This is a genomic window from Novosphingobium sp., from assembly GCF_020852455.1.
Taxonomy (GTDB): domain Bacteria; phylum Pseudomonadota; class Alphaproteobacteria; order Sphingomonadales; family Sphingomonadaceae; genus Novosphingobium.
This window is the reverse complement of sequence record NZ_JADZAT010000025.1, coordinates 1-50,318: the sequence shown is the minus strand read 5'-3', so window position 1 is coordinate 50,318 and position 50,318 is coordinate 1. Positions and strand designations below refer to the sequence as shown.

Genomic DNA, 50,318 nt, shown 5'->3' with positions numbered 1-50,318 from the left:
CTGATACTGAATAGTCCCGAGCAGGATTTTATCATGGGAGGGCGCGCTTATACGTCGTGCCGACGTGCGCTTGGTGGCGTAAATGGATTGCCGTCATGGCGATCTTCCACCTCTCCGTCAAAGTCATCAGCCGGTCGAGCGGGCGCAGCGCCGTGGCCGCCGCTGCTTATCGCGGAGCTGAGCGGCTGCACGACGAACGGCTCGACCGCGACCATGATTTCACCAACAAGGACGGGGTCGTCCATTCCGAGGTACTGCTGCCGGAAGGCGCGCCGGAGGAATTTGCCGACCGCGAAAAGCTCTGGAATGCGGTCGAGGCGGCCGAGAAGCGGAAGGACGCACAGCTTGCCCGCGAGGTCGAATTCGCCATTCCGCGCGAGCTGACCAAGGAACAGGGCATTGAGCTGGCCCGCGAGTTTGCCGAGGCCGAGTTCGTCGAAAAGGGCATGATCGCTGATCTCAATGTCCATTGGGATATTGGCGCGGACGGCCAGCCCAAGCCCCATGCCCATGTCATGCTCACCATGCGCGAAGTCGGCAAAGACGGGTTCGGCGCGAAGGTGCGCGAGTGGAACAAGGCCGAGCTGGTCGAGCAGTGGCGTGAGCGCTGGGCCGATCATGTCAACGAGCGGCTGGCCGAACTCGATATCGATGCGCGGATCGATCACCGCAGCCTGGAGGCGCAGGGCATTGCACTGGAGCCGCAGGACAAGATTGGTCCCGCCGCCTCGCGCATGGGGGTGCGCGGGTTGGAGGCCGAACGGATCGAGGAACACCGCGCTGTCGCTCAGCGCAATGGCGAGAGGATCATCGCCAATACCACTGTCGCACTCGACGCGATCACGCACAGCCAAGCCACGTTCACGGGCCGTGACCTGGCGATGTTCGTGCACCGGCACAGCGACGGGAAAGAGCAGTTCGATCTGGTGATGAGCGCGGTACGCGGCTCGCCTGATATGATTGCGCTGGGCAAGGACGGACGCGGCGAGGACCGGTTCACCTCGCGCGCCATGATCGAAACCGAACAGCGGCTGCAACGCGCATCGGAATTGCTGGCGGAGGGCGAGCGGAATGGCGTCGATCAGAAAGGCCGGGAAGGAGCGCTGGCGCGCGCCGAGACACGCGGCCTGATCCTCTCCGGCGAGCAGCGCGCAGCATTCGAGCATGTGACCGATGGGCGCTGCCTCAGCGTTGTCGTCGGCTATGCCGGGACCGGCAAAAGCGCGATGCTGGGCGTGGCACGCGAGGCTTGGGAAATCGCTGGCTATACCGTTCGCGGTGCCGCCCTGTCCGGCATTGCCGCCGAAGGTCTGGAGCATGGTTCGGGCATTACTTCGCGCACCATCGCCAGCCTTGAACATCAGTGGGGCCAGGGCCGCGAATTGCTCACGTCGCGCGACGTGCTGGTCATCGATGAAGCAGGCATGGTCGGCACGCGCCAGATGGAGCGCGTGCTGTCCCATGCCGCCGATGCGGGCGCGAAAGTTGTCCTGGTTGGCGACCCGCAGCAACTCCAGGCCATCGAAGCCGGAGCAGCCTTCCGTGCGATCCACGAACGGCACGGTGGCGTTGAAATCAGCGAGGTGCGCCGCCAGCATGACGGCTGGCAGCAGGACGCTACCCGGCACCTCGCAACGGGGCGCACTGGCCTTGCCATTAAGGCTTATGACGAACGGGGCATGGTGCACGCCGCCGAGACGCGGGAAGCAGCGCGCAGCGACCTGATCGAACGCTGGGACCGTGACCGGCAGGCCAGCCCAGGCGATACGCGGATCATCCTGACCCACACCAATGACGAGGTGCGCGAACTCAATGACGCGGCACGCAGAAAGCTGCGCGCAAGTTGTGAGTTGGGCATGGACGTGTCGATCAAAGCAGATCGCGGCGAGCGCCAGTTCGCCAGCGGCGACCGCATCATGTTCCTGCGCAATGAGCGTGGGCTGGGCGTCAAGAACGGCACCTTGGGCACGGTCGAGCGGATCAGCGCGCAAAGCATGGCCGTGCGCACCGACGATGGCCGTAGCGTCGCATTTGACACCAAAAACTATGCCCACATCGATCATGGCTATGCCGCAACGATCCACAAGGCGCAGGGCATGACGGTGGACCGCACACATGTGCTCGCCACGCCGGGGATGGACAGCCACGGGGCCTATGTCGGCCTGTCACGCCACCGCGACGGCGTGGCCCTACATTATGGGCGCGACGACTTCGCCGATCAGTCGAAACTGGTCCGCACGCTGAGCCGGGAGCGCGGCAAGGACATGGCCAGCGACTACAAGCCCGAACGCCATTTCGCTGAGCGGCGCGGGATCACGTTCCGCGAGCGGATCGTGGAGATCGCCCGGCAATTGCCGGAACGAGCGAAGTCGATCTTCGCGGGCTTCCGTCCGCAGGCCAACCGGCTCGAAGCCCTGCCGACGGATCAGGCTGGCCCGACCGATCAGCGCCGGGCGGTCGAGCGCTATGCGCGTGCCGCCGCCGACATCGGGCAGATGCGAGAACAGGGATTGCCGGTCCTGCCACACCAGCGCGACGCGCTGGAGAAGGCCGGAAAGGCGCTCGACGCGATCCGGCCCCATGGTGCAGCCGACCTCGCCAGCGCCTTGCAGCGCCAGCCCTCGCTGGCCCGAGAGGCCGCCTATGGTCGCAGCCAGGGCGCAATCCGCGCCATGCAGCTTGAAGCCGAGATCCGCGTCGATCCCGCGCAGCGCGCCGACCGCTTTGTCAGCGACTGGCAGCGGCTCGGGCAAGCGCGCCAGGCCATGCAGCGCGATGGCGATACCAAGGGCGCGCAGAGGCTCACCAACCGCATGACGGACATGGCGAAGGGGCTGGAGCGCGACGCGCAGGTTGAATCCCTGCTGCGCAGCCGCACCCGCGAGCTTGGCATCAAGACAGAACTCGGTCGCGATCTGGCCCGCGACCTTGCCGCCTCCATCTCGATGGAGCGGAGCCGGTCAATTGGCATGGGCCTGTAGGAGAAACGCGATGGATACCGATACTGATGACGTGGAACTGACCCTGGACCTTGAGCCTGAACCCGACCCTGATCCGCCCACCCCGGATACCGCAGCCGATCCCGCCGCCGAGGCGTTTGCCCGCCTTGAAGGCGAACTGGCCCTCTTGCGCCGGGCGGTTCAGCACCTTGCCGCCGAGCGTGCCGACATTGTTATTCCCGACTATGGAGCGACCCTGACTGACATGACCAAGCGGATGAGCACGATAAGCGAGAGCTTGAAGAGCATGGCTGGTCATCCGGCGATGCAGATGACCCCTGGCAGCATCGGCAATCGGATTGCAGCCGCAGCCGAGGCAGCGCGGCGCAGCGATCAGGACAGGATCAGTCAGGCCCGGAGCGACTTGAATCACGCCGCTCAGGAAATGCGTAGCGTCTCAGCCCATGCGCGCACCGCCGCCGAGCAGCGGCAGCAGCTCTACCAGGTTGCAGGCGGAGCTTTGCTGGCGGGTATCCTGCTATGGTCCTTCCTTCCCGGCACCATTGCTCGCGCGATGCCGGAAAGCTGGCACTGGCCCGAGCGTATGGCGGCGCGGATAGTGGGCGCCCCCTCACGCTGGGATGCAGGCGCGCAGTTGATGCAAAGCGACAGCCCTGAGGCATGGAATGCTCTGGTGCAGGCCGCTGACATCCAGCGCGACAACCGAGATACCATTGACGCTTGCCGGAAGACCGCTGCACCCTCGCAGCAGCCGGTGCGATGCACCGTCAAGATTCGTCCGGACAGCCCGGAGAGGAAGACAGCAACAACGCTAGAAGGTGCCGCGCAACGATCCCAGCGAGGGGCATAACAGCCCATCCCGACTCGCACAAAATGTGGGAACAAATGTGGTTTCGATTTTCCGGAAAAGTCATTTTATCCTTTGAAAATAAAGCGATAAATGACTTGAATGGTAGCGGAGGAGGGACTCGAACCCCCGACACGCGGATTATGATTCCGCTGCTCTAACCAGCTGAGCTACTCCGCCATACCATGGCAGCGCCAGGCATCGCCCGGGCAGGCGGCGCACATAGGGTGCGCATCCGGCTTGGTCAAGCGTGCTCTTTACCTCTGAACTTCCAGGTGCCCACCGCATCCCAATGGGGGTTGCGATAAAGGTGCAGGCCAAGCCCGGTGAAGGCAAATTCGCGCGGTTTCAGCCGCGGGGCCAGCTCGCCCTGCAGCGCCAGCGCCTGATCGCGGGCAACCTTGTTCTGGATCGTGATGTGCAGCTTCTTGCCGCCCTGGTCCTGCCTGGTCAGCATCTGCCAGAAATGATCGGCGATCACCTCACGGATCGCCAGCATGCCGGGCGATCGCACTTCCAGGGCAGTCCCCTGGCCCAGGTCCATCAACCCATCGATCCGTGCGGGCGGCGCTGCAAATTCAGCCGCGATGCGCGCAAGAAACCGCGGCAGTTCATCGCGCAGCGACGGCGCGAAACTGTGAAACAGTGTGACGTGCGCCTTCAGCCAATTGCGCTCTGGCGGGAAGTGCGTGCTGCGCAGACCGTTAGACCAGCTGAACACGTCCTCCGGCAGTTCAGCGGTGACGATGAATGGCGCCGACGGGGACGGTGCGGGCGGCGGCCCGGAGGGGGGATCAGCTGTGACCACCACCCGCACCTAACCGAATTAAGCAGCCGCTGCCACCGGCTCGTCGGTCAAGGCCGCCAGCAGCTTTTCGGGCGCGGTCTCGCCATAGGGATCGGCATCGCTGCCGGTGTCATTGATGCCCGGTTCCTCGAACCAGTGGGTGATCGTGTTGTCTTCGACGATCATCGCATAGCGCCAGCTGCGCATGCCGAATCCCAGGTGATCCTTGTCGATCAGCATGCCCATCCGGCGCGTGAAATGGCCCGAACCATCGGGCAGAAGCTTGATCTTCTCGAGGCCCAGGTGCTTGCCCCACTGGTACATTACAAAGGCATCGTTGACCGACAGGCAATAGACTTCATCCACCCCGGCAGCCTTGAACACGCCGTATAGCCGTTCGAAATTCGGGCACTGTTCGTTGCTGCAGGTCGGTGTGAAAGCGCCGGGTAGCGAGAACACGACAACCTTCTTGCCGGCAAACTCCTCACGCAGGTTCAGGTCTTGCCAGCGGAACGGATTGGGTCCGCCCAGGCTGTCATCGCGAACGCGGGTCTTCAGGGTAACGTCGGGAATGGAACGTCCAAGCATTGTGCATCTCCTTTGCTTGAGGTGGCAGATAGTGCGTGCGCTCTGATCGACAAAACCGGCAAATCTGGAAACTATGATCGAATTTTGAGATTAATCGTGCGCTTGAAATCCTTGGACAGGCAACGCAAGCTGCCTATGGAAGAGGAGACCACCCCAATGCCCCGTACCCACCTGCCGCTGGCCAGTTTCGCCCTGTTGCTCTGCTCGAGCGCGCTTTCGGCTGGAGCACCTGCGCCCGATCTGGCTTCAAAGCCCGCCAGCCCGGCCACTGCGGCTGCGCAAAAAGCGGCGGCAGCGGCCCTGCCTGCCGATGATGGGCGCGATGCCGATTTCAGCCAGCGCGGTTTCGTTGCCTCGCGAACCGATCCCATTATCCGCAATGCCCAGGGCAAGCCGGTCTGGAACCTGGCGGCGTACGATTTCGTCACCGGCCCGTCCCCGGCTTCGGTCAATCCGTCGCTCTGGCGTGAAATGACCCATTTGCGCCGCCACGGGCTGTTCAAGGTCAGCGACGGGATCTGGCAGGTTCGCGGGTTTGACATTTCGAACATGACGCTGATCAAGGGCGCGACCGGATGGATCGTGGTCGATCCCTTGACCGACCGCGAAACCGCTGCCGCAGCGCTTGAACTGGCCAACCAGCAACTTGGCGCGCGGCCGGTGGTGGCGGTGATCTACAGCCACAGCCACGGTGATCATTACGGCGGGGTGCGCGGCGTAGTCAGCGAGGCTGATGTGAAGTCGGGCAAGGTTGCGATCCTGGCGCCCGAGCATTTCATGGCCGAAACTGCATCGGAAAGCGTCATGGCCGGTGCGGCGATGGGACGGCGGGCGACCTACCAGTTTGGCACCACACTCACGCCTGGCCCACAGGGACAGATGGGATCGGGGATCGGGCCGGGCCTGGCAGGCGGCGAAGTGACCCTGATCGCACCGACCGACACGATCAGCAAGACCGGTGAAACCCGTACGATCGACGGCGTGGCGCTGGAATTTCAGATCGTTTCGGGCAGCGAGGCACCCAGCGAGCTCAACGTCTATATTGCCCCACAGAAGGCCTTCCTTTCGTCCGAAATGTCGACTTGTTCGCTGCACAACATCCTGACCCCGCGCGGCGCCAAGGTGCGCAATTCTCATGCCTGGGCCGGTTTTCTTGACGAAGCCCTGCGGCTTTATGGCAATCGCAGCGACGTGGTGCTGTCCAGCCACTGTTGGCCGCGCTTTGGCCAGAACGAGGTTACGGGCATGTTGGCCAGCCAGCGCGATAACTATCGCTACCTGCATGACCAGACGGTACGGCGGATGAACCAGGGCGAGACCCAGGCCGAGATCGCCGAGCAGGTGGTGCAGCCGCCCGAACTGGCCAAAGACTGGTTCAACCGCGGCTATTACGGCACCTATAGCCACAACTCGAAGGCGGTCTATCAGTGGTACCTGGGCTGGTACGATGGCAACCCGGCCAATCTTCACCCCTGGCCGCCGCAGGAACGCGCCAAGAAATACGTCGCGGCGATGGGCGGTGCCGGTAAGGTGCTGGCCCTGGCGCGCAAAGCCATGGCGGCGGGCGATTATCGCTGGTCGTCAGACCTGCTGAACCAGTTGATCTTTGCCGATCCCACCAACCAGCAGGCCCGCGCGCTCTTGGCCGACAGCTATGAACAGCAGGGCTATCAGGCTGAAAGCGGGATCTGGCGCAACCAGTTCCTCTCCGCTGCCAAGGACCTGCGCCAGGGTTACCAGGCCCAGCCGATCCAGGCGCAGGGTATGGACATGATCTCTGCCGTGCCGACGCAATTGCTGCTCGATACAATGGCGACCCGTTATGATCCGGCCAAGCTGGCTGGCAATCCGCTCGCGATCAACGTGGTGTTCACTGACAGCAAGGAGACTGCGGGAATCGACGCCGGCAAGTCCGTCCTGATCGCCCGGGTCGGCCAGCCTTCAGCCAACCCGCAAGCAACGATCACCGGCCCGCGCCAGCTGATCCTGGGCCTGCTTTTCGCAAAGATTCCGCTCGGCCGGCTGCAGATGGTCGGACTGAAGATCGATGGCGATGTCGCTGCGGTCCGGTCCCTTCAGGACGCACTCGACCCGATCCCGCCAGGGTTCAACATTGCCGAACCCTGAGGGCTAGAAGTCGCCGCGTTCCTTGCGGATCGTGAACCACTTTTCGACGTTGGCGTTGTGTTCGGCCAGCGTGTTTGCAAACGCGTGCCCGCCGGTCCCGTCCGCGACCATGTAGAGCGCCTGGGTTTCAGCCGGATGCAGCACCGCCTCTATCGCGGCGCGGCCCGGGTTGGTGATCGGCCCCTTGGGCAGCCCGGTCATCGAATAGGTGTTGTAGTCGTTGACCGCGTTGATCTCTGACTGCCGGATCCGCCGCCCCAGCGGCTTGCCCTTGGTGATCGGGTAAATGATCGTCGGATCGGCTTGCAGCAGCATGCCGGTGCGCACGCGGTTCGAATAGAGCCCGGCAACCATCGGCCGTTCGCTGGCCTTGCCGGTTTCCTTCTCGACGATCGAAGCCAGCACGATCGCCTCACCCGGTGTCTTGACCACGGTGTTGGCCCCACGCTTTTCCCACAGTTCGGCCAGGGTCCGCTGCATCGCAGCCTGCATTCGCAGCAGCACCGCCTGGCGGCTCTCGCCCTTCTCGATCTCATAGGTATCGGGCAGCAGCGATCCTTCGACGGGAACTTCGATTGAGCCGGTAAGATCGGGATTCGCCATCAGTTTTTCATAGACCATGATCGAAGGCATGCCTTCGGGCACGGTCACGAATCGGCGCAGGATCTGGTCGCTGGCGACGATCGACAGCACTTGCGACATGCTGGCATGGCCCGGCAGTTTGAACTCGCCCGCCTTGATCGTGCGGCCAACGCCAAAGATACGCGCCCGCAGCTTGAACGCCGTCGCCGAGGAGATCACCCCTTCCTTCTCAAGCTTGGCAGCCACCGCGCCCAGGCTGGCGCCATCGGGCACCACGAAGGCGCTTTCCTTGGCCAGCGGCCCGCTCCAGTACCAGCCGATTCCCAGCCAGCCCAGCGCACCCAGGAACAGGACCGCCGCCGCGATCAGCGGCATACAGCCCCGGCGTGAGCCCAACATCAGTCTTCGACCGCCTTGACCACCACGCTGGCGTTGGTGCCGCCAAAGCCGAAGCTGTTGTTGAGCGCGGCGCGAACCCGGCGCTTCTTGGCCACCTTGGGCACCAGATCGACGCCTTCGGTGCCTTCGTCCGGATTATCGAGGTTGAGCGTGGGCGGCACCACCTGGTCGCGGATCGCCAGGATGCAGAAGATTGTCTCAACCGCGCCGGCACCGCCCAGCAGGTGGCCGATCGCCGACTTGGTGCTGCTCATCGAAGCGCCGCCCAGGTCGTCACCCAGCACGCGCTTCACGGCTCCGAGTTCGATCGTATCAGCCATGGTCGAAGTGCCGTGCGCGTTGACATAGTCGATGTCGCCCGGGCCCATTCCGGCCTTCTTCAGCGCCATCCGCATCGACAATTCGGCACCCTTGCCTTCCGGGTGCGGGGCGGTGACGTGATAGGCATCGCCCGACAGGCCATAACCAACCACTTCGGCATAAATCTTGGCACCGCGGGCCTTGGCGTGCTCGTATTCCTCGAGCACCACCACCCCGGCGCCCTCACCCATCACGAAGCCATCGCGGTCCTTGTCATAGGGGCGGCTGGCCTGTTCGGGACGATCGTTGAAGCTGCAGTTGAGCGCACGGGCCTGGGCAAAACCGGCGACCCCCAGCGGATTGACGGTGCTTTCCGCCCCTCCCGCCAGCATCACATCGGCATCGCCATCACGGATCATCCGCGCGGCATCGCCAATCGAGTGTGCACCGGTCGAACAGGCGGTCACCACCGCATGATTCGGGCCCATCAGCCCGTACTTGATCGAAACCTGGCCCGAGATCAGGTTGATCAGCCGGCCGTGAACAAAGTGCGGCGAAACGCGGCTCGGGCCCTTTTCGTGCAGGACGATCGATTCGCTCTCGATCCCCGGCAAACCGCCGATTCCCGAACCGATCGAGCAGCCGGTACGCAGCTTGAGATCGTCGTCCATGTCGACCAGTCCGGCATCCTCGAGCGCCTGCCCGGCAGCATCGATGCCATAGACGATGAACGGATCGACCTGGCGCTGGACCTTGTGATCGACCCGCTTCATCGGATCAAATCCCCACGGGTGATCCGGTGCCTTGACCTCGCAAGCGATGGTGCATTTGTGCTCGGCGGTATCGAAGCGGGTGATCTGCCCCGCCCCGCTCTTGCCGGCGATCAGGTTTGCCCAGGTGGTCTCCACATCGGCCCCCAGCGGGGTGACAAGGCCAAGACCGGTAACGACGACGCGACGCATGCGATTCTCCGAAGTCAAAAAGGCAACAGGCCCAGCCCGTTAGGGGCTGAGCCTGTCAAAGACCATGAGCCCCGTCAAATCGCATCTTGCGACGCTGCGACGAGAATCATCGGTCTATCGGCCAAAGGCGATCAGCCCTTGTGGTCGTTGATATACTTGATGGCATCCGAAACGGTGCTGATCTTTTCGGCAGCATCGTCAGGGATTTCGACCCCGAATTCTTCTTCGAAAGCCATCACCAGCTCAACGATGTCGAGCGAGTCAGCGCCCAGATCGTCAATGAAGCTGGCATCTTCGGTAACCTTGTCAGCCTCGACGCCGAGGTGTTCGACGACGATCTTCTTAACGCGGTCGGCGGTGTCGCTCATGGATATGTCCCTTCGTGAACGGCGGATTAAAAGCTCGGCCCATGCCCCTAGAGAACGGCGCGGACGAAGGCAAGGGGGTGCACCAATTGCACACACCGGCAATTGCCCGTTAAGGTACACAGCACTAGCACACCGCTATCACTTCAAAGGGAAACCAACCCAATGCCCGCATACCCCAAGCTACTGGCCGCGCTGACCGTCGCCGGAATTGCCCTGATCCCCGTGTCCGCGACCGCCCAGCAGAGCAAGGAAGCCGCCAAGCGCGACGTCACTGCCTGGGGTCAGTCGATCTCGCAGGCGTTCGGGCCCGGTTACTGGGAAGGCGAAATGAAGGAATACGACGCCGCCGGGAATGTCGTGAAAACCGAAAACAATCCGGACTGCATCAAGGAAGGCGAAAGCAGTAAGCTGGGCACTTCGCTGGGCGAAATGTTCAACATGATCGTGGACATGGCAGACTGCACCACCACCTCGGGTGGCCCGGGCTCGCTCAATCTCAAGCTTGAATGCCTGGCACCCGGCAACAAGCGCATGACCTTCAATTCGTTCGGCACCTATGGCACCGATCAGGTGAACTGGGGCATCGATTTCAAGGCCGAAGGCGAAGGTGCCCCCGAATCGCGATCGATGAAGGTCGTCGCCCGCCGGGTGAAGAACACCTGCTAAGCTGCGGTGTGCGCCTGGATCTGGCGGCGGGCGCGTTCGCGCGCGGCGATCCGGTCCAGGCGCCCCAGCGCCTTGTCGTTGCGCGGATCGATTGCCAGCACCTGTCGATAGTGCCCCTGCGCGGCGGCATCATCTCCGGCCGATTCAGCACATAGCCCCAGGTTGAACAGACTGGGCAGATGCGCCGGGTTGGCCTGGGCCAGGCTGCCCCAATCCGCACAGGCGCCGGGAGCATCACGGTCCTTGACCTTGCGCACCGCCGCCTTGAAACGATCGCTGTCGGACTTGTTCAGCCCCTTGCGGCTTTCATCGACCCGCACATCGTCACGCAGCGCGCGCGGCACGAAATCGCCGACAATGCGGCGCGCGACCCGATCGGCCAGTTCGCGCACGATCGCGCCGCGCTGGCGCGGGGCAGTGGTCGAATCATCGCACCAGCTATCGGTCAGGCTTTCCATGCTGTTGTCGGACCACAGCAGCGTGCCATCGGGGCCGAGCAGACGCATGCGCGGCAGCAGCTCGATCGTCCGGCGCTTACAGCGGGCCTGGTACTTCTCCTTGGCCGGAGTGCATTTGCCGTCGCCGTCCTTGATGCAGCGTTCGTGCTCTTCGGTGTAGTTCTGGACCCGCTCCTCGATCGCCGAGGTGCCGCGCAATACCGCCTGGACCGACCCATCCGGGCCATAGGGCACCACGCGCAGCCACGGCTCGCCCTGCAAGACAGCGCCGCGCAGCGCATCCTCGATCCTGAAGCTGAGGTCCGGCCCACTTTCGCCGCCGAATTGCTCCACCGCCAGCACCCGCACGGCTGCAGCGGCATCACTGTCGGCCGGATAAATCCCGCTGACCCGCAAGGTCTCGGCCATGGCCGGAGCGGACAGCGCACATAGCGCAGCGAAAGCAAGGCAGCGGATCGGCTTCATGACACCCCCCAGGAACAGGCGGCGCCACAATTCACCAATGCCCTGCCCCGGTCAACGGGGCCAATTTGGTTACGAAGACTCAGCGCAAGGTTGACCTTCCATGATGTTGGCAAGGCACCACGCGAATTCCATACACACCTGCCAAGCGTCAGGTGACGATGATGTTTTGCACCTCGTACGAAACCGACAGAATGTCATTCGCAGTCATCATTTGACCAGTTGCCTTGGCGTGGATGGTAAAGTGGGGCCCATAGTCGCCAAATTCGACGCAAGTTTCACCTTTCGCCCTTGGCTGGCAGTAGGAAAACGCCACGAGCCGGTCGAGGCCAAGCTGGGTTGTCCCTTCTCTATTGCAGCCAGCCGTGTCGGTCAGTGACGTGCAATTGGCGAATGTGTTGCCTGGCCGTTTGCCCCATTCCTGCAATGCCAGCATCGCAAAACCAGCATACATGGCATCAGCAGGCGAATTGGCCTGAAACCATTCCGACAAATCACCGGGCCTGTACGGCTGGTCGACAGGGCGGCAGTGCTGGTCGGTGGGGCGCCTGTGTTGCCTGCCCTGGTCAACCGCGATCGCATCCTCAAGCCGGGGCACCGCGACAAAGCGATAAGCCCGCACACTGGAAATCCCCACTGGCCTGAAAGCAGAATCGCTGGTGACCTTGTTGGGATCATTTGGACGGTATTGCAGCATGATCATGTCATGCTGGCACAACGCTTCATAATCGGTCGCGATGGCTTTGGTGAACGTGTGAACTCCGCCCAGGAATGCCCTGGTTCCTTCTGGATAGCGCTGCATCGGCTGCAATATCGAGAGAAGATCGCGTTGGTACTGGCGGTTTGCCTGGCTTGGCGAGAGTTCAACCAACTGCTTCATGCTGACTGCCCGATCCGCCGCCGCGCCAATCAGCACGCCAGCCACCAGGGCAAACACAACCGCCTGAAACGCCTTGGGTTTGATCATGGCAGACCTCCTGCCGCGATCAAACCACAAGCGTCCGGGCAAGTCACCCCTTGGGCGGTTCGACCACCCGGATCGACAGTTCGCGCAGCTGCCGCGGTTCGGCCGGTGATGGCGCGCCCATCAGCAGGTCTTCGGCACGCTGGTTCATCGGGAACAGCGTGATTTCGCGCAGGTTCTGCACCCCGCACAGCAGCATGACCATGCGATCGACCCCGGCCGCCATCCCGCCGTGCGGCGGTGCGCCATACTGGAACGCGCGGTACATGCCGCCAAAGCGTTCCTCGACATCGGCCTTCGACAGGCCGACCAGTTCGAACGCCTTGACCATCAGGTCGGGGTGCTGGTTGCGGATCGAGCCCGAAGCCAGTTCGTACCCGTTGCAGACCATGTCGTACTGATAGGCCTTGATCGTCAGCGGGTCCTGCGTTTCCAGCGCTTCCAGCCCGCCCTGCGGCATCGAGAACGGGTTGTGCGCGAAGTCCACCTTCTTCTCTTCCTCGCTCCATTCGTAGAACGGGAAATCGATGATCCAGCAGAACCGGAAAGCGTCCTGTTCGGTCAGGGTCAGCTGATCGCCCACCCGCACGCGGGCTGCACCGGCCAGCTTGGCCGCCTGTTCTTCCTTGCCAGCAGCAAAGAAGGCGCCGTCATCGGGACCAAGGCCGAGGCTGTCCCACAGCGCGGCCATCTTGTCTTCACCGTGGTTCTTGGCGATCGGGCCGCCAAACACACCATCCTTGCGGGTGGCATAGCCAAGCCCGGCATGGCCTTCGCTGCGGGCCCATTCGTTCATGTCGTCAAAGAACTTGCGCGATAGACCGGCGGTGTTCGGCGCCGGGATCAGCCGCACCGTGCCGCCATCGCCAACGATCCGTTCGAACAGGCCAAAGCCCGAGCTGCGGAATTCTTCCGTCACATCGCGGATGATCAGCGGGTTGCGCAGATCCGGCTTGTCGGTGCCGTAATCGAGCATCGCCTTGGCATAGGGAATGCGCGGAAACTCGCCCGCCGGGGTCACCTTGCGGCCTTCAGCGAAGGTTTCAAAAATCCCGGCCATCACCGGTTCCATCGTTTCCCAGACTTCTTCCTGGGTGACAAAGCTCATTTCCAGGTCAAGCTGGTAGAATTCGCCCGGCAGCCGGTCGGCACGCGGGTCTTCGTCTCGGAAGCACGGGGCGATCTGGAAATAACGATCGAACCCGGCAACCATCAGCAGCTGCTTGTACTGCTGCGGCGCCTGCGGCAGCGCAAAGAACTTGCCCGCATGGATACGGCTGGGCACCAGGAAGTCACGCGCGCCTTCCGGGCTGGAGGCGGTCAGGATCGGGGTCGAGAATTCGGTAAAACCGATGTCTTCCATCCGCTTGCGCGTTTCGCGGATGATTGCGGTGCGCGTCATGATGTTGGCGTGCAGCGTTTCGCGGCGCAGATCGAGGAAGCGATAGCGCAGGCGAACGTCTTCGGGATATTCCTGCTCGCCCGCCACCGGCAGCGGCAGTTCCTCGGCACGGCTCAGCACTGTGGCCTGCCGGGCATAAACCTCAATCTCACCGGTCGGCAGCGCCGGATTGACAGTCGATGCGCTGCGGGCCTTCACCTCGCCTTCGATGGTCACCACCGATTCTACCCGCAGACCTTCCAGGATCGGCAGCGCCGGGCTATCCACATCGGCGACGATCTGGGTCAGGCCATAGTGATCGCGCAGATCGACGAACAGCACGCCGCCATGGTCGCGCTTGCGGTGGACCCAGCCCGAAAGCCGGATGGTGCTGCCAACATCGCTGGCGCGCAACGCGCCGCAGGTGTGCGAACGATAAATATGCATCGAAACTCTTTCCAATCGGCCCACTTTGTTGCAGGGGCGAAAGCGCGGGCTAACAGGCGAATCCCGCGCATTTGTCAAGCCGAGGCCCCTGCCGGGGCCACCTATAGAAAAGAACGATGAAAATACACCCTCTGATTACCACGTCCGAAGCACTTGCGGACCTTTGCTCGCGCCTCGCCAAGGCAGACTTCGTGTGCGTTGACACCGAATTCATGCGCGAGAACACCTATTGGCCCGAACTGTGCCTGATCCAGATCGCAGACACCAACGAGGCGGCCGCAATCGATCCGCTGGCCAGGGACATTGACCTGTCCCCGCTGCTCGACCTGCTGGTCGATAACGAGGATGTGCTGAAGATCTTCCATGCCGGCGGGCAGGATGTCGAAATCGTCTTCAACCTGACCGGCAAGACCCCGCATCCGATCTTCGACACGCAGATCGCGATGATGGCGATCAGCCAGAGCGAGCAAATCGGCTATTCGAATCTGGTCGAATCGTGGCTGGGGCTGCAGATCGACAAGGGCGCGCGCTTTACCGACTGGTCGCGCCGCCCGCTGACCGAGCGGCAGATCGACTACGCAATCGGCGACGTTACCTATCTGGCCAAGATTTTTCCCAAGATCCTGCAACGCCTGATCAAGACCGGGCGAGGTGCCTGGCTGGACATCGAAATGGAAAAGCTGGCCGATCCGGCCGGTTATCGCAACGATCCGACCCTGGCCTGGCAGCGGATCAAGGCCGCCGGGCGCAACCCGTCGATGCTTGGCCGGCTCAAGGCACTGGCCCACTGGCGCGAGATCGAGGCGCAGGACAAGAACCTGCCGCGCGGGCGGATTGCGCGCGATGAAACGCTGGCCGACCTGGCCAGCCACCCGCCCAAGCAGCAGGCCGACCTGGCCAAGGTCCGCGGGCTATCCGCCGGGTGGAAGGACAACGAGATCGGCAAGCGGCTGATGGCCGCGCTGGACGGTGCCACCCCGCTGAGTGACGCCGAACTGCCCGCGCGGACCCCGCGCGGCGCCCCGCTGGGCAAGGAAGGCGCGCTGGTGGCCGACCTGCTCAAGCTGCTGCTCAAGATCCGCAGCCGCGAGATCGATGTGGCCGCCCGCCTGCTGGCGCGCAGCGAAGACCTTGAACTGCTCGCCGCCGGGATCCGCGAACTGCCGCTGCTGCAGGGCTGGCGCTATGACGTGTTCGGGCATGACGCGCTTGATCTGGTCGAAGGCAAGCTGGCCTTCGCGGTGGTGAACGGCAAGCTCAAGATGACGCACGTCGATGATGCCGTGCCCGCGCCCGAGGCGGCCGAATGACCACCTATCTGCCCACGCTCAAGCAGCTCCAGTACCTGGTGGCATTGCACGAGCATGGGCATTTCGGCCGCGCGGCGGATGCCTGTTTCGTCTCGCAATCGACGCTGAGCGCGGGGCTGCGCGATCTGGAAACGCTGCTGGGGGTAATTCTGGTTGAGCGGACCAAGCGCGCGGTTCGGTTCACTCCGCTGGGCAATGCGGTGGTGGCCAAGGCCCACCGCCTGCTGCGCGAGGCCGAAGAACTTTCGGACATGGTGCAAAGCGCCGGCCAGCCGCTGTCGGGCGAAGTGCGAATGAGCGTGATCCCCACGATCGCGCCGTTCCTGCTGCCACGGATGCTGCCGCGCCTGCGCCGCGAGCGCCCGCAGCTGAAGCTTTATCTGCGCGAAGAGACCAGCCAGGCCGCAATCGAAAGCCTGCACCACGGCCGCAGCGACTGTGTGCTGCTGGCCCTGCCCTTCCCCACCGGCGAAGTCGAAAGCGAAGTGATCGAGCTCGACGCGCTGTGGGTCGCCTTCCCCAAGGACGATCCGCGCGACCCGCCCGAGGAGATCGCCCCCGAACTGATCGACGAGCATCGGCTGCTGCTGCTGGAAGACGGGCATTGCCTCAAGGAACATGCCCTCGCCGCCTGCAACCGGCCCGAACTGCGCGCCAGCGCGACGATGATCGGCACTTCGCTGCACACGCTGGTGCAGATGGTGGACAACGGCCTGGGGCTGACCATGCTGCCCGAAATGGCGCTCGACGCGGGCATCCTCAACGGCACCGACGTGGTCGCGCGTCCGCTCAAGAGCGACACCGCCAACCGCGAGATTGCGCTGGTCTGGCGCAAGAACAGCCCCCGCGCCGAGGAATTCCGGCTGCTCGCCGAAGAACTGCGGGCGGGATGATGGAGACCAGCCGATGACCGACCTTGCCCAGCGCCGCATCCAGTGCGTGCTCGATCACATGGCTCTGGAAATCCCGCATGATTGGGACGCGGTTATCGCCACCTTCGACGGGCATCCGCGCTATGAACTGTATGGCACCGGCACGGTGTTCGATGGTGAGGAAGCGGTGCGACACTATTTCCACCAGTCGCGCATTCCCTTTCCCGACCAGGCCAACGAGGTGATCGCGATCGCCCATGCCGACGATACCGTGCTGGTTGAATTCTGGCTGACCGGCACGCATCTGGGCCCGCTGAAAATGGGCGACACGGTGATCGAACCCAGCGGCAAGGCCTTTCGCATGCGCATGGCCGCCAGCTTCGAATTCGCGCCGGGCAAGGACAGGATCCTGTGCGAACGGCCCTATTTTGATCAGACGCTGATCGCCAAGCAGCTTGGGCTGGCCTGAGCCAACCTCAGTCCATGTGCTTGAGCCCGACCCGCAGGTACTCCCAGCCGGTGATCACCGTCAGCACCGCGGCGCCCCACAGCGTGGTAAGACCCACCGTGTGCGGCACGTTCATCACCAGCCCGCCCAGCGTCATGTTCCAGCCCGGCAGCGCCTTGCCCAGGATCAGCGCCCCCAGGCAGACCAGCTGGAAGGTGGTCTTCCACTTGGCCAGCCGGCTGACCGGGACCGAAACCTGCAATCCCCCCAGAAATTCGCGCAGGCCCGAAACCGCAATCTCGCGCGCCAGGATCACCAGCCCGGCGATCACATGCATGTCACCCACATAGGGTCCGCGCAGCACGCCCTGGGCGGCCAGCACCAGGATCACCGTGGCGACCATGATCTTGTCGGCGATCGGATCGAGGAACTGGCCCAGCTTGCTGACCGCGCCGCTGGAGCGGGCCAGGTAACCGTCAAAATAGTCAGTAATGCCCATCAGCGTGTAGAGCACAAAGGCCATCAGATAGCCCGCCCGCCATTCCGGCCACCACAGCAGGAACGCCAATAACGGCAAGGTAACGATCCGCGACAGCGTGAGGATGTTAGGCAAGGTCATCATCGCGCAACGAATAGCCGCGTTGCCCGTCCTGAAAAAGCGAAACTTAGGACTTGTCCGCACCCGGCCATTCGCTAGGGTCCGCCGCGACACGGGGAACCGCAAAGCCACTTCATGACCACCCAGACCCACCTGATCCACAGCCGGCGCTTCCTGCCGCTGTTCGCGACGCAGCTGCTCAACGCCTTCAACGACAACCTGTTCAAGAACGCGATGGTGCTGTTCGTTGTTTACGAGGTTTACAAGAGCGAGCAGGCCGAAGGCCAGTTCAGCGCCATCGCCTCGGCGGTGTTCATCCTGCCCTTCTTTCTGCTTTCGGCGATCGCCGGGCAACTGGCTGACATGCGCGACAAGGCGCGGATCATCCGGATCGTCAAGGCGGCCGAAATCGGGATCATGACAGTCGGCGCGGCCGGGCTGGTGATGGCCTGGCAGGGCTATATGGTTGCTACCTTGGCGATCCCGCTGATGCTGGCCGCGCTGCTGGGCATGGGGATCCATTCCACCTTCTTCGGCCCGATCAAGTACGCGATCCTGCCACAGCATCTGCACAAGGATGAGGTTCTGGCCGGCACCGGGCTGGTTGAGGCCGGAACCTATATCGCGATCCTTGCGGGGACGATCCTGGCCGGTTGGATTCCGGTCGAATGGGCCGCTGCGGGCGTGGTTGTAACGGCGGTGATCGGTTACTTCACCAGCCGCCACGTTCCCGACGCCCCGCCGCATCATGAGCCTGAGCCGCTTGACTATCATTTCGTCCGCGCTTCGATCACGCTGGTCCGTAACACCAGTCACGATCGCCGGGTGTTCCTGGCGATCATGGCAATCAGCTTCTTCTGGACGATCGGCACCGTCCTGTTCGTCCAGTTCCCGCCGCTGGCCAAAAACGTGCTGACCGCTAGCAAGGAAGTGGCGAGCCTGTTCCTGGTGATCTTTTCGATCGGCGTCGCGCTGGGTTCGATTTCGGTCAACGCGCTGCTGAAAGGCACCGTTTCGGCACGCTACTCGCCCGGATCGGTGGTGGTCATGGGGCTGTTCGTGGTGGTCTTTTACCTGGTCTGCCAGAACTGGCCGCAGCATCCCAATGGCCTGCATGACGTGCGCGGGTTCATGGCCGAACCAATGGCCTTGCCGCTGATGGCCTGCCTGCTGGGCATCGCGGTGGCCGGCGGGATGTTCGTGGTGCCGCTCTATGCCTTCCTCACCACCTTCGTGGACAAATCACAGACCTCGCGCACGATTGCGGCGAACAATATCGTCAATTCGTTTGCGATGGTGATCGGATCGCTGCTCGCCACGGGGCTGTCATTCGCCGGAGTGCCGATCGTGCAGCAGTTGCTGCTCAGCGCAGCGATGTGCCTGGTTTCAGCCTGGATCGCACGGCAGCTGGTGGCCGCCGAACAGGCCGCGAAGGCTTAGGCAATATAAAGGCTGACCGCGATGAAGCAGGCGCAATAGGCCGCCAGGAAATCGCGCAGGTCCTTCGCCCAGCCAGGCTGTGAACGCGCGATCGCCACCGGCTGTTCGCCCAAGCGAACATGCGGCGGAAGGCTGGCCAGGAACGGATGCCGGGCCTTTTCATCGGTGAGTACAAGCGACCTTCTCATGCCGCATGGGTTAAGAACTTCTCAACCATCGCACCAGCCGGAAAATCGCGGTTAACGGTGACTTTCCCGTTCCGGGACAGTAACCATCCCGGCTCTGAATTTCCACAATTGCGCCCGGCGGGTACCCGGGGTTTAGGCGGGTTGGTCAGCCAGCTTGAGGATATGATCCCATTCGTCGGGTTTCACGGTCGAGACCGAGAGCCGGAACTTGGTCAGCAGGTCCATATCCGCAAGCGCCGGATCGGCCTTGATTTCCTTCAGAGTTACAGTCCGGGGCAGCTTGCGCACCGGCTTGACCTTGACCGAGGTCCAGCGCCCGGTGTCGTCGGTCGGGTCCTGGAAGCCTTCCATAGTTACTTCGGCAATTCCAACGATCTCCACCCCGATGTTGGAGTGATAGAAGAACACCATATCGCCCTTCTTCATGGCACGGAGGTGCAGCCGCGCGGTGTAGTTGCGCACGCCGTCCCAGGTCCCCTCGCCTTCGGCAACCAGATCGTCCCAGCTATAGACGTCAGGCTCGGATTTCATCAGCCAATAGGATTTGATTTTGGTCATGCCAGAACTCGCCAAAGCAGGTATGGGGCGCCATTGCATCAGATTTCCGGAAGCGTCCACCATGTCACTCACTTCAATCCCCGTGCTTTCGCTCAACCTGCCCAAGGCGGAATTCGCCCAGGCAATTGGCGACAGCTTTCGCACCTTTGGTTTCGCGATGGTCAAGGACTTCCCGATCGACCGCGCGTTGATCGACCGGGCGATGGCCATGTCGAAAGACTTCTTCGCCCTGCCCGATGCGGAAAAGCGCCGCTACCATGATGCGGCAATGGCCGGCGCGCGCGGCTACACCCCGTTTGGGACCGAAATCGCCAAGGATGCCAAGGCGCACGATCTGAAGGAATTTTGGCACATTGGCCGCGACCTGCCCGAAGGCAGCCCGCTGGCCGACGCTTCGATGCCGCCCAATGTCTGGCCCGACCGGCCCGAGGGCTTTCGCGAGCTGTTTACCGAACTGTACCGCCAGTACGACGCCACCGGGGCCAAGATCCTCTCGGCGATCGCGCTCTACCTGGGGCTGGACGAACACTGGTTCGACAAGGCGATCGAGGACGGCAATTCGGTGATGCGGCTGCTGCACTATCCGCCGATCGAACACCTTGAAGGCGAAGCGATCCGCGCTGGCGCGCATGGTGACATCAACCTGATCACGCTGCTGCTGGGGGCCGAGGAAGCCGGGCTCGAACTGCTGTTCCAGGGCAAGGAATGGATGAACGCCTCTCCGCCGGAAGGCGCGATGGTGATCAACTGCGGCGACATGCTGGAACGGCTGACCAACCACTACCTGCCCTCGACCATTCACCGCGTGCGCAATCCCAGCCCGGAACGCGCGCGCTACAGCCGGTTCTCGATGCCGTTTTTCCTGCACCTGCGCAGTGATTTTCCGATCAAGACGCTGGAACAGTGCATCACCGCCGAAAACCCGGATCGCTATCCCGAACCGATCACCGCCGACCAGTTCCTGCAGCAGCGCCTGATCGAGATCGGCCTCAAGAAAAAGAGCTGATTTCGAGCGGTTCGATGCTCAACAGCGATTAACGCTATCTTCAAGGAATCCTGCGAATCTTGCCCCCCTGTCGACGGGGGACATTCAGGGTGGCTTGGACGCCAGGAATTCTGGAAAGATTGCGAAGCGGCAAGGACCGTCTGGACAACACGCGCCGCGACCTGGTGACGCTTGGCGTGGCGCTTGCGGCAATCGTACTGTTTGTCGGCACTGGCGGATCGGTGTTGCCCAAGGTCTTGCGGGCCATAGCTGGTCAGGGCGTTGGCCCGGACCGGCTGCTGGTCAACGCGCTGCTGCTCAATATCGCCCTGATCATTTTCGGCTGGCGCCGCTATCGCGAGCTGACCGGTGAAGTGGCCGAACGGCGCAAGGCCGAAGAACAGGCCCGCATCCTGGCCGAACTCGATCCGCTCACCGCCTGCCTCAACCGCCGCTCGATCGGCCCCGAGGCCGAGGCCCTGATCGCCAACGCCACAGAACGCGGCGAGGCGGTGGCCTTCGTCATGCTCGACCTCGACAAGTTCAAGCACGTCAATGACGCGAATGGTCATGCCGCCGGCGATGCCATGCTCAAGGAAAGCGCGCAGCGCATCCGTGGGATCCTTGACGGCACGGGCCTGCTTGCCCGGCTGGGCGGCGATGAGTTTGCGGTGGTCACTCCATTCCCGGCCAATCAGCCCGAGCAGGTCGAGCGGCTGGTCCAAAGCCTGATCTCGGCGATTTCAAAGCCGGTCGATTTCGATGGCATCGATCTGGAAACCACGGTTTCGGTTGGGATCAGCACCAGCGCGCCGGACAGCCCCGGACAGGCGCAAGCGATGCTCCACAAGGCTGACATCGCCATGTACCATGCCAAGCGCAACGGCCGAAACCGCTTCGCCTGGTTCGAAGACAGCATGGAAAGCGAAGTGCGCTTCCGCTCTGAACTGGAAGCCGGAATTCGCCGCGGCGTCGCCGCGGGTGAATTTGTTCCCTATTACGAAAAGCAGATCGATCTTGATACTGGCGCGATTGCCGGGTTCGAGATGCTGGCGCGCTGGGAATCGCCGAACCTGGGCGTGGTCAGTCCTGAACTGTTCATCCCGATCGCCGAAGAAATCGGCCTGATCGGTGAACTGTCGGAATCGCTGATCCGCCAGGCCTTGCGCGATGCCCGCAGCTGGAATCCCAAGCTGACGCTGTCGGTCAATATCTCGCCGGTCCAACTGCGCGATCCGTGGTTCGCGCAGAAGCTGCTCAAGATCCTGGTCGAGGCCAATTTCCCGCCCAGCCGGCTTGAAATCGAAGTTACCGAAAGCTGCCTGCACGAAAACCTTGGCCTGGTTCACTCGCTGATCACCAGCCTCAAGAACCAGGGCGTCACGGTCAGCCTGGACGATTTCGGCACCGGGTACAGTTCGCTGGCCCAATTGCGCAGCCTGCCCTTTGACCGGATCAAGATCGACCGCAGCTTTGTGACCAATATCCTGGAGGACAAGGACAGCGCGACGATCATCCAGTCGATCATTGCGCTGGGCGAAGGGCTTGGCCTGCCGATTACGGCCGAAGGGATCGAGAACGAAGCCGTGCTGGCCGAACTGCGCAGCTTCGGCAAGTTCAAGGGCCAGGGCTATCTGTACGGAATGCCAATGCCGGCTGAATGCACCCAGGCCGAACTGGCGCAACTGGACCTGCTGCTGGATCAGCCGAACGAGGACGCTTCGGCCGTAGGCGAAGCCGCGCGCCAAACCGCCGCCGGCTAGAGACTGGACGTCAGCCCCGGCAAGGCATAGAGCGCGCCCATGCGCGTCCCGTTCATCAAGATGCACGGCCTGGGTAACGACTTTGTCGTGCTCGACGCGCGTACCGACGCGATTCCGCCGATTTCCAACGCGCTGGCTGCCGCCCTGGCGGACCGGAACACCGGGATCGGCTGCGATCAGCTGATCCTGCTGGAACCCTCAAGCACTGCGGACCTGCGCATGCGGATTTTCAACCACGATGGTGGTGAGGTTCAGGCCTGCGGCAATGCTACCCGCGCGGTCGGCAAGCTGCTGGGCAAGAGCGGCACGGTCGAGACCCTGGGCGGACTGCTGCAGGTTGATCCGGCCAGCAGCGGCATTGCCGTGGATATGGGCGAACCACGGTTCGAATGGGATCAGATTCCGCTGGCCTATCCGATGGACACCCATCACATGCCAGTCGCCTGGGACATGCTCGACAACCCGACCGCAGTGAATGTCGGCAACCCGCACGTGATCTTCTTCGTTGCGGACAATCAGGCGATCGAACTCGACCGGCTGGGCCCGGAAATCGAACATGACGCGCTGTTTCCCGAACGGATCAACGTCAATGTCGCCACCGTCCAGAACCGCCAGCGGATCGCGCTGCGGGTGTGGGAACGCGGCGCTGGTGAAACCCGCGCCTGCGGCACCGGGGCTTGTGCCACTGCGATCGGCGCAATGCGGCGCGGACTGGTTGACCGGGCGGTGACCATCGCGCTGGCCGGCGGGGACCTGCTGATCGAATGGACCGAAGCCGGCCGCATCCGCATGACTGGCCCCGCCACCGAAAGCTTCCGGGGCACGTTCGAAAGTGCTGACTTTGGCGGCTGAGGTCATTTCGCTGGGCTGCCGGATGAACCTGTCCGAAAGCGAGGAACTGCGCGCGCTGCTGGCGCGTGAGCAGGACCTGGTGGTGGTCAACAGCTGCGCGGTCACTGCTGAAGCAGTGCGCCAGACCCGTCAGGCGATCCGCCGCGCGCGCAAGGCCCGGCCTGATGCGCGGCTATTGGTCACCGGCTGTGCCGCCGAGGTCGAACGCGCCGCGCTTGCCGCCATGCCCGAGGTCGATGGCCTGATTGCCAACCACGCCAAGCTCGATCCGCGCGCCTGGAACGTCGCGCCGCAGCGCACACCCGATACCGCCACCCATACCCGCGCGTTTATCGCGGTGCAGAACGGCTGCGATCATGCCTGCACCTTCTGCGTCATCCCGCAGGGGCGCGGGGGCAGCCGCTCGTTGCCGGTCGCGGCGGTCCTGCGCGAAGTTGAGCGGCACCTGGATCGCGGCACCAGCGAGGTCGTGCTGACCGGGGTGGACCTGACCAGCTGGGGGCAAGATCTGCCCGGCGAACCGCGGCTCGGCGCGCTGGTTGCGGCGCTGCTGGCCGCATTTCCCGCCCTGCCCCGGCTGCGGCTTTCTTCGGTCGATGGGATTGAAATTGATCCTGCGCTGTTCGCGCTGCTGGCCAGCGAGGAGCGGTTGATGCCGCACCTGCACCTGTCGCTGCAACACGGCAACGATCTGATCCTCAAGCGGATGAAGCGGCGGCACCTGCGGCGCGATGCGCTGGCGCTGGTGGCAGCACTCAAGGCGCGACGGGCGGACCTGGCCGTGGGAGCCGACCTGATTGCCGGGTTCCCGACCGAGAGCGCGGCTGCGCATGCCGACAACCTTTCGATCATCGCAGAGCTTGGCGTGGTTCACGGCCACGTGTTCCCCTACTCCGCCCGCGCCGGTACCCCGGCAGCGCGAATGCCGCAGCTTGCCCCCGCCGCAGTCAAGACCCGCGCCGCCGAACTGCGCGCGGCGGTAGCGGTCCAGCGCGCCGCCTGGCTCGCCACGCTGGTGGGCAAGCCGCTCGCGGTGCTTGCAGAGCGCGACGGAACCGGCCATGCGCCGAACTTCGCAAGGGTGGCCTTGCCACCCGGAACCAGGCCCGGAGAAATCGTGATCCATACCCCCACCCGCCTTGTCGAAGGCTTGCTGGCATGAGCGGCGATAGCTGGAGCGACCGCATCTTCGGCGGCTTTCGCAAGACTTCCGAGCGGCTGAGCGAAAACCTTTCGGGCATCGTCAGCAAGACCCGGCTCGACGAAGGCCAGCTCGACGAGATCGAGGATGCGCTGATCCTCTCGGACCTGGGCCCGCGCGCGGCCGCCCGGATCCGCGACAAGCTGGCCAATGAACGCTTCGAGCGCGGTGCCGATGAGGCTGCGATCAAGGCCGCCGTGGCCGAGGAAATCGCAGCGATCCTGCGCCCGGTCGCCAAGCCGATTGACGTCGTCGCCTTCCCGCGCCCACAGGTGATCCTGGTGATCGGGGTCAACGGTTCGGGCAAGACCACCACTATTGCCAAGCTGGCACACTATTTCCAGGAACTGGACTATGGCGTGATGCTGGCCGCGGGGGACACCTTCCGTGCCGCCGCAATCGGTCAGCTGGCGGTCTGGGCCGAACGTGTCGGCGTGCCGATCGTGACCGGACCCGAAGGCGGCGATCCATCGGCGGTGGTGTTCGACGCGGTCAAGGAGGCGACCGCCAAGGGCATCGACGCGCTGATCGTCGATACCGCCGGCCGGCTGCAGAACAAGCGCGAGCTGATGGACGAACTGGCCAAGATCCGCCGCGTGCTGGGCCGGCTCAATCCCGAGGCCCCGCACGACGTGGTGCTGGTGCTTGATGCCACCAACGGCCAGAACGCGCTGCAACAGATCGAGATTTTCAAGGAGGTCGCTGGCGTGACCGGCCTGATCATGACCAAGCTGGACGGCACCGCGCGCGGCGGCGTGCTGGTGGCCGCAGCCGAACAGTATGGCCTGCCGATCCACGCGATCGGCGTGGGCGAAAAGCTGGACGACCTGCGTCCGTTCGACCCAGACTTGGTCGCACGCGTCATCGCGGGAGTGGCATGATGGCTGAACCGGCCAAGAGCGAATCAAAGCCCAAGTCGGGCTGGCTCAACCTGGTGGTCGATTACGGCCCGATCCTGGTGTTCTTCCTGGTCTATCGGCACTTCTCGCCCTCGGATCACAGCAACCCGATCGGCGAAATGCTGGCGGTGGTGAAAAGCACCGGGGCCTTCATGGTGGCAGCGGTTACCGCGCTGGTCGTCTCGCGCTGGCGACTTGGGCGGATATCGCCGATGCTGTGGCTTTCAACCCTGCTGATCGTCGGCTTTGGCGGGCTGACAATCCTGCTGCGCGATCCGTTCTATATCCAGATCAAGCCGACGGCGATCTACATCATGTTCGGCGCGGTACTGGTGGTTGGCGCCAGGCGCGGTCAAGCCTACCTCAAATACCTGCTCGAAGCCGCCTTTGAGGGGCTGGACGAACAGGGCTGGCTCAAGCTGTCGCGCAACTGGGGGATTTTCTTCTTCTTCCTCGCCGCACTGAACGAGGTGCTGCGCCAGTTCTACAACGTCGAAAACGGCAATTTCGGCACCTGGATCGCGCTCAAACTGTGGCTGTTCATGCCGCTGTCGTTCCTGTTCACCTTCACCCAGCTGCCGATGCTGCTGCGCCACGGCCTGCTGCGCGAGGCTGAGGAAGAGGTGATCACCGATCCTCCGCATGAATGAAAATCCGTCGCAACAAGCGTGACAAGTGGCGCGAATGGCGCAATAGTGCGCCCGCGCGCCGGACTGGCGGCGCTGACAGATAATTCATCTCCAAAACATCAAGGGGGAAGCAATGGCCAAGTTTTTCGGAAATCTGCACCTGGTGCTGCTGGCGGGCCTCGTGCTCGCGCTGGCGGTGATGTTCCACTATGCCGGCGCCTCGGAAGGCGCGCTGCCGGTCAACGCCAGTTCGGTGCTGCGCTGGCTGCACATCTTCTTCGGCATCGTCTGGATCGGGCTGCTCTATTACCTGAACTTCGTCCAGGTACCGACCATGCCGGCGATCCCGGCCGAGCTGAAGGGCGGCGTCACTGGCTACATCGCCCCCAAGGTGCTGTTCTTCTTCCGCTATGGTGCGCTGCTGACCGTGCTGACCGGCCTGCTGATCGCTTTCCTGGCCGGCTATGGTCACCGCGCGCTCACCTTTGGCGGAGCAACCGCAGCTGAGAACATGATCGGCCTGGGCATGTGGCTGGCGCTGATCATGGCCTTCAACGTGTGGTTCATCATCTGGCCCGCGCAGAAGAAGATCCTGGGCCTGGTCGAGGCCAGCGCCGATGAAAAGGCCGCCGCCGCACCGCGTGCGCTGATCGCCAGCCGTACCAACGTGCTGCTTTCGCTGCCGATGCTCTATTGCATGGTTGGCGCGAACCTGGGCTAAACCAACCAACAGTCCACCGAGAGGCGCGGCGCTCCATCCCCGGGGCGCCGCGCTTTTCTTTTGCGGCCGCTGCGGCTAACCAGCCGGCCATGACCGCCCAGATCGATCCCTTCCACGCCATTTCGATTTCCGCCCTCGCCCGGCAACTGCAGGAGCAGGGCCGCGACGTGATCCACATGGAATTCGGCCAGCCCAGCACCGGCGCACCCAGTGCCGCGATTGCCGAGGCGCACCGCGTGCTCGATGCGGATCCGATGGGTTACTGGGAAAGCCAGCCTCTGAAGGCGCGGATCTGCCGCCACTATGCCGAAAAGTACGGTGTCGAAGTCTCTCCGGCGCAGATCATCCTCACCGCCGGGGCATCACCCGCGCTGGTCATGGCGCTGAGCATGAGCTTCGCCCCGGGTGACCGCGTGGCCATGGCCCGTCCCGGCTATGTTGCCTATCGCAACAACATCAAGGCGCTGCACATGGTGCCGGTCGAGATCGAATGCGCCGAAGCCGAGCGTTACCAGCTCAGCGCAGCCGCGCTGGCCGCGCTCGAACCCGCGCCCAAGGGCGTGATCCTGGCCAGCCCCGCCAATCCCACCGGCACCGTGATCCCGCGTGAGGAACTGGCCGCGATAGCCCAGGTTTGCCGGGATCGCGGCATCACCATCATCTCGGACGAGATCTACCACGGCATCGCCTATGACATGCCCACGCCCTCGATCCTTGAGGTTGAGCCGCAGGCGCTGGTGGTCAACAGCTTCTCCAAATATTTCTCGATGGCCGGCTGGCGGCTGGGCTGGCTGCTGGTTCCCAAAAGCGGGATCGACGCGGCACGGGCACGGATGGGTAACCTGTTCCTGACCCCGCCCAGTCTGGCCCAGCACGCCGGGCTGGTAGCCATGGACTGCACCGAGGAACTGGAAGCCAACGTCGCCACCTATGCCCGCAACCGGCAGTTGCTGCTGGGCGCCCTGCCCGATCTGGGACTGGCGCGGATCGCTCCGCCCGATGGCGCGTTCTATGTCTATGCCGACGTATCGGACTACACCGATGACAGCATGGAGTTCTGCAAGCAGTTGCTGGAAGCGACGGGCGTCGCCACGGCACCGGGGATCGATTTCGATCCGGTTCACGGCAACCGCTTCGTACGCTTCAGCTTTGCGGTTTCCACTCCGCTGGTCGAGGAGGCGATCCGCCGGATGATCCCCTGGTTCGCCGAACGCAACCGCGGCAAGCGGAGCCAGGATTAGATCTCTACCTGACTGCCCAGCTCAACGACCCGGTTGGTCGGCAGACGGAAGAATTCCATCGCGCTGGCGGCGTTGCGCAGCATCCAGGCGAACAGCTTTTCCCGCCAGATCGCCATGCCCGGCTTGGCCGAGGCGAGCAACGTCTGGCGCGAAAGGAAGAAGCTGGTCTTCATCATCTCGAACGGGCCGCCGCACATGTCCTGCCGCTTGAGCGCGGCGGGGACGTCAGTCTCTTCAAGAAAGCCATAGCGCAGGTTCATGCGATAGAACCCCTGCCCCAGGTCCTTGATCGAGCAACGCTTGGTATCGTCAACATAGGGCATATCCTGGATCGCCACGGTCAGGATCACCACCCGTTCGTGCAGCACCTTGTTGTGCTTGATGTTGTGCAGCAGCGCCGAAGGTACACCCGAATTGGTGCTGGCCATGAAAATCGCGGTGCCCGGCACCCGGGTCGCGCTGGAATGTGCGCTCTTGGCGAAGACTTCCATCGGGATCGTGCTTTCGGCCATCGACTGTCGCATCAGGGCACGGCCGCGCGACCAAGTGGTCAGCATGGTGAAAATCCCCAGACCAATCGCCAGCGGCACCCACCCGCCCTGCGGCACCTTGATCAGGTTTGCGCCCAGGTAGGTCAGGTCAACCAGGAAGAACAGCGCGACCAGCGGAATGGCCTTCCAGGCGGGCCACTTCCACAGGCTGAACAGCACGACGGTCAGCAGGATCGTGTCGATCGTCACCGCGCCGGTCACTGCGATGCCATAAGCCGCCGCCAGGTTGGTTGACGAACGGAAGAACAGCACCAGCAGGATGACAGCGATCATCAGCGCCCAGTTGACCACCGGGATATAGATCTGCCCTGCCGCCGCAGCGCTGGTGTGCTTGATGCTGACGCGCGGGACAAAACCCAGCTGGACCGCCATCTGGGTCAGCGAGAAGGCCCCCGAAATAACCGCCTGGCTGGCGATGATCGTGGCCAGCACGGCCAGGATCACCACGGGAATGCGGATCATGTCCGGCACCATCAGGAAGAACGGATCCTTGATCAGTTCCACCGCCTGTTCGGGCGGGACGCTCATCACCATGGCCCCTTGGCCCATATAGTTGAGCAGCAGGCAGGGCAGCACGAAGCTGAGCCAGCTGATCCCAATCGGCTTGCGCCCAAAGTGGCCCATATCGGCATAAAGCGCTTCTGCACCGGTTACCGCCAGTACCACGCTGCCCATCGCCACAAAGGCGCGGAAACCGTCGGTCAGGAAGAAGTTGACCGCATTGACCGGGTTCAGCATCTGGAAGATTACGCTGGGCATCTTGACGATATGCAGCATGCCCAGTCCGGCCAGGGTCAGGAAATAGACGATCATGATCGGGCCAAACAGCTTGCCAACCTTTTCGGTACCGCGCGACTGGATCGCAAACAGTCCGACCAGGATCATCAACGCAATCGGTACGATGAAATCGTCGAACACCGGGCTGACGTAGGTCAGGCCTTCGGTGGCCGAAAGCACCGACATGGCCGGAGTAATCATCGAATCGCCATAGAACAGCGCAGTCGCGAACACCCCCAGCAGAACGATCGGTGCAGTCCAGCTGGCGCCTTCGGTCTTGCGGTTGATCAGCGCCAGCAGTGCCAGACTGCCGCCTTCACCCTTGTTGTCAGCCTTCATGATGGTGAGCACATATTTGAACGTCACCACGATCATCATCGACCAGAACACCAGGCTGAGGACGCCGAAGATATGGACCGGATCGACCTGAATCCCGGGCGCGCCGTGGTGCGAGGCAAAGGTTTCGCGGAACGCATAGAGCGGACTGGTGCCGATATCGCCGAACACCACGCCGATCGCCCCAACCGAAAGCGCGATTAATCCACCACTGTTGTGGTGGCCGTGGTTACCTTCGATATGCTGGTCTTCGGCAATGGCCGCGGCGTCGTTGTGTGCGCCGGCGCCGGAAGCAATGGCTTCGTTCATGCGACTCAGTACCCCTGCGAACCTGATGAACAGGCGGGAAATCAGCCGCCGCGCCTAGCACCAAGCGCAGGGGTGGTCCAGCGCAGCCTGTGGTTATTGCCCGGTTTGAGACTGCTTGGCGATAAACTGGTCAAGCTCGGCCAGCCGCGCCTCAAGTTCTTTGCGCCACGGGGCGTTCTCAGGGCTTTTGGCCAGCAGATCGGCCCACATCGCCCGGCCTTCATCCAGCTTGCCATTCTGGGCCAGCGCCAGCCCCATGAAGAACGGCGGGCCCGGATGCTGAGGATCTGCCTGGAGGGCGCGGGTAAAGGCATATTGTGCCGCCGGCGTCAGATTGCCCTCGGCATGGGCGACCAGAAAGTTCGCTACCGACAGCCAGGCATCGACGCTCTTGGGGTCTTGTTCGGCGGCGCCCAGCGCCAGCACCGCAGCATCGCCAAAACTACCGTTGCGGGCCAGCGCCTCGGCAGTGACCAGCAGGCGGTTGCCGGAAATCGGCCCGCCTTGTGACAGTTCCTGCCGGGCCTTGATCAATGCCTGACCCGATGTTGAAACCTCTTGCGCACTGGCCTTGGGGGCGCCCGGCTGCGCGGGACGAGCCTGGATCGCAAAGCCGGCCAGACCGAAGATCAGTGCCGCGACGATCGCCTCCCAGCCTTTGCGCGGGGCCTTGAAGACCAGCACAAGCACCGCAAAGGCGATTGCGGCCAGTCCAATTGCAAGCCACCAGCCCATCATGCGCCTCCCTTGGCGAAGCGCCGCCGCAGCAGCACAAAGGCCAGACCAATCAATGCAAGCGGCGCGGCAAACAGCGGCCAGGTCAGGCTGTTGACGCGCGGTGCAAAGCTTACATAGTCGCCATACCGATCGACCAGCCAGGACCGGATCGCTTCGGGATCCTCACCGTTCTTGATTCGGATCCGCACCTGACTGCGCAGATCACCGGCGATCTGGGCGTCGGAATCGGCGATCGACTGGCCCTGACACTGCAGGCAGCGGATTGTTTCCATCAGCGCCTTGGCCTTGGCCTCCTGCGCCGGGTTCTCCAGCTGGACATAGGCATAAGGCGCGGCCGGCATCGAATCGTCGGCCAGAGCCGGGGCGGCGACCAATGCCAGGATCAGCAGGGCGCGCTTCATTGGCCGGCCTCCCGCACCTTGGTCACGATCGTGGCAACCTGATCGGCGCGGATATCGCCGATGTGCTGGTAACGGATGATCCCCTTGCCATCGATCACGAAGCTTTCCGGCACCCCTGACGAGCCGATTTCGAATTGGATCGCACTGGCATCGTCGGCCCCGATCCGGCTGTAGGGATTGCCGTTGCGGGTCAGGAACCGCTTGAGATCATCGGGCTTGTCGCGGATCGCAACGCCGACCACTTCAACCCCGCTGGCGCGCAATTGCGCCAGTTGCGGGGCCTCGGCGGCGCAGGGAACGCACCAGCTGGCAAAGATATTGAGCAGCTTGGGTTTGCCGTCGGCCATGTCGGCAAAGCTTAGCCCCGGCAGGCCCTCTGCGGCCGGGCGCAGCGCGAACTGCGGCAGCGGCTTGCCGATCATGGCGCTTTTGATGTCGCGGTCGGCCGGGCGCAGCAAGCCATAGAGCAACAGCACCACAAAGGCCCCAAACAGCACCAAAGGCAGCCACAAGTGCCACCGCGCAGTAGCCTGGGGGGTAGCAGCGGTCATCGGCCCTGCCTCGTGCGGCGATAGGCGATCTTGTCGATTGCGACCAAGCGGCGCAGGTCGCTCGCCACGCGGCCCAGCAGCGCCAGAAACCCGCCCAGTGCCACCAGCATGCCGCCCAGCCAGATCAGCGTAACGAAGGGTTTCCACCACAGCCGCAACTGCCAGCGCCCATCCTCGGCCTGTTCGCCCAGCACGGTGTAGAGCTGCCCGTTCCAGCGGGTCGCCAGGGCGCTTTCCGTGGTCGGCTGCGGCGGCGACCAGAAGGCGCGCGCCTGCGGTTTGAGCTCGATCGGCTCTCCCCCGGCATAGCTGGCATGCAGCGTTGCTTCGAGCGCGGTCCAGTTGGGTCCGGGTACCGGCTCGACCCGATCGAACGTGATCGACCAGGGCCCCAGTTCCACCTTGTCGCCCACATTGGCCGCGACCAGCTTTTCGCTGGTAAAGGCACTGTCGCTAGCCATGCCCGCCAGCGCCAGGGCAACGCCGAAGTGCGCCATCACCATCCCCCAGGTCGGCAGCTTGAGCGTGCGCAGGTTACGGCCCCACAGCGGGATCAGCGTTGCAACCACCAGGGCCGCCGCCAGGCCCAGCCCCAGCAAGGGCAGCAGGTGGATCGGCTGCAGCGCGAACAGGCCCAGTGCAACAACGCCCAGCGCCAGCGGGGCCAACAGCAGTTTGCCGATCCGCCCCATGCTGTCGCGCCGCCAGCGCAGCAGCGGGCCGATCGCCAGCACCACCAACATCGGCAGCACGAAGATTGCCGTGGCCGGGTTGAAATAGGGCGGACCGACCGAAACCTGTGCTCCCATGGTTTCGGCCACGAGCGGATAGAGCGTGCCGATCAGCACGATCCCCAGCGCACCAGTGAGCATGACATTGTTGAACACCAGCGCGCCTTCGCGGCTGGTCAGGGCAAAGCGTTCACCTTCGGTCACGGTCGCAGCGCGCAGGGCAAAGATCGTCAGCGCCGCGCCGATATTGATCGCCAGCAGCGCCAGGATGAACTGTCCGCGGGTGGGATCGACCGCAAAGGCATGGACCGATATCAGGATTCCCGAACGGACCAGAAAAGTGCCGACCATCGACATCGAAAAGGCCACCACGCCCAGCATCACCGTCCAGGCACGAAGCGCATTGCGCGCGGCCAGTACCGAGACCGAATGGAGCAAGGCGGTGGCCGCCAGCCAGGGCATCAGGCTGGCATTTTCAACCGGATCCCAGAACCACCAGCCGCCCCAGCCCAGCTCATAGTAAGCCCAGTAAGAACCGAAGGTGATCCCCAGCGTCAGGAAGATCCAGGCCCCCAGCACCCACGGCCGCATGGCGCGGGCAAAAGTGGGTGAAACCGCGCGGGTCAGCAGCGCGCCGACGGCGAAACTGAACGCGATCGAGAGCCCGACATAGCCGATGTAGAGCGTGGGCGGATGGAACGCCAGGCCCGGGTCCTGCAGCAGCGGGTTAAGCCCCTGCCCTTCCACCGGCACCGGATCGAGGCGGGTAAACGGGTTCGAGGCGAACAGCAGGAAAGCATAGAAGCCCAGACTGACGAAGGCCTGCGCGGCCAGGGTCGCCAGGATCGTCGGTTCGGGCAGGCGTCGTTCGACCAGCGCGACGAAACCGCCAGCCATGGCCATGATCGTCACCCACAGCAGCATCGAGCCTTCGTGGTTCCCCCAGGCCCCGGCGAACTTGTAAAGCAGCGGCTTGGCGGAGTGCGAATTCATCGCCACCAGCAGCACCGAAAGGTCGGTCTGGCAGAACACCACCACCAGGCAGATCATCGCCACGGCCACCAGCCCGCCCTGCACCACCGCAATTGGCCTGACAGCCATGGCGAGCGGATTTTCGGGGCTGCGCAGAGCCAGGAAACCGCCCAGCAATTGCAAAGCTGCCAGCGCGGCGGCCAGCCACAGCGCAGCCAGGCCCAGGGTTGCGATCACTTGGTTTCTTCCACCGTCTGACGCGCCTGTCCGGCGGTCATGTCCTTCATTTCGCGCGGCACGTATTTCTCGTCATGCTTGGCAAGCAGGTTATCGGCCACAAAGACACCATCGGCACCGCGTTTGCCTTCGGCCACCGCGCCCGAATTCTCCTTGAACAGGTCGGGCACGATCCCCTTGAAGCGCACCGGCACCCGCGCCTTGCCATCGGTGATCACGAAACGGATCGTGACGCCATCCGTGTCGCGCTTGATCGATCCGGCTTCGACCATCCCGCCCAGACGCACCGCGCGGCCCACTTCGGGCGGGTTCGCCGCCATTTCGGCGGGCAGGTAAAAGTAGCTGGCCTGGCTGCGCAGCGCCCAGGCGGCCAGCAGTCCGGCCCCGATCAGCGCGGCCAGCGCCACCAGGACGAGGACCAGGCGTTGGTGCTTGGCCTTGATCGGCGAATTCATCGTTCACGGCTCCGTTCGCGGCGCACTTCGGCGCGGCGCATGGCAATCCAGCTTTGCGCGACCAGCGCGGCGGTTCCCGCCACGCCCAGCGCATAGGCCGCGATCACGAAGGTCCAGTGGTTGAGGCCTTCAGACATCGTCGCCCTCCATCGCCCGGCGGCGCAGCCGCGCCTCGGCCTGCTGGTCGGCCAGGATGGTGCGCATCCGCATCAGCACCACGGCCCCGAACAGCAGCGAGAAACCGACGGTCGCGGCCAGCAGCCCCCACAGGAATTCGGGCGCCATTTCGGACTTGCCCATGGTGATGCTGGGCGGCTGGTGCAGGCTGTTCCACCACAGCACCGAATAATGGATGATCGGGATGTTGACCGCCCCAACCAGCCCGAAGATCGACGGAATGCGTGAATTGGCCTGCCCATCACGGCTCGCGGCATCAGCCAGTGCCATGTAGGCGCAATAGAGGAAGAACAGCACCAGCATGCTGGTCAGCCGCCCATCCCAGACCCACCAGGTTCCCCAGGCCGGGCGGCCCCAGAGCGAACCGGTAACCAGGCACAGCAGCGCAAAGAATGCCCCCGGCAAGGCGATCGCCCGCGCACCGATCCCGGCCAGCGGGTGGCGCCAGACCAGTTCGACCAGGCTGGCAACCGCGATTGCGCTCCATCCCCCCATCCCCAGCCAGGCGGCAGGGACATGGACAAACAGGATCCGCACCGAATCGCCCTGCAGCTTCTCAGGCGGGGCGCCAAACAGCCCCCAGGCCAGCGACAGCGCGATCATCGCTATGCCGATGGCCAGCAAAGGCATGGTCAACATGCGCGCCAGGCGCAGGAAACGGGCGGGATTGGCGAAGCCGTGCATGGACGCTTTCGTGGACTCATTGAACCGCAAGCGCGGTCGCGGCCCCTCTGCCACGCCTGCCCCCGGCGGGCAAGCGCCCAGCAACAAACTTGCTGTGCGCTGTCAGTCCACAGTCAGAAAATGGGGCGATCGATGGGGTTCGAACCCACGACCTCCGGTACCACAAACCGGCGCTCTAACCAACTGAGCTACGATCGCCATGGCCCGCAAGTTGTCGCAACGGGCATTGCAGGGGCGCGCCTTTTGCACATGGCGGGGTGGAAGGGAAGCGAAAACTGTCCGCCAGGCAAACTGCGTGCGGATTGAGGAGAAAAAATTAACCCTCTGCACTTAGCCTTACGGACAACTACGTTGCTGGGGGACCGACTGGTGGTTGCAAAGGCCAAGATTGACAAGCTGGAAGCCGCATCGGCGCGGCCCAACACACGCCGTGTTTCGCGCAGGATCGCTGAAGCTGTGGCAACCATCCGCTCATCAAGCGGAGAACGTATTCGCGCCCGCGTTCGCGACGTTTCGGTGTTCGGCTGCAGCCTTGTCTGCGATGCCACCTGGCTGCGAACCGGCATGTTCGTGACTGTGCAGCTGACCAGCGATTGGTCGATCCAGGCGGTGGTGCGCTGGGCCCGCGATGGCATGGGCGGGGTCGAATTCCTGCGCCCGATCAGCGATGCCGAAGCGCGCGAGATTGCCTGCGAATAAAACTTCGGCACAAGTGGATACGAAAAGGGCGGCCCCGCAAGGCCGCCCTTTTTCTTTGCCGAGCCGGAAGGCTCAGTTCGCCTTGAGCGTAAGCCCACCGAAGCGCTTGTTGAACTGCGCCACGCGGCCACCCTGGTCAAGCTGACGGGTCCCGCCGGTCCATGCCGGGTGCGAAGTGGGATCGATTTCCAGTGCCAGCGTGTCGCCTTCCTTGCCCCAGGTGGAGCGGGTTTCGAACACGGTGCCATCGGTCATCTGCACCTTGATCATGTGATAGTCGGGATGGATATCGGCCTTCATCGGATCGTCTTTCGCTAGCGGCCGGTTCCGACCGGCCTGGAAACAGAAGCGGCGCGCTTAGCCGCGCAATTTCGATTTGTCCAGTGTTTCGGCGGATGCGAGTACCGCAGCTCCCAACTCAGCTATCAGCTATCATCGCAGTGAACTGCACTTCACAGGTCACCTTGCCATCAACCGAAGCCTTGCCCCAGAATTTGCAGACCCGCGAACGCTTCTGCACAAAGCCGGCTTCAAGCTGCAACAGCACGCCCGGTTCCACAGGGGCGCGGAACTTGGCTTCCTCGATCGCCATGAAATAGACCAGCTTGCCGGTTCCGGCCAGGCCCAGGCTTTCGATCGCTAGGATGCCCGCAGCCTGGGCCAGGGCTTCGATCTGCAACACGCCCGGCATGATCGGGCGGCCCGGGAAGTGTCCCTGAAAGAAGCCTTCGTTGAAGCTGACCGCCTTGACTGCGGTAATCGCTTCCTCACCGACTTCGATCACCCGATCGACCAGCAGCATCGGATAGCGATGCGGCAGCGCGGCCAGGATCTTCGGAATGTCATAGGCCGAAGATCCGGCCGCTGCTGCTTCGCTCATCGCCTGCCCCTTGCCCTGGCTTAGCGGCCTTCGGGCTGCGGACCAGCCGGCTTGGCCGGGGCCGGAGCCGGAGTGCCAGCCGGACGCGGCTGGGCGCCGGCGGCCTGCTGTTGCTGCGCGGCCTGCTGTTCGCGCACCCGGCGCGGCTGCCAGCCAGCCGGCGGGGTGATCTGGACCGAAGGAACCAGCACGTTGAGTTCGGCCACGATCGCGCCAGTGATATCATACTGCGGCGCGGCAACCAGCACCGAGCCCGGGGTCAGCAGCAGGGTGATCCCACGCTTGCTCAGGGCGTTCTGCACGGCCTGCGGCAGCTTGTCGGTGATCTGTTCGATCACATAGTCTTCCGACTGCTGGATCGGGGCAAGCATCTGCTTGATTTCGGCTTCGCCCTGGTTCTGCAGCTTCTGGATCGCAACAGCCTGCTGCTGAAGCTGGGCATCGGGCTTCTTGGCCGCGATGTCGGCATTCAGCTGGTCAAGCAACGGCTTGATCTGGGTGTCATACTGCTTGGCGCGCGCCTGGGCCGCATCATAGGTCGGCTTGTAAACGCTCGAACGCTGCTGGGCAGCCGCACGGTAGGCGTTGGAGTTGGCAACCGCGCCGTCGAGATCGGCGGTGCCGACGCCCGGCAGCAGAGTGGCGCGCGGTGCGGCATTGGCGGCAGCCGGCGCGGGTGCAGTGGCGGGCTTCTTCGCGGCCTGCGCCTGAGCCGGAGCGGCCGACAGCGCCAGAGCCATGGCCAGGCCTGCCACGGTGGAGAGAATCTTGGTCATCAGAATTGGGTTCCTACGTTGAATGTGAAGGACTTGGTGTCATCGCCATCAACCTTGAGCAGGGTCTTGGCAAAGTCGATGCGGAAGGGCCCGAACGGCGAATTCCAGTTCACGCCGATGCCCACGGCAACGCGCGGCTTGGCCGAGTTGCCCAGGAAGAATTCGCGGAACGGCGTACCGCCTACAACGGTATCGCCGGTGCCGGTGCAGGTTGCCGGCAGCGTCGGCACACCGGCCTGGCTGGTGGCATAGCCGGTGGTGGTCACGCCATTGCAAACCTGGGTATAGGGGAAGGTCAGCGGCAGCGGATTGGGTGAGGTAATCCCCCAGACCGCACCGGCATCGAGGAAGATCGACGGCCGCAGCCCCATTTCCTTGGCGCCCGAACCCAGCGGAATTTCAAGCTCGGCATGGGCCAGGTAGTAATAGTGTCCGCCGATCGCGTCATCGCTCCACTGGTCGCGGTCTTCGATGAAGACGTTGTTGACCGTGTCGAACGGCTTGCGGATCACGCGCGGACCAAGGCCGCGAATGTCGAAGCCGCGCATCTGCGGTTCGCCCAGATAGAAGCGGTCGGTCAGGCGGACATCATCCACCCCGTTGGCCGCATTGCCCAGATCGTTGAGCGGGAAGATCGCGCCGCCCTCGGCCTTGACCGAGAAGATGAAGCCGCCGCCAACCGGGAAATATTGCGCCGCGTTGCCGCGCACGCGGGCATATTTGACCGAACCGCCCAGCCCGGCGAATTCGCCGGTGATCGATGCCGAACGCCCGCGCGAGGGACGCATGCGGTTGTCGAGCGAATCGTAGATCAGCGTCATGCCCAGGATCGAGCTGGTCCGCTTGCCCAGCGCGTCGCACAGATAGCGCCCGGCAATCAGCGGGTCGCATTCCGACAGCGGCGGGTTCTGGCGGGTCGAATAGTAGAGCGAGGGATCAACCGTCACGTCATCGAAGTTCAGCGTGTAGCTGCCGACGAACGAAACATATTCAGTCAGCGGCACCCCGGCCCGGATCTGCAGACCGGTGGTGGTCTGCTTGTAGATCGTGTTGCGGTTCGAATTGAGGTAGTTGAAGCTATTCAGATCGCGGCGATAGATGTTGACCGCGGTCGAGACGTTGCGGTCAAACAGGTAGGGTTCGGTGAAGCTGACGTCGATCTGCTTCGAATACTGCGAATAGGCCAGATTAAGCCCGATCGTCTGGCCGCGACCGCGGAAGTTGCGCTGCTCGACCGATCCCTGGAAGATCAGCTTTTCAAGGCTGGAATAGCCAGCCGAAAGCTGAAGCTGCCCGGTGGGCTTTTCCTCGACATTGGCTTCAAGCACGATCCGGTCGGGCGCGGAGCCGCCCTTCTGCTCAACCTCGAACTTTTCCTGGAAATAGCCCAGCGAATTGATGCGCGCGGTCGAGCGCTTGACCTGCAGCGAGTTGAACGCGTCGCCTTCGGCCAGGCGGAATTCGCGCCGAACCACCTTGTCCTGGGTCAGCGTATTGCCGTTAACGTCGATCCGCTCGACATAGACGCGCGGGGCCTCGGCAATCTCGAACGTCAGACCCATGGTCAGCTCGTCCTTGTTGCGGGCATAGTCGGGGCGCACGTCGGCGAAGGCATAGCCGAACGCACCCAGCGTTTCGTTGAGCCGCTCGATCGTATCCTCGACCAGCTTGGCGTTGTACCAGTCGCCCTTCTTCATCGGCAGCTGGCTGGCCAGGCGTTCACCATCGAAATCGCGCAGCTGGCTTTCGACCTTGACGTCACCGAACTTGTAACGCGGACCTTCCTCGACCACGTAGGTCAGGATAAAGTCCTTCTTGTCCGGGGTCAGTTCGGCAACCGCCGAAACCACGCGGAAATCGGCATAGCCCTTGGTCAGATAGAACTGGCGCAGCTTCTGCTGGTCAAAGGCCATCCGATCAGGGTCATAAGTCGTGCCCGAAGAGAACAGCCGCGAGAAGCGGGCCTCCTTGGTGAACATTTCGCCTTTCAGCTCATTGTCCGAAAAAGCCTCGTTGCCGATGACGTTGATCATCCGCACCTTCGACTTGGGGCCTTCGTTGATTTCGAAGACGATATCGATGCGGTTCTGGTCAAGCAACACCATCTTGGGTTCGACCGACGCGGCGAAGCGGCCCTGGCGCTTGTACAATTCGATGATCCGCGAAACGTCGGCGCGGACCTTGGAGCGGGTGAAGATCTGGCGCGGGGCCAGCTTGATTTCAGGCAGGATCTTGTCGTTCTTGATCCGCTTGTTGCCTTCAAGGATGATCCGGTTGATCACCGGGTTTTCCTTGACCTCAATCACCACCGCCCCGGCGTTGTTCGAAACCTTGACGTCCGAAAACAGCTCGGTCGCGAACAGGTCCTTCAGCACCTGGTCGGCTGCGGCCTGGCTATAGGGCTGGCCGATCCGCATCTTGATGTACGAACGGATCGTATCAGGCTCAAGCCGCTGGGCGCCATTGACGGTGATCGACTGGATCACATCGGCCGCCGGAGCCGGAGCCGCCACCGGAGCAACCGGCGCCGGCTGAGCACCGGCCTGGGCCAGCGCCGTCTGCGGCACACCGGCCAGCACCGAGCTGCCCAGCAGGGCAATGGCAAGGCGCAGCCCCGCAGGAGCGTTCTGGCTATGATCGGAAAGGCTGGAATTCATCGGCACGGTCGTTCCCGTCAAAGTGAAGCTGCCCGGGACACACCCGCAGCCAGAATAGATGTCGCTGCCCTCTGCCCGAAGCGCACAATCCGATCAAGCAGAGTCGCTGCAACCATCCGCAGTTATCAGTCCTTTTGGCCCGTTTCCGATCACAGAAACATCTGTGCCAGGTCGTTCAAGGTGACGAAGACCGCAAAGGCCAGCACGAAGGCCATGCCCAGACGGAACGCCAGTTCCTGACTGCGGATGCCCAGCGGCTTGCGGCGGACTGCTTCCGCGGCATAGATCGCCAGGTGCCCACCGTCGAGCGTGGGGATTGGCAGCAGGTTGATGAATGCCAAATTAATTGAGATCAGCGCGGCGAAGCCGGTGAACTCCAGCCAGCCCAGCGACAGCATTTCGCCCGAGAATTTGGCCACTTTGGGCAGCCCGCCCATCTCGCGGACCGAGCGTTCGCCGACGACGATCTGCTTCAGCCCGATCGCCATCATGCGGACCTGATCCACGCTGGAAATTACCCCGAAACCCAATGCTCTGAGCGGGTCAACCGGGGTGAATTCGGGCCGCGAACCAGCCGCGATGCCCAGCAGCCCGCGCCGGATCTCATTGCCGAATTCGTCCTTGCGCACATCCAGTGCCAGCTTGACCGGAATTTCGATCTTGCGCCCGGCGCGATCGAGCGAGACCACCACGGTCTGCCCCGGATAGAGCGCGACGCGCTGCGCGATTTGGGTGAAGTCTTCGATATCGGCGCCATCGATACGCTCGATCCGGTCGCCAAGCTGGATCCCGGCGGCCTTGGCGGCCGATTGCTCGGCAAAATCGCCCACCACCGGCGGAATCGAGGGCACGCCATAGGCCATCGCGAAACCGGCAAAGATCAGCACGGCGGTCAGCAGGTTGGCCAGCGGCCCGGCCAGCACGATAAACGCCCGCTGCCACAGCGGCGCACCGGGCATGGTGCCTTTCAGCTCGTCAGCCGGGCGATCGGCCAGGCTCGCGTCGGGCCTGCTCGAGGGATCAGCATCACCGGCAAACTGCACATAGCCGCCCAGCGGGAAAGCCGCGATCCGCCAGCGGGTGCCGCGCTTGTCGATCCGGTGCCACAGCTCCTTGCCGAACCCGACCGAGAACGTCTCTGCCCGCACGCCGCACCAGCGCCCGGCCAGGTAATGGCCCAGCTCGTGGATCACGATCAGCGGACCGAGCAGCAGGAGGAAAGCGACAATCGTCAACCAGATCGAAGGGGAATGGGCCAAGTCAGGCAAGCTCCAGCAATTCACGCGCATGCGCCCGCGCTTCGGTATCCACACCGAACACCTCGGCAAGCGAGGTTGGGGCCGGGGGCGTATAGCGCGTCATCGTTGCTTCGACCATTACCGCAATCCGGCTGAACGGAATCTGTCCGGCAAGAAATGCTGCGACCGCCACTTCGTTGGCAGCATTGAGCACCGCCGGAGCCGCCCCGCCCGCCTCGGCAGCTTGGCGGCACAGGCGGGTGGCGGGAAAGCGTTGTTCGTCCGGCGCACGGAAGGTCAGTTCGCCCAGTGCGGCAAGGTCAAGCGGATCGCACGGCGTATCCATCCGCGCCGGCCAGGCCAGGCATGAGGCGATCGGCACCCGCATGTCCGACGGGCCAAGCTGCGCCAGCGTCGATCCATCGCGGTATTCGACCATCGAATGGACCACCGATTGCGGATGGACCACGATCCGCAGCTTATCGAGCCCGACCGGGAACAGGTGGTGCGCCTCGATCAGTTCGAGGCCCTTGTTGAACATGGTCGCGCTATCAACGCTGATCTTGGCGCCCATGTCCCAGTTGGGGTGCCTGATCGCCTGCGCCGGCGTTGCGGCGGCCAATTGTTCCGCGCTCCAGTCGCGAAACGGGCCGCCGCTGGCAGTCAGCGTGATCGAGCGGACATGCGCCGGATCGTTTCCGGCCAGGCACTGGAAGATCGCATTGTGTTCGCTATCGACCGGCAAGAGCGTGGTGCCGTGACGCCGCACGGCCTCGATCATGACGTCACCGGCCGAAACTAGCGCTTCCTTGTTGGCCAGCGCAACAGTGCCGCCCTGCTCGATCGCGGCCATGGTGGGCGCCAGTCCGGCACAGCCTACGATCGCCGCGATGGTAATGTCCGCAGGACGCGCTGCCGCTTCGACCAGTGCCCCGGCCCCGCCAGCCGCCGCAATTCGCGAACCGGCCAGCGCCTCGCGCAGTTCCGGCAGGCAGCTTTCGTCCGCCACCACCGCCACTTCGGCCGAAAATTCGCGCGCCAGGCGGGCCAGTTCCGCAGCCTGGCAATTGGCGGTCAGCGCCACAACCCGCCACTTGCCCGGCTCACGCCGGATCAGGTCGAGCGTCGAAGCGCCGATCGAACCGGTTGCCCCGAGGATCGAAATCGAACGCGTGGTCACTGGCTGAACACGAACGAATGGACCGACAGCAGGCCGATCGCGAACATCACCGCCAGCATGCCGTCAGCGCGGTCAAACAGGCCGCCGTGGCCAGGGATCAGCTGGCTGGAATCCTTGACCCCGGCGCGGCGCTTCATCCAGCTTTCAAAGAAATCGCCGCTCTGCGCGATTACCGCCAGCACAGCGCCGGCCAGCAGGCAGCCGAGCAATTTGGGCGCAACGATCTGATCTGCGGCAAGATCGCTAGCGCCGTGCGCGGTCAGCAGATAGCTGCGGACCAGGTACTGGTTCAGGATCAAGGCCAGATAGATCATCAGCCCGGCCCCCAACATGCCCCCGCCCAGCCCTGACCAGGTCTTCGACGGACTGATCGCGGGAGCGATCTTGGGCCCACCCAAAGTCCGCCCGGCAAAATAAGCGCCAACATCGGTGCCGATCACGCCCAGCAGCACCAGCAGCAACATCGGCCAGCCGGTCGCCGGATCCTCGCGCAGCACCACGAACATCAACGCCGCCAGCCCGACATAGACCAGCCCGCCCAGCATCCACAGGACCAGTCCGACCAGCCCGGGCACGAAGCCGCGCACCAGGTTCCACCACTCCCAGACCACGCCCAGCGCCACTGCGCCGACGAACAGGGCCCAGAACCAGCCTCCCAGCCAAAGTGCCGTGCCCGCCACGCCCAGCATGACCAGCGCCGAGGCGACGCGCACCTTGAGGTCGCTCTTCTTCGGCTGTGCCTCAGCGTCCGCCATAGCGTCGTTCCCTCCCGGCAAATTCAGCCAGCGCGGCTTCGAGGTGCGCCGGGGTGAAATCGGGCCATAGCGTTTCGACGAAGAGCATCTCGGCATAGGCCGCCTGCCACAGCAGGAAGTTCGACAGCCGCACTTCGCCCGAAGTGCGGATCAGCAGGTCGAGCGGCGGCAGGCCGGCGGTATCGAGTTCGGCCCCGATGCTCTCGATCGTCACTTCGCCTTTGGCTGCAGCCTGCGCGGCGGCGCGGGCAATTTCATCCTGCGAACCATAATTGAGCGCGACCACCAGCGTCGTGCCGTCATTGTGCGCGGTCTTGGCCAGCGCATCTTCCAGCAGATCGACAATATCGGCCGACAAGGATTTGTAATTGCCGATGATCTTCAGGCGCACATTGTTGGCGATGAATTCTTCGAGATCGGCAATGATATAGCGCTTGAGCAGCCCCATCAGCGCCGAAACTTCCTCTTCGGGACGGCGCCAGTTTTCGGTGCTGAAGGCGTAGAGCGTCAGCGCTTCAAGCCCCATGCGCCGTGCCGCGCGCACCACCTCGCGTACGGCCTCAACCCCGCGCTGGTGCCCCACGGCCCGCGGCAGGTGGCGCTTCTTGGCCCAGCGCCCGTTGCCATCCATGATGATGGCGACGTGACGGGCCTTAGACATGGCGCATGACCCGCTCGTCCAGAGCTTGCCGAAGGATCACTTGCCGAGGATTTCCTGTTCCTTCTGCGCCGCCACGCCGTCGGCTTCCTTGATCATCTCGTCGGTCAGCTTTTGCACTTCGGCTTCACCGCGCTTGCGCTCGTCCTCGCCGATTTCCTTCTTGTTTTCATCGGTCTTGAGCGCATCCATTCCGTCGCGGCGGACGTTGCGGATCGCGACACGGGCCTTTTCGGCGTAGGAATGCGCCAGCTTGGCCAATTCCTTGCGGCGTTCCTCGGTCAGGTCGGGGATCGGCAGGCGCAGGTTGTTGCCATCGTTGATCGGGTTGAGCCCCAGCCCGGCCGAACGGATCGCCTTTTCAACCGGGCCGATGTTCGACTTGTCCCAGACCTGCACCGAAAGCAGGCGCGGTTCGGGCGCGCTGACCGTGGCCACCTGGTTCAGCGGCATGTGGCTGCCATAGACTTCGACCGTGATCGGATCGAGCAACGTGGTGTTGGCGCGGCCGGTGCGCAGGCCGCCCAGATCATGCCGCAGCGATTCCACCGCGCCCTTCATCCGGCGCTCAAGGTCGGCCTTGTCATATTTGGCCATGATTACAGTTCCTTCTTAACAACGGTCTGTGTCCCCGCCCCGGCGAGCACGCGGGCTAGGTTGCCCTTCTCGCGGATCGAGAAGACGACGATCGGGATGTTGTTGTCACGGCACAGCGCCACGGCGCTGGCATCCATCACTTTCAGGTTTTGCGCCAGCACCGTGTCGTAATCGACGCTATCGTAACGCTTGGCGTTGGGGTTGTGCTTGGGATCGCTGTCATAGACCCCATCGACCGATGTGCCCTTGAGCAGCGCGTCGCACTGCATTTCGGCAGCCCGCAGCGCGGCCCCGCTGTCGGTAGTGAAATAGGGCGCACCCACCCCGGCGGCGAAGATCACCACCCGGCCCTTTTCAAGGTGACGTTCGGCGCGGCGGCGGATGACGGGTTCGCAGACCTTGTCCATCTCGACCGCGCTCTGCACCCGGGTGTGGACCCCCAACTGCTCCAGCGCGTTCTGCATCGCCAGTGCGTTCATCACCGTGGCCAGCATGCCCATGTAATCGGCCTGGGCGCGGTCCATCCCCTTGGCCGCGCCGGCCATGCCGCGAAAGATATTGCCGCCGCCGATCACCAGGCACAGCTCCAGCCCGGTATCCTTGGCCGCCTTCACTTCCCTGGCCAGTTCGGCAACGAATTCCGGATCGATCCCGAACTGCTGGTTGCCCATCAGCACTTCGCCGGAGAGCTTGAGGAGGATGCGTTTGTAGGCGGGCTTCGACATGCGTTTGCGCTTCACTTTCGGAAGGTTTGAGCGGCCTTATACCCAAGGTGGGTCAAAGCCAAGAACTGCACGGATAATTCATGCGAAAAGGGCGCGGACCCTGCGGTCCACGCCCGTTCTGCGCCTGCCTTGCGGCCGGACTTAGTTCAAGCCCGCAGCAGCGGCGACTTCGGCGGCGAAGTCGCTTTCGGCCTTTTCGATGCCTTCGCCGAGCTGGAAGCGGACATAGTCCTTCAGCACGATCTTGGTGCCGGCGGCCTTGCCGGCCTGCTCGACCACCTGGGCGACCGGGGTCTTGTTGTCCATCACGAAGATCTGGCTGAGCAGCGCGTTGTCCTTGGCGAACTTGGCGGCGGCACCATCAGCGCGCTTGGCGAGGATATCGGCGGGGATTTCCTTGCCGGTCTTGGCGGCTTCCTCGGTGGCCTTTTCCAGCGCGATCTTGCGTTCACGCTCAAGCACTTCGGGATCGAGGTCATCGGCCGAAAGCGCCATCGGGAAGGCAGCGGCGATGTGCATCGCGATCTGCTTGCCCAGCGGCTCGAGCACGTCGGCACCGGCATCCGATTCCAGCGCGACCAGCACGCCGATCTTGCCGAGCATCGGCGCGGCGGCGTTGTGCATGTAGGGCACGACCAGCCCGCTCGAAACCGCAACGGTCTTCATCCGGCGAACCTGCTGGTTTTCGCCGATCGTGGCGACGTTGTTGGTCAGCGTGTCGGCAACGGTGCCGCCGCCCGGATAGGCCGCAGCCTTGAGCGCTTCGACATCGTCCGCAGCGGCGCCCAGCGCGACTTCGGTGGTCTTGCGCACGAAGTCCTGGAACTGGTCGTTCTTGGCGACGAAATCGGTTTCCGAATTGACTTCGACGGCAACGCCCTTGGTGCCGGCAACGGCCACGCCAACCAGGCCTTCAGCGGCCGTACGGCTGCTCTTCTTGGCCACGGCAGCCAGGCCCTTGGCGCGCAGCGCGTCAACCGCGGCTTCGAAATCGCCGCCGGTTTCGTCGAGCGCCTTCTTGCAATCCATCATGCCGGCGCCGGTGCGCTCGCGCAGGTTCTTCACGTCAGTGGCAGTATAAGCCATGTGACTTGTCCTTCTAGAAATGAACTGGCGGCCAGGGCCACTGGCCCCGGCACGCTACAGGTTTGTGACCGGCCCTCAGGCTTCGGTCGCGGTTTCTTCAGCAGCAGGAGCAGCTTCTTCGGCAACCGGAGCTTCGACCACGGCTTCTTCAACCGGGGCCACTTCCTGCGCGCCGATATCGGCACCCGAATCGACCACGGCTTCCTGACGGCCCTTGGTCGCGGCAGCGGCAACCGCTTCGCAATAGAGGCGCAGCGCGCGGCTGGCATCGTCGTTGGCCGGAACCGGGAAGGCGATGCCATCGGGCGAGACGTTCGAATCGAGGATCGCGACAACCGGGATACCCAGCACGTTGGCTTCCTTGATCGCCAGCTCTTCCTTGTTGGCGTCGATCACGAACATCACGTCGGGAATGCCGCCCATGTCGCGGATGCCGCCCAGCGACAGTTCCAGCTTGTCGCGTTCGCGGGTCAGCTGAAGCACTTCCTTCTTGGTCAGGCCCGCAGTGTCGCCCGACAGGCGTTCTTCCAGGCTCTTGAGGCGCTTGATCGACTGGCTGATGGTCTTCCAGTTGGTCAGCATGCCGCCCAGCCAGCGGTGGTTGACGAAGTGCTGGCCGCACTGACGGGCGGCCTGGGCCACCGGTTCCTGCGCCTGGCGCTTGGTGCCGACGAACAGCACCTTGCCGCCCGCGCGGACAGTGGCGTCGATGAATTCGAGAGCGCGCGCGAACAGCGGCACGGTCTGCGACAGGTCAAGGATGTGGATGCCGTTGCGGGCGCCGAAGATGTACGGCTTCATCCGCGGGTTCCAGCGGTGGGTCTGGTGGCCGAAGTGAGCGCCGGCCTCGATCAATTGCTGCATGGTGACGACAGGAGCCGCCATAGGTAATTCCTTTCCGGTTGCACCTCTGGGAAGCTGGAACCGCGCGGAGACCCCGCTAAACGGCACCGGGTTATGGTGCTTCCCATGTGGATTTGCCCGCGAGGAGATCCCGCAGGCCGCGCGCCCTTAGCCGGGTTGCGCGGCAGAATCCAGCGCTAATTTCGGCCCTACCCGCTTCCGGCGGGCACATCTTGCATTGCAAAGTTCCGGCGCGCTGCAATGACAGGCGGATGAACACGGCGCAGCCAAGCGTGAACCGGGACGGGATCCGGCAAGCAGTCGAACAGGCCGGACTGGCGCTGCGCGGGGCGCTCCGCCTCGAACCGGAGGAGCAGACCGGGCTGCTGGCGGGCATGCACCAGATCGTGCTGGTCGGCCTGATCGGCCGCACCGGCTGGGACAGCTTTGCCCGCTCCCCCGAAGCCGGCGACGGCCGCCCCGATCCGCTTGACCGCTGGAGCGAGCGCTGCCTGGGCGAGCTTGCCCGGCACCTTGGCGCGCAGGCGCTGTACCCGTTCGGCGGGCCGCCCTACTGGCCGTTCCAGCGCTGGGCCCAGCGGGCCGAGCCGCTGGCCCCCTCCCCGCTCGGGCTGCTGATCCACCCCGACTACGGGTTGTGGCACAGCTATCGCGGCGCGCTGGCCTTTGCCGAGCCGATCGACTGGCCCCCGGCCGCGCAAGCCCCCTCGCCTTGCGCCAGCTGCGCCGACCAGCCCTGCCTCACCGCCTGCCCGGTCAGCGCCTTCGGCCAGGCCGGCTACGATGTCGCCGCCTGCGCCGGCTGGCTGCGCAGTCCGGCGGGCCAGACCTGCATGGACCAGGGCTGCCAGGCCCGGCTGGCCTGCCCGGTCGGCCGCCCGTTCGCGCACCGCCCCGACCAGGCCCGCTTCGGCATGCGCGCCTTCCTCGCCGCCCGCGACTGAGCGCGGTCCAGACCCCGAGTCGCAGCGTCACGCCGGGGTTTAGTTGACAAAGTGCATCCCCGGCGCGCCGTTATGTCCATAGAACCGCGCGGACATGATGGTTTTCACGATACAAAGAGCCGGTGAGAAGGTAGCAGCCGGCGGGGATGTAGGAAAATTGGGGTGGATGGTTGGACACTTCGAATAGCCGTCTTTGAAGCCTCAAATGTGGATTAGCTGGCGTTCATTCGGCGCTTTCGAGATCGCTGAGCGGTCTACTGCTAGTTTGAGATAAGTTGGACGAGCTACTTTAGGCAAGCTGATTACACACCCACAGCGCAAGGGCCATACCAACTATTTGTATTGACATTGTGGATACGCAAGAGCATATTGTTTGGCATGTCGAAGGCTCCCACATCCTCTTCTGAAAGCTCTGATCGGACGGCTACAATGGTAGTCGAGCGGTCCTCGGCTGCCGATACGAAGGGGAGTATCAACCTGCGGATCGAAGCCAACACTCGCCAGATCATAGACAATGCAGCAGCGGTATTGGGGAAGACGCGCACAGAGTTCATGGTCGAAAGTGCCCGGAAACAAGCAATCGATGTCCTTCTCGACCAGCGATTATTCGTACTGGATTCCGAGCGCTACGATGCCTTCATGCATGCGCTCGACAATCCTCCCGCACCGGGACAGAAGCTGCGATCTCTGCTGCGCCGAGTGCCGGCATGGCAAAATTAGGGGGCGCAACGGAGCGTCCTGACGCTGGTCTTTTCGCTCCAGTTCCACTAACCGCTGCACACGATTTGTCGGAATTCGATTGCGACGAACCAGCGTTGAATGACTGGCTACGTAATCGGGCTCTGAAAAACGAAAGCCGGTTCTCGCGCACTTATGTCGTTTGCGATCAATATCGGGTGGTCGCTTATTTCTGCATTTCCGCGGGCGCGGTCGAGCGTGTATCTGCTCCTGGCAGGATTCGTCGCAATGCGCCCGATACAATTCCGGTCTCGGTAATCGGGCGTTTGGCCGTCGATCGCGACTATGCGGGAAAGGGACTCGGAGCCGATATTCTGTCGGAAGCGTTGCGCCGGATCGCAATCGCTTCCCAGAGCATCGGCATTGGCGCCGTGCTGGTCCATGCGAAAGACGATGCCGCTAGGCGGTTTTACCTCCGCTCCGCTGAGTTCATCGAATATCCCGAAGACAGCCGAACGCTGTTCCTCCCCATTGAGACTGTGATCGCAGCATTCAGCTAGATTGGAGGATTGAGGAGTGGGCGAAGCAAAGCGAAAGAGGCAGGAACGGGAGACTTGGCCGGATACCGATAGCTACAGGGGTACGATCGACCTTCACGTGCTCCCCTCCGTCGCTGCGATCAATGGTGCGCGTATCCGCGAACTGACAGGCGATCACACCATTCAGGATTCGACCCGGATCATTTTGCGGGCATTCAGGGCAATCGTTGGGCCGCGAACTCTTCATGTCGGCTTCTGCCTTGGTGACGGAGAAACGTCCAGCGCGGTCGGCATCGCTGTCATCGAGCGGCTGGCGATGGAAGCGCCGGGAGCTGCGCTCCACATTGTTCCGATAGTTCATGAAGACATCGCGTGGGACATCGTGATGCGGCTTCTGCGTAGTTTCACAGGCCAGTTGCTGCTGTTCGCGTTTCCAAATTCAGACGTGTATGACGCCGGCACCGCGCCGGTCTCATATTCAAAACATATCCGGCAGTTCGATCCAGAAGGTAAGCAGCTCGACCGCCTGACCGATATGCAACATCGTCGGATTCTTGAGCATAAGGCGGCAATTCTCGACCGCCCGCCACCGCCTAAATTTTACGCCACGCAAGGGGTCGAGCAAGAGGATACCCCATGGATCTTTCGGATCACGACGCCGGGCGGCAAGACTATTCGGGCGGCAGTTTGGGATGGCAGGCGCAACTATTCGCATGAGATGCCTGCCGACATCGTGCGATGGGTCGGCGGTAACAAGATCGCGATTGTGCAAGTCGAAAGTCCGGTCGGCGCAAACCTTCGCTCATCTCTCCAACTCACTCATCAGCTGACCGAAGATTTCGACGGTGTTATCCATTGGGCGCGTGACACCGAAACGTTTCAGTCGATCCTCAGATCGTTCATCCGTCTCGATCTGGATTCTGTTAGTCCGCCTGATCTTGCCGATGAATGGGAGCCTGAAATTACAATAATAGGAGCAAATGGTTCAGCCAAGGTGACGTGCTCCCCTGATTGTTACCATTCAGAGGGAGAGTCTGGCTCTTTCATGATGGTTGTTTGATGGGATGGCAACGTGTCTGGGGGTATGCCCCCAGACACGTTGGCCGGCGATCTCGGCGGG

General features: G+C 63.3%; 52 protein-coding genes and 2 tRNA genes. 21 read left to right on the top strand and 33 right to left on the bottom strand.

The genetic code is table 11. The features are described 5' to 3' along the window. Positions 1-95 precede the first annotated feature (95 nt). Together traA and IT549_RS11400 are read left to right on the top strand one after the other, a co-directional pair. The gene (traA, locus tag IT549_RS11405; RefSeq protein ID WP_292973244.1) at positions 96-2,981 is read left to right on the top strand and encodes a Ti-type conjugative transfer relaxase TraA; all 2,886 of its coding nucleotides are present in this window, start codon (positions 96-98) and stop codon (positions 2,979-2,981) included. Between the two features lie 10 nt (positions 2,982-2,991). Then, entirely contained in the window at positions 2,992-3,810 is an 819-nt protein-coding gene (locus IT549_RS11400; RefSeq protein WP_292973242.1) for a DUF6118 family protein, read from the top strand. Positions 3,811-3,910: 100 nt separating this feature from the next. Here the strand turns inward: IT549_RS11400 and IT549_RS11395 are convergent. The 3 genes from IT549_RS11395 to IT549_RS11385 all read right to left on the bottom strand — a co-directional run bounded on the left by IT549_RS11395 (position 3,911) and on the right by IT549_RS11385 (position 5,182). Further along, a tRNA-Met gene (locus tag IT549_RS11395) sits at positions 3,911-3,987 on the bottom strand. A gap of 64 nt (positions 3,988-4,051) precedes the next feature. Further along, complete coding sequence (locus IT549_RS11390) at positions 4,052-4,624, bottom strand: 2'-5' RNA ligase family protein (RefSeq protein ID WP_292973240.1); 573 nt, start codon at positions 4,622-4,624, stop codon at positions 4,052-4,054. Positions 4,625-4,633: 9 nt separating this feature from the next. Continuing rightward, a complete protein-coding gene (locus tag IT549_RS11385) occupies positions 4,634-5,182 on the bottom strand; it encodes a peroxiredoxin (protein ID WP_292973238.1) in 549 nt (182 codons plus the stop codon). Between the two features lie 156 nt (positions 5,183-5,338). Here IT549_RS11385 and IT549_RS11380 point away from each other — a divergent pair, with 156 nt between their 5' ends. Next, positions 5,339-7,309 (top strand): alkyl sulfatase dimerization domain-containing protein, encoded by a 1,971-nt coding sequence (locus IT549_RS11380; protein WP_292973236.1) that lies wholly within the window; start codon positions 5,339-5,341, stop codon positions 7,307-7,309. A gap of 3 nt (positions 7,310-7,312) precedes the next feature. On the opposite strand, the gene mltG is transcribed toward IT549_RS11380, so the two are convergent. The 3 genes from mltG to IT549_RS11365 all read right to left on the bottom strand — a co-directional run bounded on the left by mltG (position 7,313) and on the right by IT549_RS11365 (position 9,920). After that, positions 7,313-8,290, bottom strand: a complete 978-nt coding sequence (gene mltG, locus IT549_RS11375; protein ID WP_292973234.1) for an endolytic transglycosylase MltG — start codon at positions 8,288-8,290, stop codon at positions 7,313-7,315. Beyond that, entirely contained in the window at positions 8,290-9,552 is a 1,263-nt protein-coding gene (gene fabF, locus IT549_RS11370; RefSeq protein ID WP_292973232.1) for a beta-ketoacyl-ACP synthase II, read from the bottom strand. Before fabF ends, mltG begins: the two co-directional genes overlap by 1 nt. A gap of 131 nt (positions 9,553-9,683) precedes the next feature. Next, entirely contained in the window at positions 9,684-9,920 is a 237-nt protein-coding gene (locus tag IT549_RS11365; protein ID WP_292973230.1) for an acyl carrier protein, read from the bottom strand. A 162-nt stretch (positions 9,921-10,082) separates the two neighbouring features. On the opposite strand from IT549_RS11365, the gene IT549_RS11360 reads away from it, so the two are divergent. Beyond that, entirely contained in the window at positions 10,083-10,586 is a 504-nt protein-coding gene (locus IT549_RS11360) for a DUF3617 family protein (protein WP_292973228.1), read from the top strand. Here the strand turns inward: IT549_RS11360 and IT549_RS11355 are convergent. From IT549_RS11355 to aspS, 3 genes are all read right to left on the bottom strand, one after another. Further along, positions 10,583-11,509: a hypothetical protein gene (locus IT549_RS11355; protein WP_292973226.1), complete on the bottom strand. Its 927-nt coding sequence runs from the start codon at positions 11,507-11,509 to the stop codon at positions 10,583-10,585. The two genes, IT549_RS11360 and IT549_RS11355, sit on opposite strands and share 4 nt — an antisense overlap. A 148-nt stretch (positions 11,510-11,657) precedes the next feature. Beyond that, positions 11,658-12,473, bottom strand: coding sequence for a hypothetical protein (locus IT549_RS11350; protein WP_292973224.1), 816 nt, complete (start codon positions 12,471-12,473; stop codon positions 11,658-11,660). Between the two features lie 43 nt (positions 12,474-12,516). Next, positions 12,517-14,298 carry an aspartate--tRNA ligase gene (gene aspS / locus IT549_RS11345; RefSeq protein WP_292973222.1) on the bottom strand — a complete coding sequence of 594 codons (1,782 nt, stop codon included), beginning with the start codon at positions 14,296-14,298 and terminating at the stop codon, positions 12,517-12,519. Between the two features lie 116 nt (positions 14,299-14,414). Between aspS and rnd the strand changes: the two genes are divergently transcribed. Genes rnd through IT549_RS11330 form a run of 3 tightly spaced genes read left to right on the top strand, consistent with a single transcriptional unit; the run spans position 14,415 to position 16,949 of the window. Further along, positions 14,415-15,608 carry a ribonuclease D gene (gene rnd, locus IT549_RS11340; RefSeq protein WP_292973221.1) on the top strand — a complete coding sequence of 398 codons (1,194 nt, stop codon included), beginning with the start codon at positions 14,415-14,417 and terminating at the stop codon, positions 15,606-15,608. Next, complete coding sequence (locus IT549_RS11335; protein ID WP_292973219.1) at positions 15,605-16,501, top strand: hydrogen peroxide-inducible genes activator; 897 nt, start codon at positions 15,605-15,607, stop codon at positions 16,499-16,501. The genes rnd and IT549_RS11335 overlap by 4 nt, the downstream gene beginning before the upstream one ends. 13 nt (positions 16,502-16,514) lie before the next feature. Continuing rightward, positions 16,515-16,949 carry a nuclear transport factor 2 family protein gene (locus tag IT549_RS11330; protein WP_292973217.1) on the top strand — a complete coding sequence of 145 codons (435 nt, stop codon included), beginning with the start codon at positions 16,515-16,517 and terminating at the stop codon, positions 16,947-16,949. A gap of 7 nt (positions 16,950-16,956) precedes the next feature. On the opposite strand, the gene pgsA is transcribed toward IT549_RS11330, so the two are convergent. After that, positions 16,957-17,550, bottom strand: coding sequence for a CDP-diacylglycerol--glycerol-3-phosphate 3-phosphatidyltransferase (gene pgsA, locus IT549_RS11325; protein ID WP_292973215.1), 594 nt, complete (start codon positions 17,548-17,550; stop codon positions 16,957-16,959). A gap of 111 nt (positions 17,551-17,661) precedes the next feature. On the opposite strand from pgsA, the gene IT549_RS11320 reads away from it, so the two are divergent. Beyond that, positions 17,662-18,966, top strand: a complete 1,305-nt coding sequence (locus tag IT549_RS11320; protein WP_292973213.1) for an MFS transporter — start codon at positions 17,662-17,664, stop codon at positions 18,964-18,966. Here the strand turns inward: IT549_RS11320 and IT549_RS11315 are convergent. Next, on the bottom strand, positions 18,963-19,154 hold the full coding sequence (locus IT549_RS11315) for a hypothetical protein (protein WP_292973212.1): 192 nt from the start codon (positions 19,152-19,154) through the stop codon (positions 18,963-18,965). The genes IT549_RS11320 and IT549_RS11315 overlap by 4 nt on opposite strands. A gap of 132 nt (positions 19,155-19,286) precedes the next feature. Next, the gene (locus IT549_RS11310; protein WP_292973210.1) at positions 19,287-19,712 is read right to left on the bottom strand and encodes an EVE domain-containing protein; all 426 of its coding nucleotides are present in this window, start codon (positions 19,710-19,712) and stop codon (positions 19,287-19,289) included. 61 nt (positions 19,713-19,773) lie between these two features. Between IT549_RS11310 and IT549_RS11305 the strand changes: the two genes are divergently transcribed. From IT549_RS11305 to IT549_RS11270, 8 genes are all read left to right on the top strand, one after another. Further along, complete coding sequence (locus tag IT549_RS11305; RefSeq protein WP_292973208.1) at positions 19,774-20,718, top strand: 2-oxoglutarate and iron-dependent oxygenase domain-containing protein; 945 nt, start codon at positions 19,774-19,776, stop codon at positions 20,716-20,718. Between the two features lie 119 nt (positions 20,719-20,837). Next, positions 20,838-22,460 (top strand): EAL domain-containing protein, encoded by a 1,623-nt coding sequence (locus tag IT549_RS11300; protein WP_292973206.1) that lies wholly within the window; start codon positions 20,838-20,840, stop codon positions 22,458-22,460. Between the two features lie 39 nt (positions 22,461-22,499). Beyond that, a complete protein-coding gene (gene dapF / locus IT549_RS11295) occupies positions 22,500-23,312 on the top strand; it encodes a diaminopimelate epimerase (RefSeq protein WP_292973204.1) in 813 nt (270 codons plus the stop codon). Next, the gene (locus IT549_RS11290) at positions 23,302-24,474 is read left to right on the top strand and encodes a MiaB/RimO family radical SAM methylthiotransferase (RefSeq protein ID WP_292973246.1); all 1,173 of its coding nucleotides are present in this window, start codon (positions 23,302-23,304) and stop codon (positions 24,472-24,474) included. Before dapF ends, IT549_RS11290 begins: the two co-directional genes overlap by 11 nt. Then, positions 24,471-25,394 carry a signal recognition particle-docking protein FtsY gene (ftsY, locus tag IT549_RS11285; RefSeq protein WP_292973202.1) on the top strand — a complete coding sequence of 308 codons (924 nt, stop codon included), beginning with the start codon at positions 24,471-24,473 and terminating at the stop codon, positions 25,392-25,394. The genes IT549_RS11290 and ftsY overlap by 4 nt, the downstream gene beginning before the upstream one ends. Beyond that, entirely contained in the window at positions 25,394-26,062 is a 669-nt protein-coding gene (locus IT549_RS11280) for an inner membrane-spanning protein YciB (protein WP_292973200.1), read from the top strand. Before ftsY ends, IT549_RS11280 begins: the two co-directional genes overlap by 1 nt. 112 nt (positions 26,063-26,174) lie before the next feature. Beyond that, positions 26,175-26,762, top strand: coding sequence for a urate hydroxylase PuuD (locus tag IT549_RS11275; protein WP_292973198.1), 588 nt, complete (start codon positions 26,175-26,177; stop codon positions 26,760-26,762). Positions 26,763-26,851: 89 nt separating this feature from the next. Beyond that, positions 26,852-28,003 carry an aminotransferase class I/II-fold pyridoxal phosphate-dependent enzyme gene (locus IT549_RS11270; RefSeq protein WP_292973196.1) on the top strand — a complete coding sequence of 384 codons (1,152 nt, stop codon included), beginning with the start codon at positions 26,852-26,854 and terminating at the stop codon, positions 28,001-28,003. On the opposite strand, the gene IT549_RS11265 is transcribed toward IT549_RS11270, so the two are convergent. The 9 genes from IT549_RS11265 to IT549_RS11225 form a co-directional block, all read right to left on the bottom strand. Next, complete coding sequence (locus IT549_RS11265) at positions 28,000-29,976, bottom strand: potassium transporter Kup (protein ID WP_292973194.1); 1,977 nt, start codon at positions 29,974-29,976, stop codon at positions 28,000-28,002. The genes IT549_RS11270 and IT549_RS11265 overlap by 4 nt on opposite strands. Before the next feature lie 93 nt (positions 29,977-30,069). Further along, a complete protein-coding gene (locus IT549_RS11260) occupies positions 30,070-30,711 on the bottom strand; it encodes a tetratricopeptide repeat protein (protein ID WP_292973192.1) in 642 nt (213 codons plus the stop codon). Further along, complete coding sequence (locus IT549_RS11255) at positions 30,711-31,115, bottom strand: cytochrome c-type biogenesis protein (protein WP_292973190.1); 405 nt, start codon at positions 31,113-31,115, stop codon at positions 30,711-30,713. The genes IT549_RS11260 and IT549_RS11255 overlap by 1 nt, the downstream gene beginning before the upstream one ends. Then, positions 31,112-31,666, bottom strand: coding sequence for a DsbE family thiol:disulfide interchange protein (locus IT549_RS11250; protein ID WP_292973188.1), 555 nt, complete (start codon positions 31,664-31,666; stop codon positions 31,112-31,114). The genes IT549_RS11255 and IT549_RS11250 overlap by 4 nt, the downstream gene beginning before the upstream one ends. Continuing rightward, positions 31,663-33,606 (bottom strand): heme lyase CcmF/NrfE family subunit, encoded by a 1,944-nt coding sequence (locus IT549_RS11245; RefSeq protein ID WP_292973186.1) that lies wholly within the window; start codon positions 33,604-33,606, stop codon positions 31,663-31,665. The genes IT549_RS11250 and IT549_RS11245 overlap by 4 nt, the downstream gene beginning before the upstream one ends. Then, positions 33,603-34,061 carry a cytochrome c maturation protein CcmE gene (ccmE, locus tag IT549_RS11240; protein WP_292973184.1) on the bottom strand — a complete coding sequence of 153 codons (459 nt, stop codon included), beginning with the start codon at positions 34,059-34,061 and terminating at the stop codon, positions 33,603-33,605. Before ccmE ends, IT549_RS11245 begins: the two co-directional genes overlap by 4 nt. Next, positions 34,058-34,198 (bottom strand): hypothetical protein, encoded by a 141-nt coding sequence (locus IT549_RS11235; protein ID WP_292973182.1) that lies wholly within the window; start codon positions 34,196-34,198, stop codon positions 34,058-34,060. Before IT549_RS11235 ends, ccmE begins: the two co-directional genes overlap by 4 nt. Then, complete coding sequence (gene ccmC / locus IT549_RS11230) at positions 34,191-34,922, bottom strand: heme ABC transporter permease CcmC (protein ID WP_292973180.1); 732 nt, start codon at positions 34,920-34,922, stop codon at positions 34,191-34,193. The genes IT549_RS11235 and ccmC overlap by 8 nt, the downstream gene beginning before the upstream one ends. A gap of 121 nt (positions 34,923-35,043) precedes the next feature. Further along, positions 35,044-35,120, bottom strand: a tRNA-His gene (locus tag IT549_RS11225). Between the two features lie 171 nt (positions 35,121-35,291). On the opposite strand from IT549_RS11225, the gene IT549_RS11220 reads away from it, so the two are divergent. Continuing rightward, positions 35,292-35,621: a PilZ domain-containing protein gene (locus tag IT549_RS11220; protein WP_292973178.1), complete on the top strand. Its 330-nt coding sequence runs from the start codon at positions 35,292-35,294 to the stop codon at positions 35,619-35,621. A gap of 72 nt (positions 35,622-35,693) precedes the next feature. Here IT549_RS11220 and rpmE read toward each other — a convergent pair whose 3' ends face one another. The 12 genes from rpmE to rpsB all read right to left on the bottom strand — a co-directional run bounded on the left by rpmE (position 35,694) and on the right by rpsB (position 47,058). After that, positions 35,694-35,921 (bottom strand): 50S ribosomal protein L31, encoded by a 228-nt coding sequence (gene rpmE / locus IT549_RS11215; RefSeq protein WP_292973176.1) that lies wholly within the window; start codon positions 35,919-35,921, stop codon positions 35,694-35,696. Positions 35,922-36,039: 118 nt separating this feature from the next. Then, the gene (fabZ, locus tag IT549_RS11210) at positions 36,040-36,501 is read right to left on the bottom strand and encodes a 3-hydroxyacyl-ACP dehydratase FabZ (RefSeq protein WP_292973174.1); all 462 of its coding nucleotides are present in this window, start codon (positions 36,499-36,501) and stop codon (positions 36,040-36,042) included. Positions 36,502-36,521: 20 nt separating this feature from the next. Further along, a complete protein-coding gene (locus tag IT549_RS11205) occupies positions 36,522-37,277 on the bottom strand; it encodes an OmpH family outer membrane protein (RefSeq protein ID WP_292973172.1) in 756 nt (251 codons plus the stop codon). Next, on the bottom strand, positions 37,277-39,934 hold the full coding sequence (gene bamA / locus IT549_RS11200) for an outer membrane protein assembly factor BamA (RefSeq protein ID WP_292973170.1): 2,658 nt from the start codon (positions 39,932-39,934) through the stop codon (positions 37,277-37,279). The genes IT549_RS11205 and bamA overlap by 1 nt, the downstream gene beginning before the upstream one ends. A gap of 149 nt (positions 39,935-40,083) precedes the next feature. Next, positions 40,084-41,169 (bottom strand): M50 family metallopeptidase, encoded by a 1,086-nt coding sequence (locus IT549_RS11195; protein ID WP_292973168.1) that lies wholly within the window; start codon positions 41,167-41,169, stop codon positions 40,084-40,086. Positions 41,170-41,194: 25 nt separating this feature from the next. After that, positions 41,195-42,352, bottom strand: a complete 1,158-nt coding sequence (locus tag IT549_RS11190) for a 1-deoxy-D-xylulose-5-phosphate reductoisomerase (RefSeq protein WP_292973166.1) — start codon at positions 42,350-42,352, stop codon at positions 41,195-41,197. Continuing rightward, entirely contained in the window at positions 42,349-43,107 is a 759-nt protein-coding gene (locus IT549_RS11185; protein WP_292973164.1) for a phosphatidate cytidylyltransferase, read from the bottom strand. The genes IT549_RS11190 and IT549_RS11185 overlap by 4 nt, the downstream gene beginning before the upstream one ends. Beyond that, positions 43,094-43,768, bottom strand: coding sequence for a polyprenyl diphosphate synthase (gene uppS / locus IT549_RS11180; RefSeq protein ID WP_292973162.1), 675 nt, complete (start codon positions 43,766-43,768; stop codon positions 43,094-43,096). Before uppS ends, IT549_RS11185 begins: the two co-directional genes overlap by 14 nt. A gap of 36 nt (positions 43,769-43,804) precedes the next feature. Continuing rightward, on the bottom strand, positions 43,805-44,362 hold the full coding sequence (gene frr, locus IT549_RS11175) for a ribosome recycling factor (protein ID WP_292973160.1): 558 nt from the start codon (positions 44,360-44,362) through the stop codon (positions 43,805-43,807). Between the two features lie 2 nt (positions 44,363-44,364). After that, positions 44,365-45,087 carry a UMP kinase gene (gene pyrH, locus IT549_RS11170; protein WP_292973158.1) on the bottom strand — a complete coding sequence of 241 codons (723 nt, stop codon included), beginning with the start codon at positions 45,085-45,087 and terminating at the stop codon, positions 44,365-44,367. A 141-nt stretch (positions 45,088-45,228) separates the two neighbouring features. Next, the gene (gene tsf, locus IT549_RS11165) at positions 45,229-46,173 is read right to left on the bottom strand and encodes a translation elongation factor Ts (protein ID WP_292973156.1); all 945 of its coding nucleotides are present in this window, start codon (positions 46,171-46,173) and stop codon (positions 45,229-45,231) included. A 75-nt stretch (positions 46,174-46,248) separates the two neighbouring features. Next, on the bottom strand, positions 46,249-47,058 hold the full coding sequence (rpsB, locus tag IT549_RS11160) for a 30S ribosomal protein S2 (protein WP_292973154.1): 810 nt from the start codon (positions 47,056-47,058) through the stop codon (positions 46,249-46,251). A 230-nt stretch (positions 47,059-47,288) separates the two neighbouring features. On the opposite strand from rpsB, the gene IT549_RS11155 reads away from it, so the two are divergent. From IT549_RS11155 to IT549_RS11140, 4 genes are all read left to right on the top strand, one after another. After that, a complete protein-coding gene (locus IT549_RS11155; protein ID WP_292973153.1) occupies positions 47,289-47,981 on the top strand; it encodes a hypothetical protein in 693 nt (230 codons plus the stop codon). A gap of 378 nt (positions 47,982-48,359) precedes the next feature. Next, entirely contained in the window at positions 48,360-48,701 is a 342-nt protein-coding gene (locus tag IT549_RS11150) for a DUF1778 domain-containing protein (RefSeq protein WP_292973151.1), read from the top strand. Between the two features lie 65 nt (positions 48,702-48,766). After that, positions 48,767-49,219, top strand: coding sequence for a GNAT family N-acetyltransferase (locus tag IT549_RS11145; protein ID WP_292973149.1), 453 nt, complete (start codon positions 48,767-48,769; stop codon positions 49,217-49,219). Between the two features lie 16 nt (positions 49,220-49,235). Next, a complete protein-coding gene (locus IT549_RS11140; protein WP_292973147.1) occupies positions 49,236-50,258 on the top strand; it encodes a hypothetical protein in 1,023 nt (340 codons plus the stop codon). The last annotated feature ends 60 nt before the right edge of the window (positions 50,259-50,318 follow it).

Coding starts and splice junctions, on each gene's coding strand:
- IT549_RS11185 (WP_292973164.1), bottom strand. CDS start 43,107: ATGGCGGACGCTGAGGCACAGCCGAAGAAGAGCGACCTCAAGGTGCGC.
- IT549_RS11320 (WP_292973213.1), top strand. CDS start 17,662: ATGACCACCCAGACCCACCTGATCCACAGCCGGCGCTTCCTGCCGCTG.
- IT549_RS11365 (WP_292973230.1), bottom strand. CDS start 9,920: ATGAGCGACACCGCCGACCGCGTTAAGAAGATCGTCGTCGAACACCTC.
- IT549_RS11155 (WP_292973153.1), top strand. CDS start 47,289: ATGAACACGGCGCAGCCAAGCGTGAACCGGGACGGGATCCGGCAAGCA.
- rpmE (WP_292973176.1), bottom strand. CDS start 35,921: ATGAAGGCCGATATCCATCCCGACTATCACATGATCAAGGTGCAGATG.
- IT549_RS11275 (WP_292973198.1), top strand. CDS start 26,175: ATGGCCAAGTTTTTCGGAAATCTGCACCTGGTGCTGCTGGCGGGCCTC.
- IT549_RS11250 (WP_292973188.1), bottom strand. CDS start 31,666: ATGACCGCTGCTACCCCCCAGGCTACTGCGCGGTGGCACTTGTGGCTG.
- ccmE (WP_292973184.1), bottom strand. CDS start 34,061: ATGAATTCGCCGATCAAGGCCAAGCACCAACGCCTGGTCCTCGTCCTG.
- fabF (WP_292973232.1), bottom strand. CDS start 9,552: ATGCGTCGCGTCGTCGTTACCGGTCTTGGCCTTGTCACCCCGCTGGGG.
- ftsY (WP_292973202.1), top strand. CDS start 24,471: ATGAGCGGCGATAGCTGGAGCGACCGCATCTTCGGCGGCTTTCGCAAG.
- IT549_RS11315 (WP_292973212.1), bottom strand. CDS start 19,154: ATGAGAAGGTCGCTTGTACTCACCGATGAAAAGGCCCGGCATCCGTTC.
- IT549_RS11255 (WP_292973190.1), bottom strand. CDS start 31,115: ATGAAGCGCGCCCTGCTGATCCTGGCATTGGTCGCCGCCCCGGCTCTG.
- IT549_RS11330 (WP_292973217.1), top strand. CDS start 16,515: ATGACCGACCTTGCCCAGCGCCGCATCCAGTGCGTGCTCGATCACATG.
- aspS (WP_292973222.1), bottom strand. CDS start 14,298: ATGCATATTTATCGTTCGCACACCTGCGGCGCGTTGCGCGCCAGCGAT.
- IT549_RS11270 (WP_292973196.1), top strand. CDS start 26,852: ATGACCGCCCAGATCGATCCCTTCCACGCCATTTCGATTTCCGCCCTC.
- IT549_RS11305 (WP_292973208.1), top strand. CDS start 19,774: ATGTCACTCACTTCAATCCCCGTGCTTTCGCTCAACCTGCCCAAGGCG.
- IT549_RS11335 (WP_292973219.1), top strand. CDS start 15,605: ATGACCACCTATCTGCCCACGCTCAAGCAGCTCCAGTACCTGGTGGCA.
- IT549_RS11205 (WP_292973172.1), bottom strand. CDS start 37,277: ATGACCAAGATTCTCTCCACCGTGGCAGGCCTGGCCATGGCTCTGGCG.
- ccmC (WP_292973180.1), bottom strand. CDS start 34,922: ATGCACGGCTTCGCCAATCCCGCCCGTTTCCTGCGCCTGGCGCGCATG.
- IT549_RS11400 (WP_292973242.1), top strand. CDS start 2,992: ATGGATACCGATACTGATGACGTGGAACTGACCCTGGACCTTGAGCCT.
- dapF (WP_292973204.1), top strand. CDS start 22,500: ATGCGCGTCCCGTTCATCAAGATGCACGGCCTGGGTAACGACTTTGTC.
- rpsB (WP_292973154.1), bottom strand. CDS start 47,058: ATGGCGGCTCCTGTCGTCACCATGCAGCAATTGATCGAGGCCGGCGCT.
- pyrH (WP_292973158.1), bottom strand. CDS start 45,087: ATGTCGAAGCCCGCCTACAAACGCATCCTCCTCAAGCTCTCCGGCGAA.
- IT549_RS11380 (WP_292973236.1), top strand. CDS start 5,339: ATGCCCCGTACCCACCTGCCGCTGGCCAGTTTCGCCCTGTTGCTCTGC.
- IT549_RS11350 (WP_292973224.1), bottom strand. CDS start 12,473: ATGATCAAACCCAAGGCGTTTCAGGCGGTTGTGTTTGCCCTGGTGGCT.
- IT549_RS11385 (WP_292973238.1), bottom strand. CDS start 5,182: ATGCTTGGACGTTCCATTCCCGACGTTACCCTGAAGACCCGCGTTCGC.
- pgsA (WP_292973215.1), bottom strand. CDS start 17,550: ATGATGACCTTGCCTAACATCCTCACGCTGTCGCGGATCGTTACCTTG.
- bamA (WP_292973170.1), bottom strand. CDS start 39,934: ATGAATTCCAGCCTTTCCGATCATAGCCAGAACGCTCCTGCGGGGCTG.
- IT549_RS11360 (WP_292973228.1), top strand. CDS start 10,083: ATGCCCGCATACCCCAAGCTACTGGCCGCGCTGACCGTCGCCGGAATT.
- uppS (WP_292973162.1), bottom strand. CDS start 43,768: ATGTCTAAGGCCCGTCACGTCGCCATCATCATGGATGGCAACGGGCGC.
- mltG (WP_292973234.1), bottom strand. CDS start 8,290: ATGTTGGGCTCACGCCGGGGCTGTATGCCGCTGATCGCGGCGGCGGTC.
- IT549_RS11310 (WP_292973210.1), bottom strand. CDS start 19,712: ATGACCAAAATCAAATCCTATTGGCTGATGAAATCCGAGCCTGACGTC.
- IT549_RS11265 (WP_292973194.1), bottom strand. CDS start 29,976: ATGAACGAAGCCATTGCTTCCGGCGCCGGCGCACACAACGACGCCGCG.
- frr (WP_292973160.1), bottom strand. CDS start 44,362: ATGGCCAAATATGACAAGGCCGACCTTGAGCGCCGGATGAAGGGCGCG.
- traA (WP_292973244.1), top strand. CDS start 96: ATGGCGATCTTCCACCTCTCCGTCAAAGTCATCAGCCGGTCGAGCGGG.
- IT549_RS11280 (WP_292973200.1), top strand. CDS start 25,394: ATGGCTGAACCGGCCAAGAGCGAATCAAAGCCCAAGTCGGGCTGGCTC.
- IT549_RS11260 (WP_292973192.1), bottom strand. CDS start 30,711: ATGGGCTGGTGGCTTGCAATTGGACTGGCCGCAATCGCCTTTGCGGTG.
- IT549_RS11355 (WP_292973226.1), bottom strand. CDS start 11,509: ATGAAGCCGATCCGCTGCCTTGCTTTCGCTGCGCTATGTGCGCTGTCC.
- fabZ (WP_292973174.1), bottom strand. CDS start 36,501: ATGAGCGAAGCAGCAGCGGCCGGATCTTCGGCCTATGACATTCCGAAG.
- IT549_RS11150 (WP_292973151.1), top strand. CDS start 48,360: ATGTCGAAGGCTCCCACATCCTCTTCTGAAAGCTCTGATCGGACGGCT.
- tsf (WP_292973156.1), bottom strand. CDS start 46,173: ATGGCTTATACTGCCACTGACGTGAAGAACCTGCGCGAGCGCACCGGC.
- rnd (WP_292973221.1), top strand. CDS start 14,415: ATGAAAATACACCCTCTGATTACCACGTCCGAAGCACTTGCGGACCTT.
- IT549_RS11235 (WP_292973182.1), bottom strand. CDS start 34,198: ATGTCTGAAGGCCTCAACCACTGGACCTTCGTGATCGCGGCCTATGCG.